The organism is Streptomyces sp. 840.1 (genome assembly GCF_003751445.1).
GTDB lineage: Bacteria > Actinomycetota > Actinomycetes > Streptomycetales > Streptomycetaceae > Streptomyces.
In genome coordinates, this window is the sequence record NZ_RJUU01000001.1 from 2728699 (window position 1) to 2785445 (window position 56747).

54 protein-coding genes (1 of these 54 running past the window's edge) are annotated in these 56747 nt (G+C 71.2%); 33 read left to right on the forward strand and 21 right to left on the reverse strand.

What is annotated here, in order from left to right; genetic code table 11:
- Positions 1-76 precede the first annotated feature (76 nt).
- Positions 77-565 (reverse strand): hypothetical protein, encoded by a 489-nt coding sequence (locus EDD93_RS12495; protein ID WP_123525222.1) that lies wholly within the window; start codon positions 563-565, stop codon positions 77-79.
- Between the two features lie 249 nt (positions 566-814).
- On the opposite strand from EDD93_RS12495, the gene EDD93_RS12500 reads away from it, so the two are divergent.
- The gene (locus tag EDD93_RS12500; RefSeq protein WP_123525223.1) at positions 815-1057 is read left to right on the forward strand and encodes a DUF397 domain-containing protein; all 243 of its coding nucleotides are present in this window, start codon (positions 815-817) and stop codon (positions 1055-1057) included.
- Positions 1058-1171: 114 nt separating this feature from the next.
- Here EDD93_RS12500 and EDD93_RS12505 read toward each other — a convergent pair whose 3' ends face one another.
- The gene (locus tag EDD93_RS12505) at positions 1172-1669 is read right to left on the reverse strand and encodes an ATP-binding protein (protein ID WP_123525224.1); all 498 of its coding nucleotides are present in this window, start codon (positions 1667-1669) and stop codon (positions 1172-1174) included.
- A gap of 333 nt (positions 1670-2002) precedes the next feature.
- On the opposite strand from EDD93_RS12505, the gene EDD93_RS12510 reads away from it, so the two are divergent.
- From EDD93_RS12510 to EDD93_RS12530, 5 genes are all read left to right on the forward strand, one after another.
- Positions 2003-2884 (forward strand): helix-turn-helix transcriptional regulator, encoded by an 882-nt coding sequence (locus tag EDD93_RS12510; protein ID WP_123525225.1) that lies wholly within the window; start codon positions 2003-2005, stop codon positions 2882-2884.
- Between the two features lie 54 nt (positions 2885-2938).
- Complete coding sequence (locus EDD93_RS12515; RefSeq protein WP_123525226.1) at positions 2939-4396, forward strand: aldehyde dehydrogenase family protein; 1458 nt, start codon at positions 2939-2941, stop codon at positions 4394-4396.
- A 48-nt stretch (positions 4397-4444) separates the two neighbouring features.
- Positions 4445-5086 (forward strand): PadR family transcriptional regulator, encoded by a 642-nt coding sequence (locus EDD93_RS12520; protein WP_123525227.1) that lies wholly within the window; start codon positions 4445-4447, stop codon positions 5084-5086.
- 77 nt (positions 5087-5163) lie between these two features.
- Positions 5164-6111, forward strand: coding sequence for an ATP-binding cassette domain-containing protein (locus EDD93_RS12525; RefSeq protein ID WP_185092485.1), 948 nt, complete (start codon positions 5164-5166; stop codon positions 6109-6111).
- Positions 6108-6893: an ABC transporter permease gene (locus EDD93_RS12530; protein WP_123525229.1), complete on the forward strand. Its 786-nt coding sequence runs from the start codon at positions 6108-6110 to the stop codon at positions 6891-6893. The genes EDD93_RS12525 and EDD93_RS12530 overlap by 4 nt, the downstream gene beginning before the upstream one ends.
- Before the next feature lie 5 nt (positions 6894-6898).
- Here EDD93_RS12530 and EDD93_RS12535 read toward each other — a convergent pair whose 3' ends face one another.
- Positions 6899-8320, reverse strand: a complete 1422-nt coding sequence (locus EDD93_RS12535) for a glutamate decarboxylase (protein ID WP_123525230.1) — start codon at positions 8318-8320, stop codon at positions 6899-6901.
- Positions 8321-8418: 98 nt separating this feature from the next.
- Positions 8419-9693 carry an ion channel protein gene (locus tag EDD93_RS12540; protein WP_123525231.1) on the reverse strand — a complete coding sequence of 425 codons (1275 nt, stop codon included), beginning with the start codon at positions 9691-9693 and terminating at the stop codon, positions 8419-8421.
- A 137-nt stretch (positions 9694-9830) separates the two neighbouring features.
- On the opposite strand from EDD93_RS12540, the gene EDD93_RS12545 reads away from it, so the two are divergent.
- Positions 9831-10589, forward strand: a complete 759-nt coding sequence (locus EDD93_RS12545) for a MerR family transcriptional regulator (protein ID WP_123525232.1) — start codon at positions 9831-9833, stop codon at positions 10587-10589.
- Between the two features lie 45 nt (positions 10590-10634).
- Here EDD93_RS12545 and EDD93_RS12550 read toward each other — a convergent pair whose 3' ends face one another.
- The gene (locus EDD93_RS12550; protein WP_123525233.1) at positions 10635-11000 is read right to left on the reverse strand and encodes a YbjQ family protein; all 366 of its coding nucleotides are present in this window, start codon (positions 10998-11000) and stop codon (positions 10635-10637) included.
- Between the two features lie 146 nt (positions 11001-11146).
- On the opposite strand from EDD93_RS12550, the gene EDD93_RS12555 reads away from it, so the two are divergent.
- Positions 11147-11863, forward strand: a complete 717-nt coding sequence (locus tag EDD93_RS12555) for a DedA family protein (protein ID WP_123527725.1) — start codon at positions 11147-11149, stop codon at positions 11861-11863.
- Between the two features lie 51 nt (positions 11864-11914).
- Here the strand turns inward: EDD93_RS12555 and EDD93_RS12560 are convergent, their stop codons facing one another.
- Positions 11915-13627, reverse strand: a complete 1713-nt coding sequence (locus EDD93_RS12560) for a threonine/serine exporter ThrE family protein (RefSeq protein ID WP_123525234.1) — start codon at positions 13625-13627, stop codon at positions 11915-11917.
- A gap of 166 nt (positions 13628-13793) precedes the next feature.
- Entirely contained in the window at positions 13794-14288 is a 495-nt protein-coding gene (locus tag EDD93_RS12565) for an inorganic diphosphatase (protein WP_123525235.1), read from the reverse strand.
- A gap of 86 nt (positions 14289-14374) precedes the next feature.
- On the opposite strand from EDD93_RS12565, the gene dacB reads away from it, so the two are divergent.
- The 7 genes from dacB (at position 14375) to EDD93_RS12600 (ending at position 23046) form a co-directional block, all read left to right on the forward strand.
- Entirely contained in the window at positions 14375-15862 is a 1488-nt protein-coding gene (gene dacB / locus EDD93_RS12570; protein ID WP_123525236.1) for a D-alanyl-D-alanine carboxypeptidase/D-alanyl-D-alanine-endopeptidase, read from the forward strand.
- 54 nt (positions 15863-15916) lie between these two features.
- Positions 15917-17050: a zinc-dependent metalloprotease gene (locus tag EDD93_RS12575; RefSeq protein ID WP_123525237.1), complete on the forward strand. Its 1134-nt coding sequence runs from the start codon at positions 15917-15919 to the stop codon at positions 17048-17050.
- 201 nt (positions 17051-17251) lie between these two features.
- Positions 17252-18343: a tRNA lysidine(34) synthetase TilS gene (gene tilS, locus EDD93_RS12580; RefSeq protein WP_123525238.1), complete on the forward strand. Its 1092-nt coding sequence runs from the start codon at positions 17252-17254 to the stop codon at positions 18341-18343.
- Positions 18344-18441: 98 nt separating this feature from the next.
- Complete coding sequence (gene hpt, locus EDD93_RS12585) at positions 18442-18981, forward strand: hypoxanthine phosphoribosyltransferase (protein ID WP_037777945.1); 540 nt, start codon at positions 18442-18444, stop codon at positions 18979-18981.
- Between the two features lie 197 nt (positions 18982-19178).
- A complete protein-coding gene (gene ftsH / locus EDD93_RS12590) occupies positions 19179-21206 on the forward strand; it encodes an ATP-dependent zinc metalloprotease FtsH (RefSeq protein ID WP_123525239.1) in 2028 nt (675 codons plus the stop codon).
- A 147-nt stretch (positions 21207-21353) separates the two neighbouring features.
- Positions 21354-21959, forward strand: coding sequence for a GTP cyclohydrolase I FolE (gene folE / locus EDD93_RS12595; RefSeq protein ID WP_123525240.1), 606 nt, complete (start codon positions 21354-21356; stop codon positions 21957-21959).
- 133 nt (positions 21960-22092) lie between these two features.
- Entirely contained in the window at positions 22093-23046 is a 954-nt protein-coding gene (locus EDD93_RS12600; RefSeq protein WP_123527726.1) for an IS481 family transposase, read from the forward strand.
- A gap of 86 nt (positions 23047-23132) precedes the next feature.
- Here the strand turns inward: EDD93_RS12600 and EDD93_RS12605 are convergent, their stop codons facing one another.
- From EDD93_RS12605 to EDD93_RS12630, 6 genes are all read right to left on the reverse strand, one after another.
- On the reverse strand, positions 23133-23615 hold the full coding sequence (locus EDD93_RS12605; RefSeq protein ID WP_123525241.1) for a DUF3180 domain-containing protein: 483 nt from the start codon (positions 23613-23615) through the stop codon (positions 23133-23135).
- A 58-nt stretch (positions 23616-23673) separates the two neighbouring features.
- Positions 23674-24285 carry a 2-amino-4-hydroxy-6-hydroxymethyldihydropteridine diphosphokinase gene (gene folK / locus EDD93_RS12610; RefSeq protein ID WP_123525242.1) on the reverse strand — a complete coding sequence of 204 codons (612 nt, stop codon included), beginning with the start codon at positions 24283-24285 and terminating at the stop codon, positions 23674-23676.
- Positions 24282-24641: a dihydroneopterin aldolase gene (folB, locus tag EDD93_RS12615; RefSeq protein WP_123525243.1), complete on the reverse strand. Its 360-nt coding sequence runs from the start codon at positions 24639-24641 to the stop codon at positions 24282-24284. Before folB ends, folK begins: the two co-directional genes overlap by 4 nt.
- Before the next feature lie 211 nt (positions 24642-24852).
- Positions 24853-25335, reverse strand: a complete 483-nt coding sequence (locus EDD93_RS12620; protein ID WP_123525244.1) for a nuclear transport factor 2 family protein — start codon at positions 25333-25335, stop codon at positions 24853-24855.
- Positions 25332-26129 carry a dihydropteroate synthase gene (folP, locus tag EDD93_RS12625; protein WP_185092487.1) on the reverse strand — a complete coding sequence of 266 codons (798 nt, stop codon included), beginning with the start codon at positions 26127-26129 and terminating at the stop codon, positions 25332-25334. Before folP ends, EDD93_RS12620 begins: the two co-directional genes overlap by 4 nt.
- A 93-nt stretch (positions 26130-26222) precedes the next feature.
- Positions 26223-28064, reverse strand: a complete 1842-nt coding sequence (locus EDD93_RS12630) for a phosphatidylglycerol lysyltransferase domain-containing protein (RefSeq protein WP_185092294.1) — start codon at positions 28062-28064, stop codon at positions 26223-26225.
- Positions 28065-28204: 140 nt separating this feature from the next.
- Here EDD93_RS12630 and EDD93_RS12635 point away from each other — a divergent pair, with 140 nt between their 5' ends.
- Positions 28205-29326, forward strand: a complete 1122-nt coding sequence (locus EDD93_RS12635; protein WP_123525247.1) for an esterase family protein — start codon at positions 28205-28207, stop codon at positions 29324-29326.
- A 20-nt stretch (positions 29327-29346) separates the two neighbouring features.
- Here EDD93_RS12635 and EDD93_RS12640 read toward each other — a convergent pair whose 3' ends face one another.
- Positions 29347-30588, reverse strand: a complete 1242-nt coding sequence (locus EDD93_RS12640; protein WP_260255704.1) for a betaine/proline/choline family ABC transporter ATP-binding protein — start codon at positions 30586-30588, stop codon at positions 29347-29349.
- A 131-nt stretch (positions 30589-30719) separates the two neighbouring features.
- On the opposite strand from EDD93_RS12640, the gene EDD93_RS12645 reads away from it, so the two are divergent.
- From EDD93_RS12645 to EDD93_RS12660, 4 genes are all read left to right on the forward strand, one after another.
- Positions 30720-31433, forward strand: a complete 714-nt coding sequence (locus tag EDD93_RS12645) for an ABC transporter permease (protein WP_123527727.1) — start codon at positions 30720-30722, stop codon at positions 31431-31433.
- A gap of 4 nt (positions 31434-31437) precedes the next feature.
- Complete coding sequence (locus tag EDD93_RS12650; RefSeq protein ID WP_123525248.1) at positions 31438-32112, forward strand: ABC transporter permease; 675 nt, start codon at positions 31438-31440, stop codon at positions 32110-32112.
- Between the two features lie 68 nt (positions 32113-32180).
- The gene (locus EDD93_RS12655) at positions 32181-33158 is read left to right on the forward strand and encodes an ABC transporter substrate-binding protein (RefSeq protein WP_123525249.1); all 978 of its coding nucleotides are present in this window, start codon (positions 32181-32183) and stop codon (positions 33156-33158) included.
- Positions 33159-33260: 102 nt separating this feature from the next.
- A complete protein-coding gene (locus EDD93_RS12660; protein ID WP_185092295.1) occupies positions 33261-34292 on the forward strand; it encodes a hypothetical protein in 1032 nt (343 codons plus the stop codon).
- Between the two features lie 44 nt (positions 34293-34336).
- Here EDD93_RS12660 and EDD93_RS12665 read toward each other — a convergent pair whose 3' ends face one another.
- Positions 34337-35479 (reverse strand): NADH-quinone oxidoreductase subunit D, encoded by a 1143-nt coding sequence (locus EDD93_RS12665; protein WP_123525250.1) that lies wholly within the window; start codon positions 35477-35479, stop codon positions 34337-34339.
- A gap of 20 nt (positions 35480-35499) precedes the next feature.
- A complete protein-coding gene (locus tag EDD93_RS12670) occupies positions 35500-36519 on the reverse strand; it encodes an SAM-dependent methyltransferase (RefSeq protein ID WP_123525251.1) in 1020 nt (339 codons plus the stop codon).
- A gap of 96 nt (positions 36520-36615) precedes the next feature.
- Here EDD93_RS12670 and EDD93_RS12675 point away from each other — a divergent pair, with 96 nt between their 5' ends.
- Together EDD93_RS12675 and EDD93_RS12680 are read left to right on the forward strand one after the other, a co-directional pair.
- Entirely contained in the window at positions 36616-37821 is a 1206-nt protein-coding gene (locus tag EDD93_RS12675; protein ID WP_123525252.1) for a sensor histidine kinase, read from the forward strand.
- A 59-nt stretch (positions 37822-37880) separates the two neighbouring features.
- Positions 37881-38561 (forward strand): response regulator transcription factor, encoded by a 681-nt coding sequence (locus EDD93_RS12680; RefSeq protein WP_123525253.1) that lies wholly within the window; start codon positions 37881-37883, stop codon positions 38559-38561.
- Positions 38562-38579: 18 nt separating this feature from the next.
- On the opposite strand, the gene EDD93_RS12685 is transcribed toward EDD93_RS12680, so the two are convergent.
- The gene (locus tag EDD93_RS12685; protein WP_123525254.1) at positions 38580-39692 is read right to left on the reverse strand and encodes a DUF5937 family protein; all 1113 of its coding nucleotides are present in this window, start codon (positions 39690-39692) and stop codon (positions 38580-38582) included.
- 78 nt (positions 39693-39770) lie between these two features.
- Positions 39771-41009: a low specificity L-threonine aldolase gene (locus tag EDD93_RS12690; protein ID WP_123525255.1), complete on the reverse strand. Its 1239-nt coding sequence runs from the start codon at positions 41007-41009 to the stop codon at positions 39771-39773.
- A gap of 193 nt (positions 41010-41202) precedes the next feature.
- Between EDD93_RS12690 and EDD93_RS12695 the strand changes: the two genes are divergently transcribed.
- From EDD93_RS12695 to EDD93_RS12740, 10 genes are all read left to right on the forward strand, one after another.
- Positions 41203-42180 (forward strand): Rossmann-like and DUF2520 domain-containing protein, encoded by a 978-nt coding sequence (locus EDD93_RS12695; RefSeq protein ID WP_123525256.1) that lies wholly within the window; start codon positions 41203-41205, stop codon positions 42178-42180.
- A complete protein-coding gene (gene panC, locus EDD93_RS12700; RefSeq protein WP_123525257.1) occupies positions 42177-43202 on the forward strand; it encodes a pantoate--beta-alanine ligase in 1026 nt (341 codons plus the stop codon). The genes EDD93_RS12695 and panC overlap by 4 nt, the downstream gene beginning before the upstream one ends.
- Positions 43199-45034, forward strand: a complete 1836-nt coding sequence (locus EDD93_RS12705) for an L-aspartate oxidase (protein WP_123525258.1) — start codon at positions 43199-43201, stop codon at positions 45032-45034. Before panC ends, EDD93_RS12705 begins: the two co-directional genes overlap by 4 nt.
- Before the next feature lie 2 nt (positions 45035-45036).
- The gene (gene nadC / locus EDD93_RS12710; protein WP_123525259.1) at positions 45037-46080 is read left to right on the forward strand and encodes a carboxylating nicotinate-nucleotide diphosphorylase; all 1044 of its coding nucleotides are present in this window, start codon (positions 45037-45039) and stop codon (positions 46078-46080) included.
- Entirely contained in the window at positions 46080-46877 is a 798-nt protein-coding gene (locus tag EDD93_RS12715) for a type III pantothenate kinase (protein ID WP_024493731.1), read from the forward strand. The genes nadC and EDD93_RS12715 overlap by 1 nt, the downstream gene beginning before the upstream one ends.
- A 137-nt stretch (positions 46878-47014) precedes the next feature.
- Positions 47015-47590 (forward strand): hypothetical protein, encoded by a 576-nt coding sequence (locus EDD93_RS12720; RefSeq protein WP_123525260.1) that lies wholly within the window; start codon positions 47015-47017, stop codon positions 47588-47590.
- Positions 47591-47633: 43 nt separating this feature from the next.
- Positions 47634-47813, forward strand: a complete 180-nt coding sequence (locus EDD93_RS12725; RefSeq protein ID WP_123460042.1) for a hypothetical protein — start codon at positions 47634-47636, stop codon at positions 47811-47813.
- A 125-nt stretch (positions 47814-47938) separates the two neighbouring features.
- Entirely contained in the window at positions 47939-48397 is a 459-nt protein-coding gene (locus EDD93_RS12730; RefSeq protein ID WP_123525261.1) for a BlaI/MecI/CopY family transcriptional regulator, read from the forward strand.
- A 9-nt stretch (positions 48398-48406) separates the two neighbouring features.
- On the forward strand, positions 48407-48964 hold the full coding sequence (locus EDD93_RS12735) for an amino-acid N-acetyltransferase (protein WP_123525262.1): 558 nt from the start codon (positions 48407-48409) through the stop codon (positions 48962-48964).
- A 144-nt stretch (positions 48965-49108) separates the two neighbouring features.
- Complete coding sequence (locus EDD93_RS12740; RefSeq protein WP_024494064.1) at positions 49109-49444, forward strand: Lsr2 family protein; 336 nt, start codon at positions 49109-49111, stop codon at positions 49442-49444.
- Here the strand turns inward: EDD93_RS12740 and EDD93_RS12745 are convergent.
- On the reverse strand, positions 49423-50043 hold the full coding sequence (locus tag EDD93_RS12745; protein WP_123525263.1) for an SCO3374 family protein: 621 nt from the start codon (positions 50041-50043) through the stop codon (positions 49423-49425). The genes EDD93_RS12740 and EDD93_RS12745 overlap by 22 nt on opposite strands.
- A 441-nt stretch (positions 50044-50484) precedes the next feature.
- On the opposite strand from EDD93_RS12745, the gene EDD93_RS12755 reads away from it, so the two are divergent.
- Positions 50485-53013 (forward strand): ATP-dependent Clp protease ATP-binding subunit, encoded by a 2529-nt coding sequence (locus EDD93_RS12755; protein WP_073733687.1) that lies wholly within the window; start codon positions 50485-50487, stop codon positions 53011-53013.
- Positions 53014-53097: 84 nt separating this feature from the next.
- Here EDD93_RS12755 and EDD93_RS12760 read toward each other — a convergent pair whose 3' ends face one another.
- Together EDD93_RS12760 and EDD93_RS12765 are read right to left on the reverse strand one after the other, a co-directional pair.
- Entirely contained in the window at positions 53098-56352 is a 3255-nt protein-coding gene (locus tag EDD93_RS12760; RefSeq protein WP_260255705.1) for a serine protease, read from the reverse strand.
- Positions 56353-56479: 127 nt separating this feature from the next.
- A protein-coding gene (locus tag EDD93_RS12765; RefSeq protein WP_221217308.1) for a trypco2 family protein crosses the window boundary here: on the reverse strand, positions 56480-56747 show its 3' portion. The gene runs 146 nt beyond the window's last position; the window shows 268 of its 414 coding nt (coding positions 147-414); the start codon falls outside the window, past its right edge; it ends in the stop codon at positions 56480-56482.

The following is a 56747-nucleotide window of genomic DNA, read 5'->3' on the forward strand; positions in this document are numbered from 1 at the left end:
GCCCCAGGAGTCGCGGCCGCCGTCCGCGACCGGCAGGCCGGGCGCCTGAGGGCGGCCGGGTGCGCGCGCCGGGGCGTTACGGGGTCGGCAGGCCGGGCAGCCCTTCGAGCGAGCCAGCGTCGGTCTTGCCGAGGGAGTCCTTGGTCCCGCCGTCCCACGAGACGACCACGGTCTTGCCGTCGTTGGACTCGACGGTGCCGGAGGTGCGGTCGGTGTCGCCGTCGGCGCACTTCAGTTGCAGCGTCACCTCGTCCGCGCCCTTGGCGTTGCCAGAGCAGACATGGGAGTCGGCGACGACGACCGCCTTGCCCGAGGCGACGGACAGCACCACGGCCTTGCCGCCGGTCTGGCCGGCCCAGGCGCCCTCCAGCGCCTTGAGCCCGCCGGTCGGCGCGGCGTCGCCGCCGGTGGACGAGCCGTCGCCGCCGTCCGGCGCCGGGGTCGCGGTGGAGCCGGAGCCCTTGTCCGCGTCCGGCTTGTCGTTGTCACTGCCGCAGCCGGTGAGCGCGAGTGCGGTCAGCAGTCCGGTGGCGACAACTGCACCGGTACGTACGAGTTTGCGCATGTGGAATTCCCCCTGGATGACGAAAGACCATCCAAGCTACCAGTGAGTCGCAACGGGATTGAGGCGGTCAACTCCGGGATACGGGAGCGAAAACGGCCCGCCGTCCGTCTCTTCTGCAAGAAGCTGTAATCAGGGGAACACCCCGCGTGCACGTGCATCTGCGCATGCATCCGCTCATGCATAGGAATTTGAACACAGCTATGATCCGAGACAGTTGACACTTGCACCTTGCAACTCGGGGAGCGTCCTGTGCACCACGTGTACAACGGCATGGCGGCGACAGAGCTTCGCGGAGTCGCCTGGCAGAAGAGCAGACACAGCAACTCCCAAGGCTCGTGCGTGGAGTTCGCGAAACTGCCCGGCGGAGATGTGGCGATGCGCAATTCGCGCCACCCCGACGGGCCGGCGCTGGTCTACACGCCGGCCGAGATAGCGGCGCTGCTGCTCGGCGTCAAGGACGGGGAGTTCGACCATCTCGTAGCGGAGGGCTGAGCCCCGCCCGGTCGCCCGGCAGCCCCGCACATTTGACCCGCCGTCGCGCGCGGCGTCATCCGGTCCGCCCGACGGAATGTCACGCCGGGCCGGTTCCGGGCATCCGGCGGAGTGTCACGCCGGTTCGGACAGCCGGAACAGCGCCCAGACGACCTTCCCGCGCAGGGTCACGCCGGCGGCGCTCTCCGCACCGAGCACGGGTGAGGGGTGCCAGCCCCAGGAGTCGCTGAAGGACTCCACCAGGAACAGGCCTCGGCCCGACTCCGCGGAGTCGGCGGCCTCGGAGGCCACCGGGCTCGCCTGGCTCGGGTCCCGTACCGCGCACACCAGCCGTGAGGTCCAGCGCATCAGGTGCAGCCGTACGGGCGGGTCCTGCGCATCGCGCGGGAGGTCGGCGGGCAGTGCGTGCCGCAGGGCGTTGGTGACCAACTCGGAGACCACGAGGGCGACATCGTCGAACCGCTCGCTCAGATCCCAGCCGGTCAGGGTCGACCTGGTGAACTGTCTGGCCCCGCCGACGGCCTCGTAGCGGGCGGGCAGGGTGCAGGTGGCTGACCCGGAGGCGGCGGAGGGATCGATGGGGGGAAGCCCCTGCCTTAAGGGCGCGAGCATCGTCGATCCATTCGTCCCCATGCGAGGCACTCCCGGGATTCGCGGCTGTCTCGGTACTACGGGTACTCGGGTACAGCGGCACAACACGAACGAGCACGCAGGTGCGCGACGCCCATGGTTCCGAATGCGCAGGGCAGATGCAAGGGCAGATGCACGTGCACGTGCCTGACCTGTCCGACCCCGTGCCGGTTCTGGGTCATTTCTTCCCTGGGCGAGTTTTGAAGTCCTGGGCAAGTCTTGCCATTTCCGTAATCGAATGAGTACGGGCTGAAGCGTTTTGATGGCAGAATCCGGCCCCTGGGGTTCAGGGGGAGCTCCGATGCCAGGGAAGCGATGGGGAGGGTTGGACCAGTGGCGGCAGGCGAGTCGAGTGGATCCGTGGTGCGGCGCATCCTGCTGGGCTCACAGCTCAGACGGCTGCGTGACTCGCGCGGTATCACCCGTGAGGCGGCCGGCTACTCCATCCGGGCTTCCGAATCGAAGATCAGCCGCATGGAGTTGGGACGGGTGAGCTTCAAGGCCAGGGACGTCGAGGACCTGCTCACGCTCTACGGCGTCACGGACGAGGGCGAGCGCGACTCCCTGCTCGGCCTGGCGCGGGAGGCCAACGTGGCGGGCTGGTGGCACAGTTTCGGCGATGTGCTGCCCGGCTGGTTCCAGACGTATATCGGTCTGGAAGGGGCGGCCTCGCTCATCCGGATCTACGAAGTCCAGTTCGTTCACGGCCTGTTGCAGACCGAGGGCTACGCCCACGCGGTCGTCTCCCGGGGCATGCGCGGCGCCCCCGCCGCCGAGATCGACCGCCGGGTCGCGCTGCGGCTGGAGCGGCAGAAGGCCCTCGTCGCCGAGCGGGCCCCGCGCTTCCACGCCGTCCTGGACGAGGCGGCGTTGCGCCGCCCCTACGGCGGGCGCGAGGTGATGCGCGATCAACTGCGGCATCTGATCGAAATGTCGGAACAGCCGAACGTGACCCTCCAGGTGATGCCCTTCAGTTTTGGCGGGCACGCGGGAGAGAGCGGTTCATTCACGATGCTGCGATTCCCGGAATCCGATCTGTCGGACATTGTCTATTTGGAGCAGCTGACAAGTGCGCTCTATCTGGACAAGGCCGAAGAAGTCGCCCAGTACGAAAAGGCGATGGTGCGGCTCCACGCGGACAGCCCCGGTCCCGAGGAGAGCCGGGATCTGCTCCGTGGTCTACTCCAACTCACCTGATATTTCAGTACCATGACATCCCCACAGGAGTCTGCACCTGCAGTAAGGGATCGCATGTCCTTCTTCCACGAACTGGCCGACCAGTACATCGACGGTGAATGGCGCACCGGGACCGGCTCGTGGGACATCATCGATTTCAATCCCTACAACGGGGAAAAGCTCGCCGCGATCACCATCGCCACCGCCGAAGAGGTCGACCTCGCCTACCGGGCGGCCGAGCGCGCCCAGCGGTCCTGGGACACCACGAGCCCGTACGAGCGCGCCCGGGTGATGGAACGGGCCCTGCGGATCACCGAGGAACTGGCCGAGGAGATCGTCGAGGCGGTCATCGACGAGCTGGGCGGCACCCGCTCCAAGGCGCGCTACGAACTGCGCGCCGCCCAGGAGTTCCTGCGCGAGGCCGCCCATCAGGCGCTGCACCCCGGCGGCCGGATCCTGGCCTCCCCGGTGGACGGCAAGGAGAACCGGCTGCTGCGGCAGCCGGTCGGGGTCGTCGGCGTCATCAGTCCCTTCAACTTCCCCTTCCTGGTGACGATGAAGTCGGTCGCGCCGGCCCTGGCGCTCGGCAACGCGGTCGTCGTCAAGCCCAACCAGAACGCCCCGGTGGTCGGCGGCGGACTGGTCGCCAAGATCTTCCATGACGCGGGACTGCCGGCCGGACTGCTCAACGTCCTGATCACCGATGTGGCCGAGATAGGCGACGCGTTCATAGAGCACCCCGTGCCCAAGGTGATCTCCTTCGCCGGATCGGACCGGGTCGGCCGCCACGTCGGCGCGACGGCGGGCGCGCTCTTCAAGCGCACCATCCTCGAACTCAGCGGCAACAGCGCCCTGGTGGTGCTCGACGACGCGGACGTCGACTACGCGGTCGACGCCGCGGTCTTCAGCCGCTTCGTCTACCAGGGCCAGGTCTGCATGGCCGCCAACCGCATTCTGGTGGACCGGGCGGTCGCGCCCGAGTTCACCGAGAAGTTCACCGCCAGGGTGGCGGCGCTGCGGACCGGCGACCCGCGCGACCCGGACACCGAGATCGGCCCGGTCATCAACACCTTCCAGGCCGACGCCCTGACCGCACTGGTCGACCAGGCGGTCGCCGAGGGCGCCACGGCGCTGGTCCGGGGCCGCACCCGGGGCAACCTCGTGGAGCCCACCGTGCTCACCGGGCTCGCGGACGACTCCCCGCTGCTCTCCCAGGAGATCTTCGGCCCGGTGGCGCTGCTGGTCACCTTCGACGGCGAGGAGGAGGCCGTACGGCTCGCCGACGACAGCCCGTACGGGCTCAGCGGCGCCGTGCACACGGCGGACGTCGAGCGCGGGGTGCGGTTCGCCCGGCGGATCCGCAGCGGGATGTTCCACGTCAACGACACCACCGTCCAGGACGACCCGCTGGTCGCCTTCGGCGGCGAGAAGGACTCCGGGACGGGCCGGCTGAACGGCGAGGCGACGGTGGACGCCTTCACCACCCAGAAGTGGATATCGATCCAGCACGGCCGGAGCGTTTTCCCACTCTGAATCGCGCACCGCTACTCTCGTCAAAATTGAGTAGAAAGGTGTGTGGGTATGTCCGCGATCCGGCTGCTGGTCCTCTGCGCCGTACGGCAGCACGGCCGGGCGCACGGCTACCAGATCCGCAACGACCTGGAGTACTGGGGCGCCCACGAGTGGTCCAGCGCCAAGCCCGGATCGATCTACCACGCACTGAAGCAGATGGCGAAGCAGGGCGTGCTGATCGCTCACGAGGTCGCCCCGAGCACGGCCGGCGGCCCGCCGCGCACCGAGTACGAGATCACCGAACAGGGTGACGCGGAGTACTTCACGCTGCTGCGCGCGGCCCTGACCTCGTACGACCAGAAGCTGGACGTGCTGTCGGCGGGGCTGGGCGGCATCGTCGACCTGGAGCGGTCCGAGGCGGTGTCCCTGCTCAAGGAGCGGGTGGCGGGGCTGGCCAGGTGGCGGACGTCGGTCACCGAGTACTACACGCCGGAGGCCGGGCCCGAGTCGATCGGCCACATCGGCGAGATCATGAACATGTGGGTGCACTCGGCGGACGCCGGGGCCGAGTGGACGCGGGGGCTGATCGCCCGGATCGAGGGCGGCGCGTACACCTTCGCGGGTGAGGGCGAGCCGTTCGTCGGCGTACTGGCCGAGGGCGAGGAGAACCCCTACGCGACCGGCGAGGCCGATCCCGGGGACGCTCACTAGTCAAGTTTGACGAATGTGATGCCGACGGATACCTTTCCCTCGCTAGTCAAGTTTGACTACGAGAGGGTGTGGCGATTTTGACCGACGCGATCGTCGTCGAAGGAGTGCACAAGCGATACGGCGCCGAACGGGCGCTGGACGGCCTCGACCTCGCGGTGGCCCGCTCCACCGTGCACGCGGTGCTCGGCCCCAACGGCGCGGGGAAGACCACCGCGGTCCGCGTCCTGGCCACGCTGCTGCGGCACGACGAGGGCCGGGCGCAGGTGGCGGGTTACGACGTACGGCACCGGGCGGGCGAGGTCCGGCGCCGGATCGGGCTGCTCGGGCAGCACGCGGCGGTCGACGAGCAGCTCGGCGGCCGGCAGAACCTGGAGATGTTCGGGCGGCTGTACCACCTGGGCGCACGCCGGGCGGGCGTCCGGGCCGACGAGCTGCTGGAGCGGTTCGGGCTCGCGGACACCGGCCGCAAGGCGGTCGCGGAGTACAGCGGCGGCATGCGGCGGCGGCTCGATCTGGCCGCCTCGCTGATCACGGACCCGGAGGTGCTCTTCCTGGACGAGCCGACGACCGGGCTCGACCCGCGCGGCCGGGCCGAGGTGTGGGCGGCCGTGCGCTCCCTGGTCGGCGGCGGCACGACCGTGCTGCTGACCACCCAGTACCTGGAGGAGGCCGACCAGCTCGCGGACCGGATCTCGCTGGTCGACGGCGGGCGGGTGGCCGCCGAGGGCACCGCAGACGAGCTGAAGGCGATGGTGGGCGGCGACCGGATCGACGTCGTCGTCCGCGACGCTGCGGAGCTCGACCGGGCGGCCGGGCTGCTGCCCGGCGGTGCGGTGGTGGACCGGGACCGGCGGCTGGCCGGCGCCCCGGCGGCGGACCGGATGGCGGCGCTCGCCCGGACCGTGCGGGCGCTGGAGGAGGCGGGCATCGAGGCCGAGGACATCGCGGTGCGCCGCCCGACGCTGGACGAGGTGTTCCTGTCCCTGACCGGGCGCGGAGCGGACGACGTGGAGGTGGCGGCATGAGTGCGGCGGGCTGGGCGGTATCCGACTCCTGGACCATGACCCGGCGCGAACTGGCGCACTGGGCACGGCAGCCGGTGCAGGTCGTCGTGGGGCTGGCCTTCCCCGTGATGCTCCTGCTGATGTTCAACTACCTGGTCGGCGGCGGCCGGGGCGTGGAGGGCGACACCGCCGAGTACCTGGTGCCGGGCATGCTTGTGCTTACCATGGCCTTCGGTCTGGAGGCGACGATGCTCGCGGTCACCCAGGACCTCAGCAAGGGCGTGGTCGACCGGTTCCGCTCGATGCCGATGGCCTCCGGCGCGGTGCTGGTCGGCCGGTCCGTCGCGGACATGCTCCAGTCGGTGGCCGCGCTCGCCGTGATGGCCTCGGTGGGGTACGCGATGGGCTGGCGGTGGCACGACGGGGCGGCCGCGGCGCTGGGGGCGGTGGGGCTGCTCCTGCTGCTGCGGTTCGCGATGCTGTGGCTCGGCATCCTGCTGGCGCTGGTGGCCGGGCGGCCGGAGATGGTGCAGGCGGTGCAGATCCTGGTCTGGCCGGTCGGCTTCCTCTCCAACGTGTTCGCGGCGCCGGCGTCCATGCCGGGGTGGCTGGGCGCGGTCGTCGAGTGGAACCCGATGTCGGCGACGGCCACGGCGGTACGCGGGCTGTTCGGCAACCCGGGCGGCGGCGGCGACTCCTGGGCGGCCGGGCACGCCGGACTCCTCGCGGTGCTCTGGCCCCTGGTGCTGCTCGCGGTCTTCTTCCCGCTGGCGGTACGGCGGTTCGCGGGGCTCAGCCGGTAAGGCGTTCAGTGGTGGAACGACGTGGCCGGTCCGTGGTCCCGGCTCAACGGGTGGTCCTGGGAACGGAGTTCGGGCAGCAGTAGCCGCAGGTCCTCCAGCAGCAGCTCCGCGAGGTCCGAGGAGAAGCCGTTGCGGCACACGATCCGCAGCACCGACAGATCCTCCCGGTTCGCGGGGAAGGTGTACGCCGGGACCAGCCAGCCCCGCTCGCGCAGCCGCCGCGAGACGTCGAAGACGTCGTACGCCGTCACCCCCGGCTCGGTGGTCAGCGCGAACACCGGCAGCTGGTCGCCCCGGGTGAGGAGGCGGAAGTCGCCCAGGTCCTCGATCCGTTCGGCAAGACCCCGGGCCACGTCCCGGGACGCCTGCTGCACGGCCCGGTAGCCCTCCCGGCCCAGCCGGAGGAAGGTGTAGTACTGCGCCACCACCTGTGCGCCGGGCCGGGAGAAGTTCAGGGCGAAGGTCGGCATGTCGCCGCCCAGGTAGTTGACCCGGAAGACCAGTTCCTCGGGCAGCTCGGCGGGCGAGCGCCACAGCGCCCAGCCGACACCCGGGTAGACGAGCCCGTACTTGTGCCCCGAGGTGTTGATCGAGGAGACCCGGGGGAGCCGGAAGTCCCAGACCAGGTCCTCGTCCAGGAACGGCGCCACCATCGCCCCGGACGCCCCGTCCACATGGACGGGGATGTCCAGGCCGGTGCGCTCCTGGAGGGCGTCGAGGGCGGCGCAGAGCTCCTCGATGGGCTCGTAGGAACCGTCGAAGGTGGAGCCCAGGACGCCGACCACGCCGATGGTGTTCTCGTCGCAGAGGTCGGCGGCGGCCTGCGGGTCGAGATGGAAGCGGTCGCCCTCCATCGGGACCAGCCGCGGCTCCACCTCCCAGAACGTACAGAACTTGTCCCAGCAGACCTGGACGTTGACGCCCATGACCAGATTGGGCCTGGCGGTCGCCGGGTAGCGGTCGGCGTTGCGGATGGCCCAGCGGCGTTTGAGGGCGAGCGCGGCCAGCATGCAGGCCTCGCTGGAGCCGGTCGTGGAACAGCCCACCGCGGTCGTGGGGTCGGGGGCGTTCCACAGGTCCGCGAGCATCGCCACGCAGCGCCGCTCCAGCTCGGCGGTGCGCGGGTACTCGTCCTTGTCGATCATGTTCTTGTCGCGGCACTCGCTCATCAGCACCCCGGCCTGGGGTTCCATCCAGGTGGTGACGAAGGTGGCGAGGTTGAGCCGCGAGTTGCCGTCGAGCATCAGCTCGTCGTGGACCAGGCGGTACGCGGTGGCGGGCGGCAGCGCGCTGTCCGGGAGCTTGTGCCGGGGTGGCGCCGACTCCATCCCGGCGGTCGGGTCGGCCTCCCCGAAGAACGGGTTGAGGGCCAGCCTGCGCTGCTCGGCGGACGGTTCGCTGCGGGGTGAGCCCTTGTGGAGCGGCATCGCCGACCTGCCCTTCTCGGTTCCTGGCCGCGAGGCCGTACGAATCCGACCATACGGAGATTCCGGGCACCCGGCGCGCCGGGAAGGTCCGCCCGGGTTCAGCGCAGCGGTGTGCCGTCCTCCTTCAGCTGCATCTGCGGACGCCCCGTCACCAGCAGCCAGGCCGGGAGCGTGGCGACGCAGAGCAGCGGGAGCAGGTTCATGTCGGAGGCCAGTACCGCGGCCGTGAACAGGCTGAGCCAGCCCTGCCGGGTGACCGCCAGCAGCACCCCGAGCACCCCGCACGTCACCGCGACGGCCACCGGCACCCCGTCGACCAGGGCGTGGGCGCACAGGCCGAGCGCCACGCCGACGAACACGGCCGGGAAGATCCGCCCGCCCCGGAATCCGCAGGTCGCCGCGATCAGCAGGGCCGCGGCCTTCACCACGGCCATGAGCGCGAACCGGCCGGCCGACCAGCCGTCCGGGTCGGCCGCCAGCTCCTTCACCTCGTCCAGCCCCTTGAACAGGGTGAGATGGCCGCCCAGGGCGCCGAGCAGGCCGAGCAGCAGCCCGCCCAGCGTCAGCGCCAGGACCGGACTCCGTACGGCACGGAAGCCGCGGTGCGCGTACGGGAACGCGTACACCGCCGCCAGCCCCAGCACCGCCCCGGCCGAGGTGATCACGACGGCGGAGAGCAGGTCGCCCCAGTGCGTGTGGGTGTAGGCGGGCAGTGAGAGGTCGAAGCTGGGGTGGGCGGCCAGCGTCATGGTGAGGGAGCCTGCGGCGCCCGCCGCGAGCGGGCCGAACAGCCGGTCCCAGAGCTCGCCCGTGCCGGGCCGCGCGGCCAGCGTCTCGGTGAGGATCAGCGCGGCGGCGATCGGGGTGCCGAACAGCGCGCCGATGGTGCCCGCCGCGGCGAGCGCCACCCACAGCTCGGCCGGGGCGCCCGGCACGAACCGGCGCCCCGCCCAGAAGGCCAGCGCGATGTTCGCCGCCGTGATCGGGTTCTCCGGACCCAGGCTGACCCCGCCCGCCAGGGCCACGACCGTCACCAGCAGCAGCCCCGGCACCACGCCGGGCGGCAGCGGCGGATCGACCAGGCCCATGGTCGCCGGATCGGGCCCGGCCCGGCCCGGCACCGCCCGGATGACCAGCCCGGCCACCAGACCGATCGCGGTGAGCATCACGATCATCCACAGCGAGGAGTACCGGCCGATCGACAGCGCGTCGGGCAGCGTCTCCCAGAGCACGTCCTGCAAGCGGTCCGCGAGCAGGCTGACGCCGAGCAGCACGAGGGCCGAGACCACCCCGACGGCCAGCGCCGGTACGAGGAGGGGCAGCAGCCTGCGGGCGGGGGCCGGTTCGGCGGAGACAGCGGAATCGGTGGACATCGGCTCACCATAGCGAGGCAAAAGCCGTATAAGCCGCCAAAGGGTCGGAGTGCGGCCCCATTTCGGAGTTGCACCTCACGCCACGTCAGGGCGCAGGCTCGGACATGTACACAGCACACGGAGAGGAGCGCGGAGCCATGGAGCACTCCGTGGGACAGGTCGCCGGTTTCGCCGGGGTCACGGTGCGCACCCTGCACCACTACGACGACATCGGGCTGCTCACGCCCGGCGGGCGCAGCCGTGCGGGGCACCGGCGTTACGACGACGCCGACCTCGACCGGCTCCAGCAGATCCTGTTCTACCGGGAGCTCGGCTTCCCGCTCGACGAGATAGCGGCCCTGCTCGACGACCCGGACGCGGACCCGAAGGAGAGCCTGCGCCGGCGGCACGCGTTGCTGTCGGACCGGATCGCCGCACTGCAGCGGATGGCCGCAGCGGTCGAGACAGCCATGGAGGCACGGAGGATGGGCATCAATCTCACGCCCGAGGAGAAGTTCGAGGTCTTCGGCGACAAGGACCCGGAGCGCCACGCGCAGGAGGCGGAGCGCCGCTGGGGCCACACCGACACCTACGCCGAGTCGCAGCGCCGGACCGCCCGGTACACCAAAGGGGACTGGCAGCGGATGCGCGAGGAGGTCGCGTCCTGGGGCGAGCGGTACGACGCGCTGATGGCGGCCGGTGAACCGGCCACCGGCGAGCGCGCGACGGACCTTGCCGAGGAGCACCGGCTCCACATCACGACCTGGTTCTACGACTGCACGCCAGAGATCCACCGCGGGCTCGGCGAGATGTACGTCGCGGACCCGCAGTTCAAGGCGTTCTACGACTCGATGCGGCCGGGCCTGGCCGCGCACCTGCGCGACGCGATCAACGCCAACGCGGACCGCCGGGAGTAGCGGGACGGGCGTTACGGGGGCGGGGCGCCCCGCCCCCGTAACGCTTCAGAGCTTGCTGATCACCGCGGCCGTGCCGTAGGCGCACACCTCGGTGCCCACGTCGGCCGCCTCGGACACGTCGAAGCGCATCATCAGCACCGCGTTGGCGCCCCGGGCCTTCGCCTGCTCGACCAGCCGTTCCATGGCCTGGTTGCGGGTCTCGACGAGGGTCTTGGTCAGCCCCTTCAGCTCGCCGCCGATCATGGACTTCAGCCCGGCCCCGATCTGGCTGCCCAGATGCCGGGAGCGAACGGTCAGGCCGAACACCTCACCGATGACCTGGGTCACCTGGTGGCCGGGAACGTCGTTGGTGGTGACGATCAGCACATCGGGCTGTGCCGACTGACCGCCGCCGTAATCCTCGATGCCCATGGGTGACACCTCCTGCACCCAGTTTTGCCCCGGTTGGGCCGCTGCACACTTCCACGGGGGCCAGTGGAACCCGTACGCGGTCCGTTGCGTTGATAGCTTTGGGCGGCCACGCAGCCGTCAACGACCACATCCTGGAGCCCGGACCCTTGAATACGCTTGCGCTCGGACCGAGCTGGCTGGACCCGGACTATCTCATCGCGCAGTTCGGGCTGATCGGTGTGCTGGTCATCGTCTTCGCCGAATCCGGGCTGCTGATCGGGTTCTTCCTGCCCGGGGACTCCCTGCTGTTCACCACGGGCCTGCTGGTGACGACGGGCAAGCTGCACACCCCGTTGTGGCTGGTCTGCGTCCTGGTGGGGCTGGCGGCGGTCATCGGTGACCAGGTGGGCTATCTCTTCGGCCGCAAGGTCGGCCCGTCGCTCTTCAACCGTCCGGACTCCCGCCTCTTCAAGCAGGAGAACGTCGAGAAGGCCCACGAGTTCTTCGAGAAGTACGGCCCGAAGTCGCTGATCCTGGCGCGCTTCGTGCCCGTCGTGCGGACGTTCACACCGATCATCGCCGGTGTGAGCCGGATGAACTACCGCTCGTTCATCACGTTCAACATCATCGGCGGCGTCCTGTGGGGCGTCGGGGTGACGCTCCTCGGAGCGGGCCTGGGGCAGTTCGAGTTCGTGCACAAGAACATCGAGGCGATGCTCGTCCTGATCGTGCTGATCTCGGTGGTGCCGATCGGCGTCGAGTACCTGCGCGCCCGCAGCAGGTCGAAGAAGGAAGCGGCCGCACGGGACGACCAGGGGCAGGGCCAGGAGCCGCCCGCCGATGGCGGCGGCGCCGGGCGCCGCGGCCGTCACGCCAAGCGCTGACGGCCCCTGCCGGCTCCCTCGCGCCACCCCCGGGCGGGCCGCTCCGCCGCCTCAGAAGCCGCGCGTCCGCTTGGCCGCGCGGCGGTTCGCGCCGCCGACCGCGCCCGGCACCCGCATGAACAGCCGGGAGATCTCGCTTCCCAGGTTCACCCCGATGGCGATGGCCCCGGCCGTCGCCACCGCGGTCGACAGCGAGGCGAGACCCCGGTCCAGCTCGTTCTGCGCGATGCCGAGCAGACCGAAGTACGTCGCGGAACCGGGCAGCAGCGGGCCGATCGCGGCCGTGATGAACGGCAGCGACGAGGTGTAGCGGTACCGGGAGAACAACTGCCCGAACAGTCCCACCAGACCGGCCGCCACCGCGGTGGCGGCCACCGGCGAGATCTCGCCCGTCCGGGCCATCGCACCGAAGATCACCCAGGCCACTCCGCCGTTGAGGGTCACCGCGAGGACCGTGGACCGCTCCTGCTGGAGCAGGATCGCGAAGGCCAGACTCAGCACCATCGACGCCAGGATCTGGATCACCGGCCGGTCGTGCGAGATGAGCCGGGCCTCCGGGTCGAGCTCCGCCCCCAGCTGAAGGCCCCCGTACAGCGCCAGCAGCACCCCGGCGACGATGCCGATGAAGAAGTACATGACTTCGAGGAGCCGGGCCGCCGCGGTGATGTAGTAGCCGGTCAGACCGTCCTGCACGCCCGCCACCAGGGCCCGCCCCGGGAGCAGGGCGAACAGCCCACCGGTGATGACCGCCGAGGGGCGGACGTCGGACCAGTGGGTCAGGGTCAGCGCGACCCCCATCGCGGCGGGCGGCATCGCCGCGACCACGAACTGGTAGAACTCCGGAAGCCCGCGCCCGGCACACAGCCAGGCCAGCCGGTCCCCGAGCATCGCGCCGAGCGCCGCGATCAGGAAGACCACGAACCCGCCGCCGACCAGCACCGATGCCGCGCCCGCCAGTCCGCCGGCGGCCAGCGTGAGCACCCAGCCGGGATACGGGTGCCGGTTCCTGCGGATCTCCGCGAGGCGCCGGTAGGCCTCCTCCAGGGAGACCTCGCCCTCCTCGGTCGTGATGTCGTCGATGAGCCGGAAGACCGCGGCCAGCCGGGTGTAGTCGGTGCCGCGGCGGCGTACGGTACGGCTCGCCGTCACCGGGTCGTCGACCAGTGAGGGCTGGTGCGAGATCGACAGCAGCGTGAAGGTGACGGTCGGCTCGCAGCGGTCGAGGCCGTAGCTGCGGGTCACGGCGAACATCGCCGCCTCGACGTCCTCGGCGCCCTCGCCGCCGGCCAGCAGAAGCTCGCCGATACGCAGCGTCAGGTCGAGCACGCGCGGCACCGCGGGGCCCGCGTCGTCGTGCTTCTGGACCGGCTCCGGCGCCGGGCGCTCGGCCACCGGCATCCGCAGCATCGTGCGCATCCGGTCCTGCCAGGGCGCTTCCTTGGTCAGCCGGATCATCGGGATGCCGTGCGCCGGCGTGAAGGCGGGGGAGTCCCGGGCGCTGTAGGTGAGCGGCGGGGCGAAGGCCGAGCTGACCGAGTCCGAGGCGGAGGGCGATCCGGAGCCGGAAGCGGAACCCGTACCCGAGGCGGCTCCCGAGCCCTGTGGCTCAGGTGTCAGGCCCGCCGGAAGGGCGAATTCCGACGTCGGGTGGTCCTCCTCGGACGGTGACGCCGGCTTCCCCACCCCTGCGGGGTGGGAGAACGCGCTGCGTGCCTCGTCGGACTGGGGCTTCTGGTCCTCGGGACCGCCCGGCTCCGCCACCACTGACCTCACTCATCATCGGGCTGCGCGTCTTTCGGTAGCGCTCCTGCCCAGTATGGCCGTGGAGATGGGTGCCCATGCGAAACGGGCGGCACACCGGTGAAGGTGTGCCGCCCGTCGCGTGCCCAGAGCCACAAACGGAACCGTGAACGGAACCGCCAGTGGAAGGTCAGTGCGCGCCGCCCTGCGCCTCAAGGCGCTTGTACGAGTTCTCGATCTCGGCCTCGGCCTCGACCCGGCCGACCCAGTCGGCGCCCTCGACGGACTTGCCGGGCTCCAGGTCCTTGTAGACCTCGAAGAAGTGCTGGATCTCCAGGCGGTCGAACTCCGACACGTGGTGGATGTCGCGCAGGTGCTCCACCCGGGGGTCGGAGGCCGGAACGCACAGCAGCTTGTCGTCGCCGCCGGCCTCGTCCGTCATCCGGAACATGCCGATGGCGCGGCACTTGATGAGGCAGCCGGGGAAGGTCGGCTCCTCCAGGATGACCAGCGCGTCCAGCGGGTCGCCGTCCTCGCCGAGGGTGTTCTCGACGAAACCGTAGTCAGCCGGGTAGCTGGTCGAGGTGAAGAGTCGACGGTCCAGACGGATCCGACCGGTCTCGTGGTCCACCTCGTACTTGTTCCGCGAACCCTTCGGAATCTCGATAACGACGTCGAACTCCACGGGTGGCTCCTCCATGATCAACACATACGACTGATGGTTAAGTGTCCCCCACGGAGATGTGTGCTCGCGAAAGGGGCTGGTCAACGGTGGACGATCCGGTGAAAAGACCGTCGGTCAAGCCGTTCGGCAAGCTGAGCGGGGCGGCCCTGACGGACCGCCTCGGCCTGCGGAACGGGCTGAGCGACTGGCAGTTCACGGCCGTGTCCGCCACCCTCGGCCTGGCGCTCGCAGCCGGCGTCGTCCTTGCCGCCGGCCCCTGGGACTCGGGTCAGCGTAAGGCCGAGCAGGACTGGGCGGCCGCCAGGGGCGGCACGGGTGGCGTACATCACGACCCCGACGCGCCCGCCGGACCGGCCCCCGCGCCCAGCGCCCCGGCCGTGCTCGCGGCGCTGGGTACCGCCGCGGACCGGGGGGCCCCGGACGGCGTGGCGGAGCGGCTCGGCTCCGTACTGGACCCGCTGCTGAAGGACCCCGCGCTCGGCACCCGGCACAGCGCCGTCGTCATCGACACCGCCACCGGCAGGCGGCTGTACGGGAAGGGCGCCGACGCGCCCATGACGCCGGCCTCCACGGTCAAGATCGCCACCACGGTCGCGGCCCTGACCGCGCTCGGCCCCGACCACCGCATCCCCACCGCCGTCCGCGCCTCCGCCGACTCCCGCACCGTGACCCTGGTCGGCGGTGGCGACCCCACCCTCGACCGGGCGGCGCTGCGCACCCTGGCAGCCGACACCGCGCGCGCCCTCAAGGGCGCCGGCGTCCGCGAGGTCCGGCTCCGGTACGACACCTCCGGCTACTCCGGCCCCGCACTCCACCCGATCGGCCCCAACGAGAACATCGCCCCGCTGAGCGCCCTGATGGTCAACGAAGGACGCCTCGACGAGACTGCCAGCGGGCCCGCCGAGCGCAGCACCGACCCCGCCCGGGACGCCGCCGACGCCTTCGGCGAACTGCTCGACAAGGCCGGCGTCGACACCGGGTCAGGACCCGAGGCGGGCCGGGCGGCAGCCAAGTCCCGTACCGTCGCCAAGCACCTCTCCGCCCCGCTGTCCGGGCTCATCGAGCGGGCGCTGACCAACAGCGACAACGACATCGCGGAGGCGCTCGCCCGGCAGACCGCGCTGGCCTCGGGCGAACCGGCGGACTTCGCCGGCGGCCGGCGGGCGGTCACCGCCCAGTTGAAGAAGCTGAAACTCCCGCTCAAGGGCGTGGTCCTGGCCGACGGCAGCGGACTCGACCGGCACGACAAGGTCACCGCCGCGCTGCTCGCCGGCCTGCTCGCCCGTACGGCCGATCCGGACCACCCCGAACTGCGCTCCGTCCTCTCCGGGCTCCCGGTGGCCGGCTTCAGCGGCACGCTGAGCGGCCGCTACACGACGAAGTCCGGCGGCACCGGCCTGATCCGCGCCAAGACCGGCACCCTCACCGGCGTCAACACCCTTGCCGGCACGGTCGTCGACCCGCAGGGCAGGCTGCTCGCGTTCGCCTTCCTGGCATCGGGCACCACCGACCCGTCCGCGGCCCAGTCCGCCCTCGACTCGCTCGCCACCACCCTGGCCGCGGGCAAGCACTGACGGCGGCCACCCGTTTGCCGCTCGGCCCGGGGACCGAGCACGTACGGTTGACGCATGACGAGCATCGGTGGTGCGGGGATGGTCGACTGGAATCTCGCGGTTGCGACCGCGACCCGACTTGTGCGGCCTGGACCGGAGATCAGCCGCGAGGAGGCCCGCGAGGTCGTCGCGGAGCTGCGCAGGCACGCCAAGGCCGCGGAGGAACACGTCCGCGCCTTCACCCGGATGATCCCGGAGGGGACCGAACCGGAGGACACCCCGGTCCTGGTCGTCGACCGGGCCGGCTGGATCAAGGCGAACGTCGCGGGCTTCCGCGAACTGCTGCGCCCCCTCCTGGACAAGATGGAGGATCGCCGCGGCGGCGGCACGGGCGGCGCCGTGCTCGGCGCGGTCGGCTCCAAGGTCACCGGGGTCGAGGTGGGGATGCTGCTGTCGTTCCTGGCCTCCCGGGTCCTCGGCCAGTACGAGACGTTCGCCCCCGCCACCCGTGACCTCCCCGCCTCCGCCGACGGCGGCGGCAGGCTGCTGCTCGTCGCCCCGAACATCGTCCACGTCGAACGTGAACTCGAAGTCGACCCGCACGACTTCCGGCTCTGGGTCGCCCTCCACGAGGAGACCCACCGCACCCAGTTCACCGCGGTGCCCTGGCTCCGGGACCATCTGCAGGGCGAGATCCAGTCATTCCTGGACGAGACCGACGTCGATCCGATGACCATGCTCGAACGGCTCCGCGAGGCCGCCCAGTCGCTGGCCGGCGGCCGGCCCGAGGGTGAGGAGGGCGAGGACGGCGGGCGCAGCCTCGTCGAGGTCGTGCAGACCCCCGCCCAGCGCGAGATCCTCGGCCGGCTCACCGCGGTGATGTCCCTGCTGGAGGGGCACGCGGACTACGTGATGGACGGCGTGGGGCCCGAGGTGGTGTCCTCCGTCGGGGAGATCCGGGAGAAGTTCCAGCAGCGCAGGGCGCGTGGCGCCGGCCGGCTCGACCAGGCGCTGCGCAAGCTCCTGGGCCTCGACGCCAAGCTGCGCCAGTACCGGGACGGCGAGCGGTTCGTGCGCGCCGTGGTCGACGAGGTCGGCATGGACGGCTTCAACCGGGTCTGGACCTCGCCCAACACCCTGCCGACCAAGGCGGAGATCGCCAAGCCGGCGGACTGGATCGCGAGGGTGCACCGTAAGGCAGAGTCATGATCACGGCGCGAACAGGGGCTCGTGGTCACAGGTAAACGCGCCGGTAATCACCCATCCGAGGGACCGTAGGGGCATGGGAAGGCGTGCAATGCTCGATGAACGGCATTGCTCTGTCACCATCGACGCACTCTGAGTGACGGCACTCTTTCCTGTCCCGGCACTCCGAGGCTCCTCTCCGAAACTTCACGAAGGGCACCGGACATGGGTCCCCATCCTGCGGTCGCGGCGATACGCCTGGCGGTCCGCCGCGTACTCCACGACGTAATCACCGACTTCGCCGAACAGACCGAACGCGCTCCGCACGCCGGACGCGCCCCGCACCCCGAGCTCGCCGAGGCCGGCGCCGGCCGGCGGCGCGCCGCGCTTCCCGAACGGCCCGACACCCCCCTGGTGCTGGTGGCATGCTCCGGCGGTGCCGATTCCATGGCGCTCGCCTCCGCCCTCGCCTTCGAGGCCCGCAAACTCCCCGTCCGGGCCGGCGGCATCACCGTCGACCACGGCCTCCAGGACGGCTCCGACACCCGGGCCACCGAGGTCGTCGGCCGCCTCACCGCCATGGACCTCGACCCGGTCGAGGCCGTCGCGGTGCGCGTCGGCCACGACGGCGGGCCCGAGGCCGCCGCCCGCGACGCCCGCTACGCCGCACTGGACGCGGCGGCCGAACGCCACGGCGCCGCCGCCGTCCTGCTCGGCCACACCCGCGACGACCAGGCGGAGACGGTCCTCCTCGGCCTCGCCCGCGGCTCCGGCATCCGCTCCCTGTCCGGCATGGCCGCCGCGTCCGGCCCGGCCGGCCGCTACCGCCGCCCCTTCCTCCAGCTCGACCGGCAGACCGCCCGCAAGGCCTGCCTGGTCCAGTCCCTGACGGTCTGGGACGACCCGCACAACATCGACCCCGCCTACACCCGCTCCCGGCTGCGCCACGAGGGCCTGCCCGCCCTGGAGAAGGCGCTGGGCAAAGGAGTCGTCGAGGCTCTGGCCCGTACGGCCCAGCTCTCCCGCGACGACGCCGACGCCCTGGACACCTGGGCCGCCGAGGCCGACCGTGACGTACGCGACGACGCGGGCCGCCTGGAGTGCGCCAAGCTCTGCGCCCTGCCGCCCGCCGTCCGCCGCCGGGTACTGCGCCGGGCGGCCATAGAGGCGGGCTCCCCGGCCGGTTCCCTGTTCGCCCGGCACATCGAGGAAGTCGACCGCCTCATCACCGGCTGGCGCGGCCAGCAGGCCATCAACCTCCCCGGCCGCGTCGAAGCCCTGCGCCAGGGTGGCAGACTGGTGATTCGGCAGAGCTGACGCAGAAGCGGCTGACATGCAGGCGAGCGGCCGCGCAGGTCCGGGGCACCACCCGGACCCGGCAGGCAAAGAAAGAGACGCGGGTGAACGAGAAGGACATGGGTACCGACCTTCAGTCGGTGCTCCTCACCAAGGAAGAGATCGACGCGAAGCTCGTCGAGCTGGCCGCGAAGATCGACGCGGAGTACGCGGGCAAGGACCTGCTCCTCGTCGGTGTCCTCAAGGGCGCGGTGATGGTCATGGCGGACCTGGCGCGGGCCCTGTCCACCCCCGTCACCATGGACTGGATGGCGGTCTCCTCGTACGGCGCGGGCACCCAGTCCTCCGGTGTCGTCCGGATCCTCAAGGACCTGGACACCGACATCAAGGGCAAGCACGTCCTGATCGTCGAGGACATCATCGACTCGGGTCTGACCCTGTCCTGGCTGATGTCGAACCTGGGTTCGCGCGAGCCCGCCTCGCTGGAGATCTGCACCCTGCTGCGCAAGCCCGACGCGGCGAAGGTCGCGCTCGACTGCAAGTGGGTCGGCTTCGACATCCCCAACGAGTTCGTCGTCGGCTATGGGCTGGACTATGCGGAGAAGTACCGCAACCTCCCGTTCGTCGGCACGCTCGCCCCGCACGTCTACGGCGGCTGAGCAGGGCCCGCGCGAACCGGTGCCGACTCCGGGGAACCCTCACCGATTTCCCGCCGTTGAGCCTTCGAAGGCGGGTTTGACAGACGTCCCCGGCGGTCGTCGGTGACAATGCTGGGGTACCGTCCGAAGAACAGTCTTTACTCACACGCAGCATTTACCTACGGGCAGGAGGGACGGGGCGACTTCGCTCCGTATGGATGGACGTGAAGCGATACTTCCGTGGGCCGGTCATGTGGATCGTGCTGGCCGTCCTCGCCGTGGTCGTGTTGATGCAGGTCGTCGGCTCGTCCGGCGGCTACAAGACGGTGGACACCGGCAAGGTGATCCAGGCGATCAGTAAGAACCAGGTGGAGCAGGCCAAGCTCACCACCGGTGACGATCAAATCCTCAAGATTGAGCTGAAGGACGGCCAGAAACTCTCCGGCGAGTCCGGCAGCAAGTTCCAGGCGAGCTACATCGGCAACCAGGGCGTCGAGCTGGCCGACACCCTGCAGAAGAAGTTCGAGAGCGGTGACATCGAGAAGGGTTACACCGTCTCGCCGTCGAAGCAGTCCCCGTTCGTCTCGATCCTCTTCTCGTTGCTGCCCTTCGTCCTCATCGTGGTCGTCTTCCTGTTTCTGATGAACCAGATGCAGGGTGGCGGCTCCAAGGTCATGCAGTTCGGCAAGTCCAAGGCCAAGCTGATCACCAAGGACACCCCCAAGACGACGTTCGCCGATGTGGCGGGCTCGGACGAGGCGGTCGAGGAGCTCTACGAGATCAAGGAGTTCCTCCAGGAGCCGGCGAAGTTCCAGGCCGTCGGCGCCAAGATCCCCAAGGGTGTCCTGCTCTACGGGCCTCCCGGTACGGGCAAGACGCTGCTCGCACGCGCCGTCGCGGGCGAGGCGGGCGTCCCGTTCTACTCGATCTCCGGTTCCGACTTCGTCGAGATGTTCGTTGGTGTCGGTGCCTCCCGGGTGCGTGACCTCTTCGAGCAGGCCAAGGCGAACGCCCCGGCGATCGTCTTCGTCGACGAGATCGACGCCGTCGGCCGGCACCGCGGTGCCGGTATGGGCGGCGGTCACGACGAGCGCGAGCAGACGCTGAACCAGCTGCTCGTCGAGATGGACGGCTTCGACGTGAAGGGCGGCGTGATCCTGATCGCCGCCACGAACCGGCCGGACATCCTCGACCCGGCGCTGCTGCGTCCGGGCCGCTTCGACCGGCAGATCGCGGTCGACCGGCCGGACATGATCGGCCGGCTGGAGATCCTCAAGGTCCACCAGAAGGGCAAGCCGGTCGCACCGGACGTCGATCTCGGCGCCGTTGCCCGTCGTACGCCCGGTTTCACCGGTGCCGACCTGTCGAATGTGCTGAACGAAGCGGCGCTCCTCACGGCGCGCAGCAACCAGAAGCTCATCGACAACAACATGCTCGACGAGGCCATCGACCGCGTCGTGGCGGGCCCGCAGAAGCGGACCCGGATCATGTCCGAGAAGGAGAAGAAGATCACCGCGTACCACGAGGGCGGACACGCCCTGGTCGCGGCGGCCTCACCTCAGTCGGACCCGGTCCACAAGATCACGATCCTCTCCCGCGGCCGCGCCCTCGGTTACACGATGGTGCTCCCGGAGGAGGACAAGTACTCCACGACGCGCAACGAGATGCTCGACCAGCTGGCTTACATGCTGGGCGGGCGCGCGGCCGAGGAGCTGGTCTTCCACGATCCGACCACCGGTGCTGCGAACGACATCGAGAAGGCCACCGCAACGGCCCGCGCGATGGTCACGCAGTACGGCATGACGGAGCGGCTCGGCGCGATCAAGTTCGGCGGCGACAACACCGAACCCTTCGTGGGCCGCGAGATGGGCCACCAGCGCGACTACTCGGAAGAGGTCGCCGCGCTGGTCGACGAAGAGGTCAAGAAGCTCATCGAGACCGCGCACAACGACGCGTGGGAGATCCTGGTCGAGAACCGCGACGTTCTCGATGCCCTGGTTCTCCAGCTCCTTGAGAAGGAGACCCTCGGCAAGGCGGAGATCGCCGAGATCTTCGCTCCGATCGTCAAGCGTCCGGCTCGTCCGGCGTGGACCGGGTCCGCCCGGCGCACGCCGTCCACCCGGCCGCCGGTGCTCTCCCCGAAGGAGCTCGCCCTCACCAACGGCGCCACCACGGCGAACGGCTCTCCGGTCGCGGACATCGTCCCGCCCACCGAGTCGATCCCCGAGGAGCGTCCCGAGAGCTAGTCACCGGACGGTGCGACCCCCGTCACAGGGGTTCGACCCGGCCCGGAATGGAAGCCGCGCCCTCCAGGTTTTAGCCTGTGGGGGCGCGGCTTTCGTATATCTGCGCGGATTTCCACGCAGATGACAGTTCAGAGGAACGAGGCACAGATGACCGACCCGGTGACGCTGGAGGGCCAGGGTCCGATCGGCGAGTTCGACGAGAAGCGGGCCGCCGCGGCCATTCGCGAGCTCCTGTTCGCCGTGGGGGAGAACCCGGACCGGGAAGGGCTGCTGGAGACCCCCGGGCGGGTGGCGCGGGCGTACAAGGAGATATTCGCCGGCCTTTACCAGACGCCCGAGGACGTCCTCACGACCACGTTCGACCTCGGCCACGACGAGATGGTGCTGGTCAAGGACATCGAGGTCTTCAGCACCTGTGAACACCACCTGGTGCCGTTCCACGGGGTCGCGCACGTCGGGTACATCCCGGCGACCAGCGGAAAGATCACCGGTCTGTCGAAGCTGGCCCGGCTGGTGGACGTCTACGCCCGGCGGCCGCAGGTCCAGGAGCGGCTGACCACGCAGATCGCGGAGTCCCTGATGAAGATCCTGGAGCCGCGCGGCGTCATCGTCGTCGTGGAGTGCGAGCACATGTGCATGTCGATGCGCGGTATCCGCAAGCCCGGGGCGAAGACGCTGACCTCGGCGGTGCGCGGCCAGCTCCGCGACCCCGCGACGCGGGCCGAGGCGATGAGCCTGATCATGGCCCGCTGACCCGGCGGTGGGCCTAGGTGTTCTGTCCACGGAGGTTGGTGACGGATTCCACGGCTTGGGGATCTTGAACGAGTGAGGGCCTTCCGGGTTCGGTGTGGATTGCGACATCTACACGAACGACCAGAAGGCCCTCATGTCCCACCGTAATGCACCCCTGACCGAGACCGGACGTCTGCGTCTGGCCCGCTGCGTCGTGGACGACGGCTGGCCGCTGCGCCGGGCCGCCGAGCGCTTCCAGGTCTCGACGACCACCGCTCAGCGGTGGGCAGTCCGCTACCGCGAGCAGGGCGAGGCCGGGATGGCCGACCGCTCCTCCCGGCCCCACCACAGCCCAGGCCGGACACCGACGCGGACCGAGCGGCGGATCATCAGGGTCCGCGTCCTGCGGCGCTGGGGCCCGGCCCGCATCGCGTATCTCCTCGGGCTGAACCCGGCGACCGTCCACCGTGTCCTGACCCGCTACAAACTCGCCCGCCTGGCTCACCTCGACCGGGCCACCGGCCGGGTGATCCGCCGCTACGAGCACGCCGCCCCCGGCGACCTCGTCCACGTCGACATCAAAAAGCTCGGCAACATCCCCGACGGCGGAGGCCACAAGGTCCTCGGCCGGCAAGCGGGCCGCAAAAACCGGGCGAAGGCCGGCATGAGCTTCCTGCACAACGCTGTCGACGACCATTCCCGCCTGGCCTACAGCGAGATCCTCACCGACGAGAAGAAGGAAACCGCCGTCGGATTCTGGCAACGGGCCCACGCCTACTTCGCCGCTGCCGGCATCACCGTCCAGCGGGTCCTGACCGACAACGGTTCCTGCTACAAGTCATACCTCTGGCGCAACTCCCTTGCCGGACAGGGGATTTCACACAAGCGGACCCGTCCCTACCGGCCCCAGACCAACGGGAAGGTAGAGCGGTTCAACCGCACCCTTCTGGACGAATGGGCCTACGCCCAGACCTACCGGACCGAGACCGAGCGACGCGACGCCTACCCGCGATGGCTCCACACCTACAATCACCACCGCGGACACACCGCACTCAAGGGCCAGCCACCCGCCAGCCGCGTCCCCAACCTCACGGGTCAGTACACCTAGGGCGTGTTTGAAAGTCCCGTCTGCCCGGCGGCGCCGGCCCGCCCTCCGGGCGGACGACGCTACTTTCAAAACACGCCAGACAGCCCTCAGGCCCCCGCCGCGTTCTTGTTGTCGTCCTCGTCCTCGGGGAGCTTGCAGACGCGCTCCAGGAAGAGGGCGGCCGCGATCACCGCGATGCCGGCCAGGACCGCGAAGCCGGCGTAGATCGCCTGGTCGCGGCGGGCCGGCATGTCGAGGGAGCCGAGCAGGAAGACGCCCGCGCCGCCGTACATCCCGGCGACCAGGGCGACGACGAGGGCGCTGGCCTGGCCGAAGACCACGGCGCGGGCCGCCATCATGGGTTCCACGCCCTTCGCGCCCGGCCGGCGCTCACGCTGGGCGCGCAGCCGGGAGCGGATGGAGAGTGCCGTCGCCAGCAGGACGACGGCGATGACCGCGAGCACGATGGGCGCGGCCAGCGGCACGCTCGGCAGGGTGCCGAGGGCGTCCCAGAGGCGGGCGCCGCCCCAGGACAGCACCCCGGCTGCGGCGAAGAGGCCCGCCAGTACTCCGAGCCGTAGTTGCTTCACCGGGTGAGCCGCCCTTCGCCGCCTGTGATCTTTCCTGCTGTTCCTGAGAGCCTAACGACTACTCGGGCAGCCGGAGTTCCAGGTCGGCCCGGGGCAGTACGCCGCCCCGGCCGACACCGGCCAGCAGATCCGCGACCGGGCCGACGCCGGGCAGCTGGGCCGCCGGATCCACGTCGTGCCACGGGGCGAGGACGAAGGCGCGCTCGCGGGCCCGGGGGTGCGGGAGGGTGAGCACCGGGTCGTCGGAGACCAGATCGGCGTAGGCCACGATGTCGACGTCGATGGTGCGCGGGCCCCAGCGTTCCTCGCGGACCCGGTCGAAGGCCTCTTCGATGGCCTGGCCGCGCTCCAGGAGTGAGGAGGGGGGCAGCGTCGTCTTCACGACGACCACCGCGTTGAAGTACGACGGCTGGGAGCCGGACTCGACGCCCCAGGGCTCCGTCTCGTACACCGGGGAGACCGCCTTGACCCGGAGGCCGGGGGTGTCCTCCAGGGCGTCGATGGCGCCCTGGAGGGTCTCCAGGCGGTTGCCGAGGTTGGAGCCCAGGGAGATCACGGCGCGTTTGGGGTTGGAGAGGGTGATGTCCGCGGCGTCCACCTGTTCGACCACGGAGGCGGGAACCGGCTGTACGGTCGGGTCGCTCTGCCCCTCGGTAGAAAATGCAGTCATGCTCGGCTCCGGGTGATGGTGATGGTGACGTCGTCGAAGGGGACGGTGATGGGCGCATCCGGCTTGTGCACCACGACTTCCACCTCCTGGACGCCTTCGTGCTTGAGGCACTGCTGGGCGATGCGCTCCGCGAGCGTCTCGATCAGATCGACCGGTTCGCCCTTGACGACGTCGACGACCTCCTCGGCGACCACGCCGTAGTGCACGGTCTTCGTCAGGTCGTCGGCGGCTGCCGCGGGGCGGGTGTCGAGGCCGAGCACCAGGTCCACGATGAACGTCTGACCCTCTTCCCGTTCCCGGGGAAAGACGCCATGGTGCCCACGGGCCTTGAGGCCGCGCAGCGCGACACGATCCACGCGAATCACTCCTGCTGTTGTTGGTCGTAGGGGCACACGCCGCGTGCGGGCGGCGTCCTGCCCTCATTGGAATCTACCTGCGAGCACCGACAGCACTCGCCCGTGGGGGCCACGGCGCACCGCACAGGGCCGGGTAGCCGCAGATACCCCGAAGGGCCCGATTCCAATCCCGGGGAGTCGCTATTCGGTTCCCCACCGGGCTCGTACCCATTCAGGAGGGGGATTCTTCGTCCTCTTCCTCGCCGGTTTCGGCCAGTACGGGCGAGCCGTGGTGGGACCAGAGCTTCCAGCCCTCGGGAGTGCGCCGGAACACATTGGTGGCGACCACGAGCTGGCCCACCAGCGGCCCCAGCGAGCTGCCCTCCTCGGCCGGTCCGCCGCTGAGGATGTTCTCGGTGCAGGTGACCAGGGCGGTGTCGCCCGTCATGGAGACCCCGACGTCGGTCAGGAAGAACTGGATGTACTCGGTGTTGGCCATGATCAGCGCGTAGCTGCGCAGCACCTCGCCGCGGCCGGTGAGGACCGGCCAGCCGGGGTGGACGCAGGAGACGGTGAGGTCCTCGCCCGGCAGCCAGAGCCCGGTGAGCGCCTCGAGGTCGCCGCGTTCCATCGCCTCGTAGAAGGCGGTGTTGGCCAGCTCGACCGCCTCGATGTCGGCGGCCGCGTCGGCGTGTTCGTCGTGCGACTCGTTCACGCGGCTCCCTCGACTGCGCGGGCGACGCGTACGGCGTCGGCGGTGGCGCGTACCTCGTGGACGCGGACGGCCCAGGCACCGGCGCGGGCGGAGAGCGCGGAGATCGCGGCGGTGGCCGCGTCCCGTTCGCGGGCGGGCGGCGGGGCGGCGCCCGCACCGGCCAGTACGTGGCCCAGGAAGCGCTTCCGGGAGGCGGCGACCAGGAGCGGGCGGCCCAGTGCGTGCAGCGCGTCCAGGCGGGCGATGAGCGAGAGGTCGTGGCCGGCGTCCTTGGCGAAGCCGAGACCGGGGTCTATCACGATGCGCTCCGCGGCGACACCGCCCGCCACCACGGCGTCCATCCGGGTCCGCAGTTCACCGACGACCTCCGCGACGACGTCCCCGTACACCGCACGGCTGTTCATCGACTCGCTGAAGCCGCGCCAGTGCATGACGACGAAGGGCACTCCGGCGGCGGCGACGACCGGGACCATGTCCGGGTCCGCGAGTCCGCCGCTCACGTCGTTGACGAGGACGGCGCCCGCGTCGACGGCCTGCTCGGCGACCCGGGCCCGCATGGTGTCCACGGAGACGGTGACGCCTTCCGAGACGAGTCCGCGGACCACCGGGACCACCCGGCGCAGCTCCTCGGACTCGTCCACCCGGCTGGCGCCGGGGCGGGTCGACTCACCGCCGACGTCGACCAGGTCGGCGCCCTCGCCCACCAGGTCGAGGCCGTGCTTGACGGCCGTCGTGGTGTCGAACCAGCGGCCTCCGTCGGAGAAGGAGTCGGGGGTCACATTGACGACGCCCATGACCGCACAGCGGTCCCACTCCGGCAGGCCCTGGACCGTGCCGCGTCCACGCAACGTACTCATACGACCAGCCTAGGCCCGTGGCGGGCCGCCTCACGCCGCGTGGACGCCCTGCTCCGGTGAGGAGGGCCGGGCGTGCGCGCAGGGCCGCTGCCCGCGCGCAGGCAGCCGGCGGGCCAGCACACGCGGGAGCGCGAAGCTGACGAAGCCCTCGGCCTGCATCGCGGCCAGCGAGATGCGGGGCAGGTCGCGGGCGGTGCGGTAGACCACGAACCGGGGCTCCCAGCGGGGCCGGAACTTGGCGTTGAACTTGTACAGGGACTCGATCTGGAACCAGCGCGACAGGAAGATCAGCAGGCCGCGCCAGATGCGCAGCACCGGTCCGGCGCCCAGCTTCTCGCCGCGGGCCAGGGCGGAGCGGAACATCGCGAAGTTCAGCGAGACGCGGGTGATGCCGAGCCGGGGAGCGGCCTGGAGCGATGCGACGATCAGCAGCTCGTTCATCCCCGGGTCGGCGGCGCGGTCGCGGCGCATGAGGTCCAGGGACATTCCGTCGGTGCCCCAGGGGACGAAGTGGAGGACGGCCTTGAGATCGCCGTAGGGGGAATCGGCACTCTGTTCGTCGGTCTTGTGGGCGGTGGCGACGAAGCAGTCCCCGTCGGCGCCGTCCCCGATCCGGCCGAGCGCCATGGAGAAGCCGCGTTCGTTGTCGGTGCCGCGCCAGTCGGCCGCGGCGTGCCGGATCCGGGCCAGTTCGGCCTCACCGATATCGGCCACCCGCCGGACCCGGGTCACGTATCCACCACGTTCGATGCGCTTCACCATCTGGCGCACGTTGCGCATCGCGCGTCCGGCGAGGGAGAAATCCGCGACATCCACCACCGCCTCGTCCCCGAGTTCCAGGGCGTCGAGTCCGGTCTCACGGGTCCAGACCTCGCCGCCGGTCTCGCTGCAGCCCATCACGGCCGGGGTCCAGGAGTGGGCCCTGGCCTCGTCCATGAACCGTTCGATGGCGCCGGGCCAGGCCTCCACGTCACCGATCGGGTCGCCGCTGGCCAGCATCACCCCGGACACCACGCGGTAGCAGACGGCGGCCTTGCCGCTGGGGGAGAACACCACGGCCTTGTCGCGGCGGAGCGCGAAGTGGCCGAGCGAGTCGCGGCGGCCGTGCCGCTCCAGCAGGGTGCGCAGCCGGGCCTCGTCGTCCTCGGTGAGGCGGGCGGCGGGATGTTCGGGGCGGAACGCGAAGTAGATGGTGGTGACGGCGGTCAGCAGCCCGAGCGCGCCCAGCGAGTAGGCCACGGTCCAGGAGGTGACCCCGGCGTACTCGACCGGGCCCTCGAAGCCGAACAGGCCGTACAGCACGTGCTGGAGCCGGTCGGCGATGCTGGGGTTCCCGACCAGCCGGCCGGGGTGGACGCTGACGATGACCAGCCCGAGGCCGAGCGAACCCGCGCCGAGCAGGACGAAGTTGGCCAGGGCCCGCCAGCGGCTGCGCGGGTCGGGCAGGGCCGCGAATTCACTCCGGTGGCGTACCAGCAGGTAGCACAGCGTCAGGGAGACGGCCGCGCCCAGCACCGAGTGCCGGTAGAGGAACTGCGACAGCGCACCGGCCGGCAGCAGTACGACGGCGGCCCGCCAGGCCCTTCGCTTGTGCCGCTTGAGGCCGTGGGCCAGGAGCAGCAGCAGGACGCCGGCGCTCAGCGAGAGCGCGGCGGCGAAGGGGCCGAGAGCGCCGGGGAGTACCTCGGCGAGGGTGTGCATCCGGCTGTGGCGGAAGCGTGGGAAGACTCCGGCGGCGACGTCGATCAGGCCGACTACGGTGCAGGCGGTGCCGACGAGCACCGGTACGGTTTCGGGCCGCGGTCCGCGCACGAACTTGCGTGCAGTATTCGGAACCGATCCCGATTTATCCCCATCTAGCGTGACAGACATCGCTTCCCGTGGTTCCGCGAGAGATTTTTGGAGTACGTCGGCCGGAGCCCGGCGGACGCTGTGCGACCTCTAGGACGAGCCTTCCGGGCGGAGGGTTCACCCGTATCCAGGAAATTTCCAGACAAGAAAGTTCAACCGCCATGGGCCTTACCGGCAAGGCAGTGCTGATCCTGGCGATCACGCTGGCCGTCGTGCTGTTCGCCGTCACGATCTGGCTGTGGCCGAGGTTCGCCCGGCGCAGCGTCCCCATGGTGTTCGGCAGGGTCGGCCTGCTCCTCGCGACCCAGGTGGCGGTCTTCGCCTCGGTCGGCCTGATGGCCAACAACTCGTTCCTCTTCTACGGCTCCTGGGCGGACCTGTTCGGCCAGAAGCAGGACCTGGGCGTGGTCACCGATCACGCGGCCGGGACCCTGGCCGCGAAGAACATCGTCCGGGTGGGGACGCAGCGGCCCGACGGGCCGGGCGGTTCGCTGGCCACCAGGGGCGGCCGGATCGACAAGGTGGTGGTCGCGGGGCCGCACTCCGGGATCGAGAGCTCGGCGTACGTGTACCTGCCGCCGGAGTACTTCCAGGCGGCGTACGCCCGGCGGAAGTTCCCCGCGGTGGTGGTGCTCACGGGCTACCCGGGCACTTCGGAGAACCTCCTCAAGGGGCTGCGCTACCCGCGTACGGCACTCGATCAGGTGAAGGCCGGACGGTCGCAGCCGATGATCCTGGTGATGCTGCGGCCCACGCTGGCACCGCCCCGGGACACCGAGTGCGTCGACATAAAGGGCGGGCCGCAGACCGAGACGTTCTTCGCGAAGGATCTGCCGCGGGCGGTGTCGGCCGCCTACCGGGTCGGCCACCGGGCCCGGAACTGGGGCATCATCGGCAACTCGACCGGCGGCTACTGCGCCCTGAAGATCGGGCTGCACCACCCGGACCGGTTCACGGCGAGCGCGGGGCTGTCCGCGTACTACAAGGCGGCCGAGGACCCGACGACCGGCGACCTCTTCCACGGCGACCAGCAGGCCCGGGACCACGCCGATCTGCTGTGGACCCTGGACCACCGGCCGATGCCCGACTCGTCGTTCCTGGTGACCACCTCCCGCCACGGCGAGGCGAACTACGCGGACACGCGGAAGTTCCTGGCCAAGGTGAAGTCGCCCGCGCAGGCCTCCTCGATCGTGCTCGCCAGCGGCGGGCACAACTTCAACACCTGGCGCCGGGAGATTCCCGCCGCCCTGGTGTGGCTGAGCAGCCGGCTCAGCGAGAACTGAACCGGCGCGGGCGCATCACCTCAGGCGGTCTTGGCGCCCGCCCCGCCCGCCCCGCCTGCCTCTGCCGTCCCGCCCGCTGCGCCCGTCCCGCCCGACACGCTGGCGACGCTCTCCACGGCCACCTCGGCGCGCGGCACCGCCCGGTCGTCCGCGTCGATCGACCGGCGCAGCGCCTCGTGCAGGCGGGCCGGGGTGAGGACGCCGAGGAACCGCCCCGCGCTGTCCTTGTCGATGACCGCGATCCAGCCGGCGTCGTGCTGGAGCATGGTGGCGAACGCCTGCTTGAGCGGGGCGCCGACGGGCAGCCACGCCTCCATCCGCCGGGCGTGCTCGCGGACCGTGCCGGCGGTGGCGGTGAGCGCGTCACCGGCCGGGATCCAGCCGTGCAGATGGTCGTCGCCGTCGAGCACGACGGCCCAGCGCGCGCCCTGGGCCCGCAGCCGCTCGGTCGCCGTGGCCAGCGGGTCGTCGAGGTGGACGACCGGCGGCTGGTCGAGGTCGCTCTCCTCGATGGGGGTGACCGAGAGCCGCTTCAGCCCTCGGTCGGCGCCGACGAAGTCCGCGACATAGTCCGTGGCGGGGGCGCCGAGCACGGTGGCCGGTGTGTCGAACTGCTCGATCGAGCCCTGCCCGTAGACGGCGATACGGTCCCCGAGGCGGACCGCCTCCTCGATGTCGTGCGTGACGAAGAGCACCGTTTTGCGGACCTGCGCCTGAAGCTTGAGGAATTCGTTCTGGAGCCGTTCCCGGACGACCGGGTCGACCGCGCCGAAAGGCTCATCCATCAGCAGTACGGGCGGGTCGGCCGCCAGCGCCCTTGCCACACCCACGCGTTGGCGCTGACCGCCGGACAGCTGTTCCGGATAGCGGTCACCATAAACGGAAGGATCGAGTCCGACCAGATCGAGGAGTTCCGCCGCGCGTTCGCGGCCCTTTCCGCGTTTCCAGCCCAGGAGATGGGGCACGGTAGCGGTGTTTTCCAGGACCGTCCGGTGCGGGAACAGCCCGACCTGCTGGATCACGTAGCCGATACGCCGGCGAAGCTGGACGGGGTCGATGGCCGATATGTCGTCCCCGTCGAGGAATATCCGGCCCTCGGTCGGTTCGATCAGCCGGTTCACCATCTTCATCGTGGTCGTCTTGCCGCACCCCGACGGTCCGACGAGCGTGACGAGTTCACCCTCGGCGACCTCGAAGGAAAGGCCGTCGACGGCGGTGGTGCCGTCCGCATACCGCTTGGTGACGTGCTCGAAACGGATCATGGTTCCCCATTGTGGCGCGTGTTTTGTGAAGGACATGTTGCTGGAATACAACGGCTTCCGTGATTGTCAGTGGTCGAGGATAGGCTCGCCGGACATCAGTACGAGTGGGCGATCGGGAGGTGGGGGACAAGATGGCCGCACAGAACTGCCTGGTGACGAACGACTGGATCTGCGGGGAGTATCTCCGTTCCCGCAGCCAGGAGTTGACCGATGCCACGGTCCAGCACATCTGGATCACCGCGGTCTCGGTGGCGATCGGCGTCGCCGTCGCATTCCCGCTGGCACTGCTCGCCCGCCGCAGCCGGCGCTTCGCCGGACCGGTGCTCGGGCTGACCACGGTGCTCTACACCGTGCCGTCGCTCGCGATGTTCTCGCTGCTGCTGCCCCTATTCGGACTCTCCGCGGCCCTGGTCGTCACCGGGCTGGTGCTGTATTCGCTGACCATCCTCGTACGCAACATCCTGGCGGGCCTGGAAGCGGTCCCCGAGGAGGCGAAGGAGGCCGCGCTCGGCATGGGCTATGGGCCCGCCCGGCTCCTGTGGGAAGTGGAGCTGCCGCTCGCGATGCCCGCGCTGATGGCCGGAATACGGATTGCCACGGTCTCCACGATCGCGCTGACGACCATCGGTTCGATCGTCGGCCGGGGCGGTCTGGGCAACCTCATCGACGACGCCCTGCCGAGCTTCTTCAAGGCCCAGGTGCTGGCCGCCTCGGTGCTCTGCGTACTGCTCGCGGTCGTCGCGGACCTGCTGCTGCTCGGCGTGCAGCGGCTGCTGACCCCGTGGACGCGCATATCGGGAAACCACGACGCCGTGGACACGGCCGTCACGGCGAAGGCGGTCTGACCCCATGGGAGTTCTCGGCGAGGCCTGGACCTGGCTCACCACCGGCGCCAACTGGTCGGGGGAGAGCGGGGTGAGCCACCGGCTCGGTGAGCATCTGTACGTCAGCGGCGTGGCGCTCCTCCTGGCCTGCGCCATAGCGCTGCCCGTCGCGCTCTTCCTGGGGCACATCGGCAGGGGCGGCGCGCTGGCCGTCAACATCTCCAACGTGGGGCGGGCGGTCCCGGTCTTCGCGGTGCTGGCCCTCTTCATGGTCTCGCCGCTGCGCAACAGCGGATACGTGCCGACGGTCATCGCCCTGGTGCTGTTCGCCGTGCCGCCGCTGCTGACCAACGCCTACGTCGGGATGACCGGCGTCGACCGCTCGGTGACGGAGGCCGCGCGCGGGATGGGCATGTCGGGCGGCCAGCTCTTCCTCCGGGTCGAGCTCCCGCTGGCCTATCCGATGATCATGACCGGGCTGCGTTCGGCCGCGGTCCAGGTGGTGGCCACGGCGACGATCGCCGCGATGGTCGGCCAGGGCGGTCTCGGGCGGATCATCACCGCCGGTTTCAACACGTACAACACCCCGCAGGTGGTCGCGGGGGCTCTGCTGGTCGCCGTGCTCGCCCTGCTGGTGGAGACGGTGCTGGTCGCCCTCGACCGGCTGCTGTCACCGCTGCGCCGCCGCCGGACGGCGTGAGCCGCCCCCTCTTTCGTCACCCTCATCGCATATCGCATATGGCCCTGTTGCCGTGGACGGAGAACAACATGAGCAAGACCTCGCGCATAGCCGGCGCGGCCATCGGCATCGCCCTGCTGGCGGGCTCGCTCGCCGCCTGCGGCGGTGACAGCCTGGAGAAGGACAAGAGCGGACCGGCCGACGGCGGCGGCTCCGGGAAGAAGGGCTCCCTCGTCGTCGGGGCCGCCGCCTTCACCGAGTCCAAGGTGCTCGCGGAGCTGTACGCGCAGATCCTGGCCGACGCCGGATACAGCACCTCGGTCACCACGGTGAAGAACCGCGAACTGTACGAACCCTCCCTGGAGAAGGGCGAGATCGACGTCGTACCCGAATACGCGGCGACGATCACCGAATTCCTCAACGCCAAGGTGAACGGGGCGAAGGCGGCCGAGGAGAAGCCGCTCGCGTCGGGCGACACGGCGGCCACCGTCACGGCCCTGGAGAAGCTCGCCACTCCGCGCGGACTGAAGGTCCTGCCGCCCGGCAAGGCGGTCGACCAGAACGCCTTCGCGGTCACCAAGGAATTCGCCGCGAAGAACAAGCTGAAGACCCTTTCGGATCTCGGCGCCTCCAAGGTCAAGGTGAAGATCGCGGCGGGTGACGAGTGCGAGGTGCGGGCGTTCTGCGCACCCGGACTGAAGAAGACGTACGGCATCGACGTGACCGGCATCGACCCCAAGGGAGTGGGCACCCCGCAGTCCAAGCAGGCCGTCAAGGACGGCAAGGACCAGCTGGTCCTGTCCACCACCACGGACGCGGTGCTGGACAGCTACGGCCTGGTTTTCCTGGAGGACGACAAGAAGCTGCAGAACGCGGACAACGTTCTGCCGGTCGTCAATGCCAAGGACGCCGGCGGCGACGACATCGCGGCGGCACTCGGCAAGCTCACCGACGCACTCACCACCGAGGACCTCGCGGAACTGAACCGCAAGGTCGACGCCGAGCGCGCCAAGCCCGAGGACGCGGCGAAGGAATACCTTCAGTCCAAAGGTCTGATCAAGAAGTAGACGAGGCACGGGAGGGTGTTTCGGGGGCCGTCAGGTAACCGGCGGGGAACAGATTGCCGGGCGGCCCCCCAAGCAGGCCGGACGCACGGTAAATTTCAGGCCATGCCACGTGGACGCCATCGCCATTCGCCACCTCTGCACAGAATCCTTCCGCCTTCGGTCGTGGCCGGGGCCTCGGTTCTCTGTGCCGCGGGAGCCTGGCTGCTCGCCGAGCCCCTGGTCCTGCGCGCGCTGGTCGCCGCCGCGGCGGCCGCCGCCCTCACCGGCGCGTATCTGATGCGCAGCTGGGACCGGGAGGCGGGCCGTCGCGTCGCGGAGCTGACGCGCGCCCGCGCGGGCGACGAGTGGCGGGCCGAGGAACGCATCGCGGAGATCGAGGCCGATCTGGACGAGTCGCGCGAGCTGCGCGCCCGGCTGGAGACGAAGCTGCGCCGCAAGCGCGTCGAGCTCGCCGGGCTCCGGGGCGAGCACGCGGCGCTGCTGCGGCGCTACGCCAACGCCGAAACCGAGCGCGCCAGCGTGCTGGAGAGCCGCCGGCAGCTCGCCCTGGAGGCGGCCGCCCCGCCCCGCGAACTGCCCGCCGCGCGCAGCACCCCGACCCCGGCCGGATACCTGCGCGCCGCCCAGGCGCTGGAGGACCTCTCGCGCAACGGCGCGCTCCAGGAGGCGCGGCGCACCGCCGAGCAGGCCAGGAAGCGCGATCTCGCGGAGCGCGCCCGGGAGGCGCAGGAGCAGCAGGGCAGGCACGCGGCGGCCGCGCACACCGGCGCCCCGACGGGCGACGGGCAGCACCGCCGCCCCGCCCCCGCCCTGCCCGCCCCGCCCCGGCCGGCCCAGCAGGCACTGCCCGCCCAGCGCGCCGTCCCCGCCGCCGGCGCGGTCGTCCCGTACGCCGCGGCCCGCCGCCACCTGGTGCCGCAGGGCAGCTTCGACTTCTTCGGTACGCAGAAGGCGCACGCCGCGATCGAGTCCGTGCAGAACGAGGACCTCGCCGACGTGGTGGGCGAGGAGGCCCTCGCCGCGCACCGCACCGGAGCGGCCGAGAACCGGGCCGTCGGCAAGGTCATCGACCTGACCGCGCACGACGAGACCGAGCAGCTGGACGTCGCGGAGCTGCGCAGCGCGATCTCCTAGGACAGGCCCTGGGGCCTGTCTTCAACTGCCGTCTGCCGGGCGGGCTACTTGTCGATGTCCCCGACGACGAAGAACAGCGAGCCCAGGATCGCCACCATGTCCGCGACCAGGGTGCCCGGCAGCAGCTCGGTGAGCGCCTGGATGTTGTTGAACGACGCCGAGCGGAGCTTGAGCCGGTACGGGGTCTTCTCGCCCTTGGACACCAGGTAGTAGCCGTTGACGCCCAGCGGGTTCTCAGTCCAGGCGTAGGTGTGGCCCTCGGGCGCCTTGAGCACCTTGGGCAGCCGCTGGTTGATCGGGCCGGGCGCCAGGTCCGCCATCCGGTCCAGGCAGGCGTCCGCGAGGTCCAGGGCGTTGTGCGTCTGGTCCAGCAGGCATTCGAACCGGGCCAGGCAGTCGCCCTCGTCGCGCGTGACGACCTTCAGGGTGTCCTGGAGCTCCCCGTAGGCGAGGTAGGGCTCGTCGCGCCGCAGATCGAAGTCGACGCCCGAGGCGCGGGCGATCGGCCCGGACACCCCGTACGCGTGCACGGCCCCGGCCGACAGCACGCCCACCCCGCGGGTGCGGCCCCGGAAGATCTCGTTGCCGAGCACCAGCTTGTCGTAGACGTCCATCCGGGACCTGACCGAGGCGACGGCGTCCCGGGCCCGGCCGAGCCAGCCCGCCGGGAGGTCCTCCTTGAGGCCGCCGACCCGGTTGAACATGTAGTGCATCCGGCCGCCGGAGACCTCCTCCATCACGGCCTGCAGCTCCTCGCGCTCCCGGAACGCGTAGAACACCGGGGTGATCCCGCCGAGTTCCAGCGGGTAGGAGCCGAGGAACATCAGGTGGTTGAGCACCCGGTTCAGCTCGGCCAGCAGGGTGCGGGTCCAGACCGCGCGCTCCGGGACCTCCATGCCGAGCATCCGCTCGACGGCCATCACGACACCCAGCTCGTTGGAGAACGCCGACAGCCAGTCGTGGCGGTTGGCGAGCATCACGATCTGCCGGTAGTCGCGGGCCTCGAAGAGCTTCTCCGCGCCCCGGTGCATATAGCCGATGACGGGTTCGGCGTGCTGGATGCGTTCGCCGTCCAGGACGATCCGCAGTCGGAGCACGCCGTGTGTCGAGGGGTGCTGCGGGCCGATGTTGAGCACCATGTCGGTGCTTTCCGCCGCGCCGCCGATGCCGACCGTGGTCTCCGTCATGGGGGACAGTATTGCCTGACTCAGGCCCCTGCGGCGATGGAGGAGCGGGGGTCCGGGGGCAGCGTGCCCGGGGCCACGCGTTGCGTCAGCCAGCCGAAGTCGCCCAGGCCGCCCCGCGCGGTCAGCTCCGCCGCCTCACCCGCCCCGGCCAGCGCCCGTACGTATCCGGCCGGGTCGCCCGACGCCAGGGACAGCGGCGGGCGCTCCCCGCTGATGCCCAGCCCGTGCAGCGCCTCGCGCTGGGTGCCGAGCTCCGCGGCCGGGCCGCCCGCCGCCGCGCACGCGTCCAGCGCCACGTGCGAGGTGAGGTCGCAGCTGCCGTCCGGCACGGGCCGCACCTCGCGCCCCGCCCGGAAGCCGGTCAGCGTGCCGAAGAGCGGCCGGGCCTCCCGTACGTGCGTGTAGTCCACCGCCACCGCGAGCCCGGCGGACAGCGTGGCCACCGCACGCGCCCACGCCTCGTCGCGCGGGCGGCCGATCTCCGCCCGGCTGCCCGGCCCGGCCGGCGGCCACCAGCGCTCCAGCCACCGGGCGTCGGCCCCGCTCACCGGTTCGCCCAGCCGCTCCGCGCCGTCCGAGGTCCGCACCTGGACGTAGCGGCGTACGCCGTCCTGATCCGTCTCGGCGACCGGCGTCGGCACGTTGTCCAGCCACTCGTTGGCGAACAGCAGCCCGCGCACGCCCTGCGGCGGCTCCGCGCACCACTGCACGCGGGGGTCCAGACCTGCGGGGCGCGCGGCCAGCTCCACGGCGTACGCCCGTACCGAGAGACCGCCGCCGCCCTGCGCCGGCAGCGCCGCGAGCACCCCCGTCAACAGCTCTCCGCGCCCCGCCCCCAGATCCACCAGGTCCACCGGACCGGTCCCGAGCCCGTCCGCCGTCCTGACCAACAGCCGGGCCACGGCCGTCGCGAACAGCGCGGAGGCGTGCACCGAGGTACGGAAATGACCCGCCGGCCCCTCGGGGCTCCGGTAGAACCCCTCGTTCCCGTACAAAGCGGCCTCGGCCGCCTCCTGCCAACCGCGCCAGTCATCCGTCACATATCCAAGTCTCCACCTTGGGGAGTACGGTCTGCGGACCCGGATCGGCCCTTTGGCTGACCCACACACCTGTCGGCTGTCCCTACGCTGGGTCACGTGCAGCGCCTCTACGATTTCATCCGCAGACACCCGACGGGCGTCGACAGCTTCTGGGCTGTCTTCCTCCTCGGGATCTCCGGCATGACCATTGTGGTGGGCGGTGCCGGGCGCGGAGGCGGTGAGCGCTTCGCCGTGGTGCCGGTCGTCATCGGTCTGAGCATCGTCGTCGCACTGCGCCGCCGCGCGCCCGAGAAGATGCTGCTGCTCGCGATCGCCATGGGCGTCGTCCAGCTGGTCTTCGGGGTCAGACCGACCACGGCGAACTTCGCGATGCTGGTGATCACGTTCACCGTGGCCACGGTCGGCGAGCGCTGGGCCTCCCGGCTCGCCCTGACCTGCAGTCTGTGCGCGGCGGGCCTCTCCCAGCTCCGCTGGCCCAACCAGGACCCGGGCAGCTGGGCGCAGAAGCTGTTCATCGTCGTCGTGATGACGGTGCCCTTCGTGCTGGCCTGGGTGCTGGGCGACTCGATGCGGACCAGGCGGGCCTACTTCGACCAGCTGGAGGAGCGCGCCGCCCGGCTGGAGCGGGAGCGCGAGGCGCAGTCGAAGGTCGCGGTGGCCGCCGAGCGGGCCCGTATCGCCCGTGAGCTCCACGACGTCGTCGCGCACAACGTCTCGGTGATGGTGGTGCAGGCCGACGGCGCCGCCTATGTGATGGACGCGGCACCCGACCAGGCCCGGCAGGCGCTGGAGACGATCTCCAGCACCGGCCGGCAGGCTCTCGCGGAGATGCGCCGGCTGCTCGGTGTGCTGCGCACCGGCGACGTGCCGGAGAGCGGTGAGTACGTCCCGCAGCCCGACGTCGAGCAGATCGAGGAGCTGGTCGACCAGGTCGTCCAGTCCGGTCTGGCCGTCGACTTCAAGATCGAGGGCACCCCGCGCCCGCTGCCCAGCGGTGTCGAGCTGACCGCGTACCGCATCGTGCAGGAGGCGCTGACCAACACCCGCAAGCACGGCGGCCCGAACGCCGGGGCCAGCGTGCGGCTGGTCTACTTCGACGACGGACTCGGCCTGCTGGTGGAGGACGACGGCCGGGGGGCCGCGCACGAACTGTACGAGGACGGCGGCGCCGACGGTGCGGGCCACGGGATGATCGGCATGCGCGAGCGGGTCGGCATGGTCGGCGGCACGCTGGACGCCGGACCGCGCCCCGGCGGCGGATTCCGGATCAGCGCGCTGCTGCCGCTCAAACCGGCCAGCTGACCCGCTCCGCGCAACCCACGGACGGCCGACCGCAGAACGAAACAGGAGACAGGGACCCCATGGCGATCCGCGTGATGCTCGTCGACGATCAGATGCTGCTGCGCACCGGCTTCCGGATGGTGCTGGCCGCGCAGCCGGACATGGAGGTCGTCGCCGAGGCCGGCGACGGCATCGAGGCGATCGAGAACCTGCGGGCCACCGCGGTCGACGTCGTACTGATGGACGTGCGGATGCCCAGGCTGGACGGCGTCGAGGCGACCCGCCGGATCTGCGCACAGCCGGACGCGCCCAAGGTCCTCATCCTGACCACGTTCGACCTCGACGAGTACGCGTTCTCCGGGCTGAAGGCCGGGGCCAGCGGCTTCATGCTCAAGGACGTGCCGCCGGGCGAACTGCTCGCCGCGATCCGTTCCGTGCACAGCGGCGACGCGGTCGTCGCCCCGTCCACCACCCGCCGGCTGCTCGACCGCTTCTCGCCGATGCTGCCGAGCGGCAGGGCGGAGCCGCGCCACAAGGACATCGCCAAGCTCACCGAACGGGAGCGCGAGGTGATGCTGCTGGTGGCGCAGGGCCTGTCGAACGGCGAGATCGCCGCCCGGCTGGTGCTCTCCGAGGCCACCGTCAAGACGCACGTCGGCCGCATCCTGACCAAGCTGGCCCTGCGCGACCGGGTCCAGGTCGTCGTCCTCGCCTACGAGACCGGACTGGTGCGGGCGGGCGGCGGTGGCGGCACGGGCTGAGCGCCCGGCGCCCGCCGCTCAGCGCAGGATGCCTTCGAGGAAGTCGCTGCCGAGCCGCGCCACGACGGTCAGGTCCAGCTGGTGCAGGACGTACCGGCCGCGGCGCCGGGTCGTGATCAGGCCGGCCTTCTTGAGCACCGTGAGGTGGCGGGAGACCTCGGGGGAGGTGATGCCGTTGGTGTCCGCCAGCTCGCCCGTCGTGTACGGGGAGCGGGCGATGTTGCGGCACAGCCGCATCCGCATCGGGTGGGCCAGCGCCTCCATCCGCAGCTGGAGCAGCTCGACGGAGGCGGGGGACGGCAGCTCGGGCCGGTGCACGGGGTAGTGGATCACCGGGCGCCAGCCCGGCGCGTGCAGCACCGTCAGATGCGGCCAGCCGAGGCTGGTCGGGATGAGGGTGATCCCGGGGCCGACGGCGGGATCGGTGGCGTCGGTCGAGCCCTCGGTCAGCTTGTCGATGCCGATCCGGTTCCCGGACGCGTCCAGTGACACCGCGGTGGACACCGCGCCCAGGGCCTCACCGATCCCCTTGTGGCGCAGCAGATCGGTCTTGTGCCGGGCGTCGGCCACCAGCTGGACCCGCGTCCGCCGCCAGGTGTCCGCGAAGAACGCCTGGTCGCAGTCCTCGAAGAGGCGCCGGATCCAGCGGCGTACGGAGGCGGGACCGGCCAGCAGCCGCTGGGCGAACTCCACCTGCTGCGGGCCGCGCGTCGCCGCCATGTCCAGGGCCCGGCCGCGCATCCCGGCGTCGACCAGGGGCGAGGGCGCGCCGGTCCCGTACTGGGTGGCGCAGGTGAACTCCAGGGCCGCGGCCACGAAGCGCTCGTCGTCCAGCCGGTCGAGGATGTCCAGGTCCTCCGCGAGGCCGGCGCCCGTCTTGCCGTCGCCGCCGCGGACCCCCGCGAACGGCATGAAGATGTCCGAGAAGGTGTTCCGCCACAGGAAGTCCGCCTCGTGCAGCCGGTCCGCCAGGTCCGGCTCCAGCGCCGTCGTGGTGGCCGTCGCCCAGCCGTGCAGCCCCGGGTGGTGCCCCGGCTCGGAGAGCGCGTGCAGGGCGAGCCCCAGCTCCGCGAGGGGGGAGGTCTCGAAGACGATGCGGTCGGGGTCGAGCCCCGTGATGTCGATGCTCACGCTCACCCGTCCATGGTGCGGGGTGAGCGGGGCGGGCCGGGCCCCGATTGACGGCCGGCGTCAATCGGGGCCCGCGCCTCACCGCTGCCCGGCGAGCCGCTCCTGTTCGGCCACCCGCTCCAGGAACCCGGCCAGGGCCGTCTTCACGTCGGCGGCCGTCCACTCCAGCCCGGATTCGGTCACCGTGACCTCGGTGCAGGAGATCCCGGGCGGTCCGGCACCGGCCGGCGTCCACATGCGGAAGAGCGCCGTGCCCGTCTCCTCCGCCAGCCGCACCGACGCCTGGGTCAGGACCTCGGGCGCGTACGGCAGCCACACCTGGAACTGGTGGGTGTGCGGCGGCTGCGGATGCACCCGGAACCAGCCGGCGCCGGCCTCCGCGAGCCCCTCGGCCAGCGCCCCGGCCACCAGCCGCGCGTGCGCCACGTACGACGGCAGCTTCGGCAGTTCCCGCTCCAGGCCGCTCAGGGCGGAGAGCGCCGCCGGGAACTGCTGGAAGAGCTGGCCGCCGTACCGGTGGCGCCAGGCGCGGGCCTCCTCGATCAGCGAGGCGGAACCGGCGAGCGCGGCGCCCGATATCCCGCCGAGGGTCTTGTAGAAGGACACGTACACGCTGTCCGCGAGCGCGGTGATCTCCGGCAGCTCCCGGCCGAAGTGCGTCACGCACTCCCACAGCCGCGCCCCGTCGAAGTGGACCACCGCATCGCGCTCGCGCGCGGCCGCCACCACCGCCTCCAGCTCCTCCCAGGTGGGCAGGACGAAGCCCGCGTCGCGCAGCGGCAGCTCCAGCATCAGGGTGCCGAACGGCTCCTCGAAGTCACGGACCTCGTCCGCCGTGGGCAGCCGGGGCTCGGACGTCGGGTGGACGGTACGCAGCCCGCTCACCACCGACAGCGCGCCCCGCTCGTACATCTCGGGGTGGGCGAGCGGATGCAGCGCCACCGTCGGACTGCCGGTGCGCCCGGCCCAGGAGCGCAGCGCCGCCTGCTGCGCCATCGTCCCGGTCGGGAAGAACGCGACCGCCTCCTTGCCGAGCACCCCGGCGATCCGCTGCTCCAGCTCGGCGACCACGCCGCCGCCGTAGACGTCCGCGGGCTGCCCGAGGTCGGTGAGCCTGTCGGCGTCGGCGGTCAGCGCGGCCAGCTGCTCACCGAGCGAGCGGTCCATCGGGGCCCGCCACAGGGTCCGCTCGGCCTGCTGCCAGGCGGCGATCCGGCGTCCGCGCGGGTAGTCGTCCGCGTCCCGCGCCCCGTCCGGGCCGGGGCCGGGCGTCTCGTCCGCCGCGTCGTCGCGGGCCTGCTCGTTCGTATCTGCCATGGGACGATCATCACGCAGAACCGGACCCCCCTCCACGGGATATCCGAGCGCCTCTCCGGGGCCCGGCCGACACCTTCGGGGCACGGGGTTTCCCACAGCCTGTGGACAGCCGGGAGCCGGACGAAACGCTGGCGTAGCATGCAGAGAAATCGTCCGGTACCCCCCGCGGACTGGAACGGAAGGCCACTGCCGAGTGAATGCAACAGCCCCCAAGGAACCCCTCGACGCGAGGGACCGCCCCGCCCGCCTCACCGTCGGCGTCGTCGGAGCCGGCCGGGTCGGCCCCGCGCTGGCCTCGGCCCTGCGGCTCGCGGGACACCGCCCGGTCGCCGTCTCGGGCGTCTCCGACGCCTCGGTGCGCCGCGCCGCCGCCCTGCTCCCCGACGTCCCCCTCGTGACGCCCGCCGAGGTCCTGGCGCGCGCCGAGCTCGTCCTGCTGACCGTCCCCGACGACGCGCTGCCCGGCCTCGTCGAGGGCCTGGCCGAGACCGGCGCGGTCCGGCCCGGACAGCTGATCGTGCACACCTCGGGCCGCTACGGCACCAAGGTGCTGGACCCCGCTCTGCGGGCCGGCGCCCTGCCGCTCGCCCTGCACCCGGCGATGACGTTCACCGGCACCTCCGTGGACGTCCAGCGGCTGGCCGGCTGCTCCTTCGGCGTCACTGCCCCCGAACAGCTCAGGCTCGCGGCCGAGGCACTGGTCATCGAGATGGGCGGCGAACCCGAGTGGATCGCCGAGGAGTCCCGCCCGCTCTACCACGCGGCTCTCGCCCTCGGCGCGAACCACCTGGTCACGCTCGTCGCCCAGTCGATGGAGCTGCTGCGCACGGCCGGGGTCGCCGCCCCCGACCGGATGCTCGGCCCGCTGCTCGGCGCCGCGCTCGACAACGCCCTGCGCTCCGGTGACGCCGCGCTGACCGGCCCGGTCGCCCGGGGCGACGCCGGCACCGTCGCCGCGCACATCGGTGAGCTGCGCGCCCACGCCCCGCAGGCGGTGGCCGGATACGTCGCGATGGCCCGCGCCACCGCCGACCGCGCCCTTGCCCACGGCATGCTCAAGCCGGCACTGGCCGAGGACCTCCTCGGCGTCCTGGCCGACGGCGGCCGCACCGACGGGGGCCGCACCGGCGGGGGCCGCACCGGCGGCACCGGACCGGAGGAGCCCCGATGACCGACCCCACCGCCACCCTCCTCGCCACCGCCGCCGAACTGGAGGCGTACGCCCCCGGAGCGCCGGGCGCGCCCCGGGCCGAGCGTGCCGTCGTGATGACGATGGGCGCCCTGCACGAGGGCCACGCCTCGCTGATCCGCGCCGCCCGCGCGCTCGTCGGCCCGGCCGGCCAGGTCGTCGTCACCGTGTTCGTCAACCCGCTCCAGTTCGGGGAGGCGGCCGACCTCGACCGCTACCCCCGCACCCTCGACGCCGATCTCGCCCTCGCGGGCGCGGCCGGCGGCGACGCCGTCTTCGCCCCGTCCGCCGACGAGGTCTACCCGGGCGGGGAACCGCAGGTCCGGATCTCGGCCGGCCCGATGGGCGAGCGCCTCGAAGGAGCCTCGCGCCCCGGGCACTTCGACGGGATGCTCACCGTCGTCGCCAAGCTGCTCCACCTCACCCGCCCGGACCTCGCGTTCTTCGGGCAGAAGGACGCCCAGCAACTGGCCCTGATCCGCCGCATGGTGCGCGATCTGAACTTCCCCGTGGAGATCGTGGGGGTCGAGACGGCCCGCGACGCCGACGGCCTCGCGCTCTCCAGCCGCAACCGCTTCCTCGACGCGCACGAGCGGCACACCGCCCTCGCCCTGTCCCGGGCCCTGTTCGCCGCCCGCGACCGGCTCGCCGCCCAGCAGGCGCTGCACGCCCGCGCGCTGGCCGGCGGCTCCAACGAGGACCGGGCCGCCGGGCTCAACCGGCTCGGCGAGGCCCGGCTGGCCGCCGACGCGCAGGCGGTCGCCCGCGCCAGGCCGGACGGCGGACCCGCCGCGGTGCGCGCCGCCGCCCGCTCGGTCCTGGACGACGCGGCGGCCGGACAGCCCCCGCTCGCGCTGGACTACGTGGCGCTGGTGGACCCGGCCGACTTCACCGAGATCCCCGACGACCACACGGCGGGCGACGCGGTACTCGCCGTCGCCGCCCGGGTCGGCACCACCCGCCTCATCGACAACATCCCGCTGACCTTCGGAGCCACCACGTGACCGGAATACGGCTGCCCGCCCCCGCCCCTGGCTGGTCCATCGACGCCGATGTCGTGGTGGTCGGCTCCGGCGTGGCCGGGCTCACCACCGCCCTGCGCTGCGCCGCCGCCGGCCTCGCCACCGTCGTCGTCACCAAGGCCCGGCTCGACGACGGCTCGACCCGCTGGGCCCAGGGCGGCATCGCGGCGGCCCTCGGCGAGGGCGACACCCCCGAGCAGCACCTGGACGACACCCTGGTCGCGGGCGCCGGCCTGTGCGACGAGGACGCGGTACGCACCCTGGTGACCGAGGGCCCCGGCGCGGTGCGGCGGCTGATCGGCACCGGCGCCCACTTCGACACCACGGCCGAGGGCGCCATCGCGCTGACCCGCGAGGGCGGCCACCACCGCCGCCGCATCGCCCATGCGGGCGGCGACGCGACCGGCGCGGAGATCTCCCGCACCCTGGTCGAGGCGGTCCGCGAGGCCGCCCTGCACACCGTCGAGAACGCCCTCGTGCTCGACCTCCTCACCGATGCCGAAGGCCGCACGGCGGGCGTCACCCTGCATGTCATGGGCGAGGGCCAGCACGACGGCGTCGGCGCGGTCCACGCCCCCGCGGTGGTCCTCGCCACCGGGGGCATGGGCCAGGTCTTCTCCGCCACCACCAACCCCTCGGTCTCCACGGGTGACGGCGTGGCGCTCGCGCTGCGGGCGGGCGCGGAGGTCTCGGACCTCGAATTCGTCCAGTTCCACCCCACCGTGCTCTTCCTCGGCACCGGCGCCGAGGGCCAGCAGCCCCTGGTGTCGGAGGCGGTACGGGGCGAGGGCGCCCATCTCGTCGACGCCTCCGGCACGCGCTTCATGCTCGGGCAGCACGAGATGGCCGAGCTCGCCCCGCGCGACATCGTCGCCAAGGCGATCACCCGCCAGATGCAGCTGCACGGCACCGAGCACATGTACCTCGACGCCCGGCACTTCGGCGCCGAGATGTGGGAGCAGCGCTTCCCCACCATCCTGGCGGCCTGCCGGGCCAACGGCATCGACCCGGTCCAGGAGCCGATCCCGGTCGCCCCGGCCGCGCACTACGCCTCCGGCGGCATCCGCACCGACCTGAGCGGCCGTACGACGGTGCCCGGCCTGTACGCCTGCGGCGAGGTCGCCTGCACCGGGGTGCACGGCGCCAACCGGCTGGCCTCCAACTCGCTCCTCGAAGGCCTCGTGTTCGCCGAGCGCATCGCGGCGGACATCGTCGGGGACGGCCCCCGCGCGGGCGACGGGAGTGCCGCCGCGCCCCCGGTGAGCTCGCCGCCGCTCGACGCGGAGACCGTCGCCGCGCACTCGGCCTCCTCGCCGCTGCTCGACCCGGAGGCGCGGGGCACGATCCAGCGCATCATGACCCGCGGAGCCGGAGTGCTGCGTTCCGCCGGCACCCTCGCCACCGCCGCCGACGAGCTGGAGGACCTGCACCGCAGCGCTGTCCTGAAGGCCGGCGCGGCCGAGCCGAAGCTCGCGGTGCCCGGCGTCGAGGCCTGGGAGGTCACCAACCTGCTCCTGGTCTCCCGCGTCCTGGTCGCCGCCGCCCGGCAGCGCGAGGAGACCCGGGGCTGCCACTGGCGCGAGGACCGGCCCGAGCGCGACGACGAGAACTGGCGCCGCCACCTCGTCGTCCGGCTCGCCCCCGGCCGGCAGCCGGCGCCGCGTGCGGGGACGGCCGCCCCGTCGCGCCCCCTGCCCCCCGCGGCGCTGGTCCTCCGTCGGACGGATACCGAGGCGTTCGGCCCCGTACGCGCGTCCGGGGCAGCAGACTGCGCAGCAGCAAGCCCCACCCACCCCACTCCCGAGGAGCCGTAACCGTGAGCACGCCCGAAGAGAATCCGCGCCCCACACCCGTGGACGTACCGCTGATCCAGATCGGCGCGCCCGCACCTGCCGCCGGCGGCTGCGGCGACGGCTGCGGCTGCGGCGGGGAGGACGGTTACGACCCGGACGGCCTGGAGTGCGGCCTCGACCCGTCGCTCGCCCAGATCCTCGCGGACGCCGGTCTGGACCCGGTCCAGGTCGAGGACGTCGCGCACGTCGCCATCGCGGAGGACCTCGACGGCGGGGTGGACGTCACGACGGTGGCCACCGTTCCCGCGGACGCCGTGGCCACCGGTGACTTCACCGCGCGCGAGGCGGGCGTGGTGTCCGGTCTGCACGTGGCCGAGGCCGTCCTGTCGATCGTCTGCACCTCCGCGTTCGAGGTCGAGCGGCACGTGCTGGACGGCGACCGCGTCGTCCCCGGCCAGAAGCTGCTGACCGTCACCACCCGCACCCGTGACCTGCTCACCGGCGAACGCGGCGCGCTCAACCTGCTCTGCCGGCTCTCCGGCATCGCCACCGCCACCCGCGCCTGGGCCGACGTCCTGGAAGGCACGAAGGCCAAGGTCCGCGACACCCGCAAGACGACGCCCGGCCTGCGCGCCCTGGAGAAGTACGCGGTGCGCTGCGGCGGCGGGGTCAACCACCGCATGTCGCTGTCCGACGCCGCGCTCGTCAAGGACAACCACGTCATCGCGGCGGGCGGGGTGGCCGAGGCCTTCAAGCGGGTCAGGGACGAGTTCCCGGACCTTGCGATCGAGGTCGAGGTCGACACGATGCAGCAGGTCACCGAGGTGCTGGAGGCGGGCGCCGATCTGATCCTGCTGGACAACTTCACCCCCTCGCAGACGGCCGAGGCCGTCGCGTTGGTGGGCGGCCGCGCGGTCCTGGAGTCCTCCGGCCGGCTGACGCTGGACTCCGCCCGCGCCTACGCCGAGGCCGGGGTGGACTACCTGGCCGTCGGCGCGCTCACCCACTCCTCGCCGATCCTCGACATCGGCCTGGACTTCCGCGACACCGACGGGGCCGGCGCCTGATGCTGCTCACCATCGACGTCGGAAACACCCACACCGTCCTCGGCCTGTTCGACGGCGAGGAGATCGTCGAGCACTGGCGGATCTCCACGGACGCCCGCCGCACGGCGGACGAACTGGCGGTCCTGCTGCAGGGCCTGATGGGCATGCACCCGCTGCTGGGCATGGAGCTGGGTGACGGGATCGAGGGCATCGCGATCTGCTCCACCGTCCCGGCCGTCCTGCACGAGCTGCGCGAGGTGACCCGCCGCTACTACGGCGACGTCCCCGCCGTCCTCGTCGAGCCCGGCATCAAGACCGGCGTGCCGATCCTGATGGACAACCCGAAGGAGGTCGGCGCGGACCGCATCATCAACGCGGTCGCCGCCGTCGACCTGTACGGCGGCCCGGCGATCGTCGTCGACTTCGGCACGGCCACCACTTTCGACGCGGTCTCGGCTCGGGGCGAGTACACCGGCGGCGTCATCGCGCCCGGCATCGAGATCTCGGTCGAGGCGCTCGGCGTCAAGGGTGCCCAGCTCCGCAAGATCGAGCTGGCCAGGCCGCGCAGCGTGATCGGCAAGAACACCGTCGAGGCCATGCAGGCGGGCATCATCTACGGCTTCGCCGGCCAGGTCGACGGGGTCGTCGGCCGGATGAAGAAGGAACTGGCGGCCGACCCCGACGACGTCACCGTCATCGCGACGGGCGGCCTTGCTCCGATGGTGCTGGGCGAGTCCTCGGTCATCGACGAGCACGAGCCCTGGCTCACCCTCATCGGCCTGCGCCTGGTGTACGAGCGCAACGTGTCGCGCCTCTAGGGAGTCCGCTGTGACCGGCGGGTTCCCCGCGCGGCGGCTCTCCGGCCGCCGCGCCGCCCCACGGCCAGTTAAACGGATTTTGTCCATTTAGCACGTATTGTCGCGTCATGCCCACGCCCTACGGATCACGCGGCGGTATGGCGTTCAGCGCGGACGAGCTGCGAGTGCTCCGACGTGCCCTCGCCATCGCCCTCCACCCCGCGCCCCTGCCCGACGAGGATGTCCAGGACTGCCTGCGGCTAGCGGGCTCCGTGGACGAGACGGTGAGCGAGGCGGGACGGCTCCGCGCCTTCCTCCTCGCCGACCTCGCCCGCTACCGAAACGCACTCCCCGGCTCCCTCAGCGGCTATCTGGAGCTCCTCCAGGACGCCCTGGCCGCCGGGTACGACCCCCGCCCCGAGGATCTGGCCGCGCTGCGCGCCCTGCGCGGCGGGCCGGTCGCCGCGGCGCTCCTGGAGCGCTGCCAGGTGCTCGCGGAACGGTCGGTGCGGGCCCGGCTCTCCGGACGCGCCGTGTCCGCTGCGGCCCCCGCGCCCCGCAGTCGGCTGCTCGCGCTGCCCGGTGGCCGCGCGGCCGAGCCGGACAAGCCGAAGGTCCCGGCGGCCCCGGCCCGCCCGGCGGCGCCGTCCGACCGCCCGGCGCCGAAGCCCTCGGAGGTCTTCCCGCCGCGCCGCCGCCCGGTGCCGCCGCCGCAGCAGCGCGCCGCGGGGTAGGGGGCGCGCGGAACTCCGTACCCGGCTCGCTAGTCTGGATGCCATGGACTACGTATCCGCGCTCGTGCCCCCCGTGGTGATGGCAGCCTTCTTCATCGGCCTGGTCGTGACGATCGTCAAGAGCCAGGGCGGCCCCAACAAGGCCAAGGAGGACGCGGCCGTGGACGCGGCGATCAGCCGCGCCGAGTCGGCCCACCAGGCCCCGCGGACCGAAGCGGTCTGACTCCGGCAGGTCCGCGCGCATTGCGCGCAGCACCGTACGAAGGGCGTACGGCTCCCAGAGAGCCGTGCGCCCTTTTGTTGTGTGAATAACCGCCCATTCCAGACATTTGGCACTAGGGTGACGCTGTGCCCCGTCAATTGGGAGAGCTGGAAGACGCCGTGATGACCCGGGTCTGGCAATGGAACCGTCCGGTAACCGTGCGGGAAGTCCTTGAGGACCTCTCGCAGGAACGGTCCATCGCCTACACCACCGTCATGACGGTAATGGACAATCTCCATCAGAAGGGCTGGGTGCGCCGGGAAGTGGACGGCCGCGCATATCGATATACGGCGGTCTCCACACGCGCCGCGTACTCGGCCGCACTGATGAACGAAGCCTGGTCGACGAGTGACAACCCGGCCGCCGCGCTGGTGGCGTTCTTCGGCATGATGTCGGCCGAGCAGCGCGAGGCTCTCCGGGACGCGATGCGGATGGTTGTGCCCGCCCTTCCCGAGGACGCCGCACAGCCGGGCGGTGAAGCGGACGGAGAAGACGCCGGAGCGGACCGAGAAGCCGATGGGGCGGAGCCGGACCCCGGGCGATAGCGTCTGGGTATGTCCTCAGAGCTTCCGCAAACCGATTTCCGGACCGAACCGTCGGTTATAAACGTACCCATCACCGTCCGGCGTGCGAGGACGAGCGATGTGGCCGCCGTCCGGGGTCTCCTCGACGGCTACGTGCGTGAAGGCATCCTGCTCGACAAAGCGACGGTCACTCTTTACGAGGACATCCAGGAGTTCTGGATCGCGGAACGCGACGAGGACGCCCAGGTCATCGGCTGCGGCGCACTGCATGTCATGTGGGAAGACCTTGCCGAAGTGCGTACTCTCGCGGTCGATCACAGCGTCAAGGGCGCCGGAGTCGGGCACCAAGTGCTGGACAAGTTGTTGCAGACCGCCCGCTGGCTGGGCGTGCGACGGGTTTTCTGTCTCACCTTCGAAGTCGACTTCTTCGCGAAGCACGGCTTCGTGGAGATCGGAGAGACTCCGGTCGACGGAGATGTCTACAGCGAGCTGCTGCGTTCCTATGACGAGGGAGTCGCGGAGTTCCTGGGCCTCGAACGAGTGAAGCCGAACACCTTGGGTAACAGCCGGATGCTTCTGCACCTGTGACCGTCGGAAGAAGACCGAGCTCTATGTCCGAATCGCGCACGTTTCCCGTCTTCTTGCGCTCCTGAACCTCTCCCGAGGGTTTGTGTTTTCCGGGGAAAAGCGGTTTCCTTTCCGCGTACTCCATTTTCGATGAAAGGAAATCCGGTGGCACAGAAGGTTCAGGTCCTTCTTGTTGACGACCTCGACGGCGGCGAGGCGGACGAGACCGTCACGTTCGCGCTGGATGGCAAGACGTACGAGATCGACCTCACCACGAGCAACGCGGACAAGCTGCGTACGCTGCTCGAGCCTTACGCCAAGGGCGGCCGCCGCACCGGTGGCCGTGCCGCTTCCGGGCGTGGCAAGGGCCGCGCGGTTCCCGGTGGCAACAAGGACACCGCCGAGATCCGTAAGTGGGCGCGCGAGAACGGCCACAACGTGAATGACCGCGGCCGTGTTCCCGCAGACATCCGTGAGGCTTACGAGAAGGCCAACGGCTGAGCAGCCGAATCGTCGGAGGCCGGCCTCTTCCGGGCTCGCGTCAGCCGGGCCCGGTGGCATTCCGTCGCCACGGCGTCCACGAGCCGGACGAGATCGGGAGCATCCCCACCCCTGCTCCCGAAGCCGGAGAGGGCCGGGAGCACCGGTCCCCCCTCCTGCCCGTGCGGTGGCCAGGGGGGTCGCAGCCAGACGGCGGCCCCCGGCGGGCCCGGCCGGCCCGGTGGCGGCGGTGCGGTGATCCGGCCGTCCGTGCCGAGGGCGGTCAGCGTGAGGGCGATCTGTCCCCACTCCAGCCAGTCCAGCAGTCCGGGCAGCTCATCGGCGCTCCCCGCGGCCACCAGCAGACTCATCCGCTCACCCATGAGCGCCACGGGCCCCGTACGGCCCACCCGACGCAGTGCCGCGTGACCGGCGGCAGCGGGGACGACCAGCGCGTCGAACCGCAGCCCGGTCAGCAGTCGCACCGGGGCGACGCCCGCGGTGGCCCAGCCGAGCCGCTGCTCGTACCACTGGGACCAACTGCCCCGCGTGTCACCTCCGGCACGGCCGTCCCGTCCGGCGGGCAGCGGAGTTCGGGGCGGCGGGACGGTGAGGGCCATGCCGGAAGAACTCCCGATCCGGCCCGGGGGTTACGCAGCGTCCCCGGTCGAACGCGTAGTGTGTCCGGGTTGGGGGCGTACGGGCGCATTCAGGAGTACGAAGATGTTCGCCCGTAGCGGAGGGAACCCACGTACGCCGCATGGACTGTCTGTAATTGCGGGTAAGACATGCCTAGTGGGGAGGGGCGACACGCAGCCACCGGACGTCTCACGTTCGCCATCGGCGTACTGGCGATAGGGGTATCTGCCTGGCCTGCGGGAACATCGTCTCGCACCATCGGGTTGGAGCAGTTGTCGGCGTTCGGGGCATGAGATCCCCCGGGAAGCAGGGCCGGGTGTCGGCAGTCGAAATGAGCGGTCCCCGCTTGCGGGACTAAGCTGCGGAAGGACAGGGAGGGGACCGACCCCTTACTGCCTGACCGCTCTGAGGAGCGATTAACGATGTTCGAGAGGTTCACCGACCGCGCGCGGCGGGTTGTCGTCCTGGCTCAGGAAGAAGCCCGGATGCTCAACCACAACTACATCGGCACCGAGCACATCCTCCTGGGCCTGATCCACGAGGGTGAGGGTGTCGCCGCTAAGGCCCTGGAGAGCCTCGGGATTTCGCTCGAGGCGGTCCGCCAGCAGGTGGAGGAGATCATCGGTCAGGGCCAGCAGGCCCCGTCCGGCCACATCCCCTTCACCCCCCGAGCCAAGAAGGTCCTGGAGCTGTCGCTCCGCGAGGCCCTTCAGCTCGGCCACAACTACATCGGCACCGAGCACATCCTGCTCGGCCTGATCCGCGAGGGCGAGGGCGTCGCAGCCCAGGTCCTCGTGAAGCTGGGCGCCGACCTGAACCGGGTCCGCCAGCAGGTCATCCAGCTTCTCTCCGGCTACTCGGGCGGCAAGGAGGCTGCCACAGCCGGCGGCCCCGCGGAGGGCACGCCCTCCACGTCCCTGGTGCTGGACCAGTTCGGCCGGAACCTCACCCAGGCCGCTCGTGAATCCAAGCTCGACCCGGTCATCGGGCGCGAGAAGGAGATCGAGCGGGTCATGCAGGTGCTGTCCCGCCGTACGAAGAACAACCCCGTCCTCATCGGTGAGCCCGGTGTCGGCAAGACGGCGGTCGTCGAGGGCCTGGCCCAGGCCATCGTCAAGGGCGAGGTGCCCGAGACCCTCAAGGACAAGCACCTCTACACCCTGGACCTCGGTGCGCTGGTCGCGGGTTCCCGCTACCGCGGTGACTTCGAGGAGCGCCTGAAGAAGGTGCTCAAGGAGATCCGCACCCGCGGCGACATCATCCTGTTCATCGACGAGCTCCACACCCTGGTGGGTGCGGGCGCCGCCGAGGGCGCGATCGACGCCGCGAGCATCCTCAAGCCCATGCTGGCGCGGGGCGAGCTCCAGACCATCGGTGCCACCACGCTCGACGAGTACCGCAAGCACCTGGAGAAGGACGCGGCTCTCGAGCGCCGCTTCCAGCCCATCCAGGTCGCGGAGCCGTCGCTGCCGCACACCATCGAGATCCTCAAGGGTCTGCGCGACCGCTACGAGGCCCACCACCGCGTGTCCATCACGGACGAGGCGCTGGTCCAGGCCGCGACGCTGGCCGACCGGTACATCTCGGACCGCTTCCTGCCGGACAAGGCGATCGACCTGATCGACGAGGCCGGTTCCCGGATGCGCATCCGCCGGATGACCGCGCCGCCGGACCTCCGCGAGTTCGACGAGAAGATCGCGGGCGTCCGCCGGGACAAGGAGTCGGCCATCGACTCCCAGGACTTCGAGAAGGCAGCCTCTCTCCGCGACAAGGAGAAGCAGCTGCTCTCCGCGAAGACCAAGCGCGAGAAGGAGTGGAAGGCCGGCGACATGGACGTCGTGGCCGAGGTCGACGGCGAGCTCATCGCCGAGGTCCTCGCCACCGCCACCGGCATCCCGGTCTTCAAGCTGACGGAGGAGGAGTCCTCCCGTCTGCTGCGCATGGAGGACGAGCTCCACAAGCGCGTCATCGGCCAGAAGGACGCCATCAAGGCCCTCTCGCAGGCGATCCGCCGTACGCGAGCAGGCCTGAAGGACCCGAAGCGCCCCGGTGGCTCGTTCATCTTCGCCGGTCCGTCCGGTGTCGGTAAGACCGAGCTCTCCAAGACGCTCGCGGAATTCCTCTTCGGTGACGAGGACGCGCTGATCGCCCTCGACATGTCGGAGTTCAGCGAGAAGCACACGGTTTCCCGCCTCTTCGGTTCTCCCCCCGGCTACGTGGGATACGAGGAGGGCGGCCAGCTCACCGAGAAGGTGCGCCGCAAGCCGTTCTCCGTCGTCCTCTTCGACGAGGTCGAGAAGGCCCACCCCGATATCTTCAATTCCCTGCTCCAGATTCTGGAGGACGGTCGCCTGACCGACTCCCAGGGCCGGGTCGTGGACTTCAAGAACACGGTCATCATCATGACGACCAACCTCGGGACCAGGGACATCTCCAAGGGCTTCAACCTGGGCTTCGCCGCCCAGGGCGACGTGAAGACGAACTACGAGCGGATGAAGAACAAGGTCAACGAAGAGCTCAAGCAGCACTTCCGGCCCGAGTTCCTCAACCGTGTCGATGACACGGTCGTCTTCCACCAGCTCACCGAGGAAGACATCATCCAGATCGTCGACCTCATGCTCGCCAAGGTGGACGAGCGGCTGAAGGACCGCGACATGGGCATCGAGCTCAGCGCGGACGCGAAGTCGCTCCTGGCGAAGAAGGGCTACGACCCCGTGATGGGCGCCCGGCCGCTGCGCCGGACGATCCAGCGCTCGATCGAGGACATCCTCTCCGAGAAGATCCTCTTCGGTGAGCTGCGCCCCGGTCACATCGTGGTCGTCGGCACCGAGGGCGAGGGTGACGAGAAGACGTTCACCTTCCGCGGCGAGGAGAAGTCGGCTCTGCCCGACGTCCCCCCGATCGAGCAGGCGGCAGGCGGCGCCGGCCCGAACATGACGAAGGAAGCGTGACAGGCGCCTAGCGCGTCCGAGCGTCAAGAAGGGGCGGCCCCCGACCGGTTTTGACCGGTCGGGGGCCGCCCCTTCGCCGTGCGCTCAGCGGCGTACGTCGAGTCCCTCGCCGCCGGACAACTCGCTGACCCCCGTGACGTCGACCTTGAGGCCGGGCATCACTTCCAGCGGGGCCAGGTCGACGGGCTCGACGCCGTGCCGGGGGGCCAGCCCGAGCATCTTCAGCGAGGGGAAGACCCGGGGGAGCGAACCGAGGCCGCCCGCCTCCCCGGGCGGGTTGAGCCGGAGCGTGGTGAGCGACGGGACGACGGCCGCACCGAGGAACTCCGAGGCGGAGGCGCGGACCGCCAGTGCCGTCACCTGAGGCGACTCCCGCAGTGCCGCGCACAAGGGGGGAATCGCCGTCGGGGACATCAGGTCGAGGTCGCGCAGGCCGTCCCAGCCGTGCAGCGTGTCGATCGTCACCGGGTGCTCGCCGCTCAGGGCCAGCGTGGCCACCCGCGGATGCGCGGGCACCTCACTCAGCCGGTGTGCCGTGAGGCCGTCGAGCTGCAGTGAGTACAGCCCGCTCGCGACCGTGGCCCGCAGTGCGGCGGTCGGCAGACGGCTCATGTCCAGCTGGATCCATCTCAGCTCCGGGAGCCCGGCGAGTGGCGTGAGGTCGCGCACCCGGGGCAGGTCCCGGAGCGTCAGATCGCCCAGCGTCCCGGCGTGGTCGGCCAGGAAGGACAGATCCGTCAGCGCGGTGTTCTCCCGGATGCTGAGCCCGCTCCACGGCCTGCCGCGCAGTCCGGCCCGCAGTTCCGCCGAGGTGAGGTCCCCGATGATGCTCAGTTCGGTGACGGCCGGCAGATGACGCAGCGCCGCCAGCTGGTCCACGGAGCGGATTCTCAGCCTGCGGTGCGTCAGGTCCATCGTGGCCAGGACGTGCTCGGCGTAGAGGTCCGCCGGGAACCTGTCCCACTCAAGGAGCATGCGGTTCAGCTCGGGGCGGGCGAGCAGCCACCGGCGGGCGTACGGGACGGCCTCCGCGCCACCGACCTCCGCGATCAGGTCCGCGATGTGACCGACCTCGTTGAGGCTGACGGCCGGGTCGTCCGGGTCGGGAAGGTACCGCAGAACGGCCGGGCCGAGCCGGGCCAGCTGCCGGACCTCCCGGTAGGTCTGGAGCGGGAAGAGCGACGCCACGGCGGCGGAGACCCGGGCGCGGGTCGTGTCGTCGAGCCAGGTCGCGTGCTGCGCGCACAGCGCGACCAGGACGAGGAGCTCATCGGACGTGACAGTGCAGGCGGGGCCCACCCGGGTGTCCAGCAGGCCGTTGATCAGTACGGGGTGCTCACGGCGGCCGCAGTGCCCGGCGGACAGCAGGATGACGTCCTGCCACTGCTGGGAGTCCGCCCGGCTGATCAGTTCGTGGAGGTGGCCGCCCTCGATGAACTCCTTCGCCGCGAGGAAGTCCTGGAAGGTGCGGTGGGCGAACTGGTAGATGCCGTCGGCCCGCTCCTGGAGGACGCCGCTGCGGTTGAGCAGATGGGTCAGGATCTCCGGCACCGAGCCCTGGCGCCGGATCTGCTCCATGCCCCGCAGCGCCTGCTCCAGCTGGTGCAGCGCCTGCTCGCGGTCCAGCTCCGTCTGGCCGCCCCGCACCAGCCAGATGGCGATGCGCTGGAGGAGCTGGGCCTGCTCGTCCACGTTCATCGTGATGCCCTCGGGGGCGTCGATCCTGCGCCGCCTGTCGCGGTTGCCGAGCAGCATGGCGAGCGCGGAGTCGTACAGGCTCCAGCGGGTCTCCGGCAGGAGGCCCTGGCGGCGTCGGTGCAGGGCGCAGATCACGGCGCACAGCAGCGGGGTGCGGGCCAGGTTGCTCAGGGTGGAGTTGGTCTCGAACTGCCGGGTCAGATCGCGCTCCAGCTCGGCCAGGGCCGCGTGGTCCGGGTCGTCCAGCCGGGCCGCCCGGTGCCAGGCCGCGACGAAGGCCGCGATGTCCTCGTTCCGCATCGGCAGCAGCCGCAGCTCCTCGAAGCCCTCGGAGGCCAGCCAGTCCGGCTCCACTGCGAGCGGGCGCACGGTCGCCACGCAGCGGGTCGCCGGATAGCGGCGCAGCAGCCGGGACAGCCAGTCGTACGCGGCCTCGCGGTCGTCCGGCGGGACCTCGTCCAGGCCGTCCACGAGCAGCAGCCCGCGGCCGGCCTCCAGGACGCGCCCGGTCCAGCCCTCCGGCGGGTCGTCGACGGCCATCGCGGCGGCGGTGGCCAGCTGCCCGACCGAGGGGAAGGCGCCGCCCCGTGCCCGCAGGGTGCGCAGCGGGACGACGAAGGGCACCAGCCCGTTCAGCGCCGTCAGCCCCGGCCCGAGGGTGCCGGCCGAGGCGTGCGCCGCCAGCCACCACACCAGGGTGGTCTTCCCGGCCCCCGCGTCGCCCCGCAGCAGCACCCGGGGGCGCTCGGCGAGCAGTGCGTCGACGCGCCGGGGCGCGGGGCGGGGCTCGTCGGGCGGGCCCGAGTGGTCGCGGGGCTGTGCCTCCAGGCTGAGGTAGGCGGTGTCGAGGTCCCATTCGGAGTCGTGCCGGCCGAGCTCGTCCAGTCCGAAGATCTTGGTGCGCCGGTACGCGGCGCCGAGCGCGGCCGCGTACTCCTCCTCGTAGCGCAGGTCCTTGGGGAAGTGCCCGTGGATCTGTTCGTGGCGGGGGTCGGCGCCGCCCTGACGGTAGACCAGCCGGAAGGGCTCGGAGGCCAGGAGCGGACCGAGCGGTACGCATTCCACCCGGCGGCCCCCGCGCCTGGGCGGGATCTGCCGGGCGATGCCGAGCAGGACGCTGCCCGCGAAGACCGGCCCGCCGGAGAGCCCGCGCAGCGCCGGCGGCTCTCGGTCCGACCCGGCGTGCGGCGGGCCGTCGAGCTCCAGGACGAGCACGTCGCGCGGCCGGCCCGCCATGGGCAGCACGGTGGCCGTGTACTGGTCGGTCTCCAGGTGTCCGTCGGGGTAGCGCTGCGCGTCGGGGAAGCCGGTGATCTCGCAGCCGGTGAGCGCCTGACTGCTGTGCAGGACGCCGAGCCGTACCGGTTCGGCGGGGAGCAGCGGGGCCGTCGTCCGCAGGAGGGCGGCGTCGAGGCCGTGGTCGATCCAGACGACGGCCGAGTCCGTGTGTCCGGCCAGGCGCGGATGCGCGACGGAGCAGTGGCCGCCGCCCTTGACGACGTGGGCGCAGGTCAGTACGAGCCGGTCGGTGAGCAGGACACCGCTGCCCTGGACGGAACCGGCGCCCAGGACCACGACGGTGCGGTCCGCGGGCGCCAGGGCCTGTATGGGGTTGTCCCGCGGCGTCACGGGGCTGGGCACGCGCGCTCGCGGCGTTGCCGGAGCGTCCTGGCAGATCCGCTGCAAGAGCGCTCCGGCGCCTTGCGATCGCACGCACCCGACCCCGCTCCTTCTCCCGCGCTACACCCCGATACAGGCCCTGGGGCCATCACGGCCGGGCCCGCCCCTGGCCGAACCGTTCGGTACTGCCGTCGGCCTCGTTGCCGATCTGCCAGGCCTCGCCGGTCGTGACATCGCGTGGTTTCAGGGTGAAGGCCACCTTGTGGGTGTGGCCGGTGGCGCGGCCCGCGTCGGCTCCCGCCTCCACCACCCAGGCCTTCACCCGGGCGGAGCCCTTGACCTCCTTGCGGAGTTCGAGGGTGAACTCCATCTGGATGTCACCGACCTCGAAGGCCAGCGGGCGGCCCGTACCGCGG

Coding starts and splice junctions, on each gene's coding strand:
- EDD93_RS12630 (WP_185092294.1), bottom strand. CDS start 28,064: ATGTCTGTCACGCTAGATGGGGATAAATCGGGATCGGTTCCGAATACT.
- EDD93_RS12600 (WP_123527726.1), top strand. CDS start 22,093: ATGTCCCACCGTAATGCACCCCTGACCGAGACCGGACGTCTGCGTCTG.
- folP (WP_185092487.1), bottom strand. CDS start 26,129: ATGGGCGTCGTCAATGTGACCCCCGACTCCTTCTCCGACGGAGGCCGC.
- EDD93_RS12735 (WP_123525262.1), top strand. CDS start 48,407: ATGTCCTCAGAGCTTCCGCAAACCGATTTCCGGACCGAACCGTCGGTT.
- EDD93_RS12680 (WP_123525253.1), top strand. CDS start 37,881: ATGGCGATCCGCGTGATGCTCGTCGACGATCAGATGCTGCTGCGCACC.
- panC (WP_123525257.1), top strand. CDS start 42,177: ATGACCGACCCCACCGCCACCCTCCTCGCCACCGCCGCCGAACTGGAG.
- EDD93_RS12650 (WP_123525248.1), top strand. CDS start 31,438: ATGGGAGTTCTCGGCGAGGCCTGGACCTGGCTCACCACCGGCGCCAAC.
- folK (WP_123525242.1), bottom strand. CDS start 24,285: ATGACTGCATTTTCTACCGAGGGGCAGAGCGACCCGACCGTACAGCCG.
- EDD93_RS12660 (WP_185092295.1), top strand. CDS start 33,261: ATGCCACGTGGACGCCATCGCCATTCGCCACCTCTGCACAGAATCCTT.
- EDD93_RS12550 (WP_123525233.1), bottom strand. CDS start 11,000: ATGGGCATCGAGGATTACGGCGGCGGTCAGTCGGCACAGCCCGATGTG.
- EDD93_RS12510 (WP_123525225.1), top strand. CDS start 2,003: ATGGGGAGGGTTGGACCAGTGGCGGCAGGCGAGTCGAGTGGATCCGTG.
- EDD93_RS12640 (WP_260255704.1), bottom strand. CDS start 30,588: ATGATCCGTTTCGAGCACGTCACCAAGCGGTATGCGGACGGCACCACC.
- EDD93_RS12645 (WP_123527727.1), top strand. CDS start 30,720: ATGGCCGCACAGAACTGCCTGGTGACGAACGACTGGATCTGCGGGGAG.
- EDD93_RS12725 (WP_123460042.1), top strand. CDS start 47,634: ATGGACTACGTATCCGCGCTCGTGCCCCCCGTGGTGATGGCAGCCTTC.
- folE (WP_123525240.1), top strand. CDS start 21,354: ATGACCGACCCGGTGACGCTGGAGGGCCAGGGTCCGATCGGCGAGTTC.
- EDD93_RS12575 (WP_123525237.1), top strand. CDS start 15,917: ATGACGAGCATCGGTGGTGCGGGGATGGTCGACTGGAATCTCGCGGTT.
- EDD93_RS12530 (WP_123525229.1), top strand. CDS start 6,108: ATGAGTGCGGCGGGCTGGGCGGTATCCGACTCCTGGACCATGACCCGG.
- hpt (WP_037777945.1), top strand. CDS start 18,442: ATGGGTACCGACCTTCAGTCGGTGCTCCTCACCAAGGAAGAGATCGAC.
- EDD93_RS12720 (WP_123525260.1), top strand. CDS start 47,015: ATGGCGTTCAGCGCGGACGAGCTGCGAGTGCTCCGACGTGCCCTCGCC.
- EDD93_RS12715 (WP_024493731.1), top strand. CDS start 46,080: ATGCTGCTCACCATCGACGTCGGAAACACCCACACCGTCCTCGGCCTG.
- EDD93_RS12665 (WP_123525250.1), bottom strand. CDS start 35,479: ATGACGGAGACCACGGTCGGCATCGGCGGCGCGGCGGAAAGCACCGAC.
- EDD93_RS12690 (WP_123525255.1), bottom strand. CDS start 41,009: ATGGCAGATACGAACGAGCAGGCCCGCGACGACGCGGCGGACGAGACG.
- EDD93_RS12520 (WP_123525227.1), top strand. CDS start 4,445: ATGTCCGCGATCCGGCTGCTGGTCCTCTGCGCCGTACGGCAGCACGGC.
- EDD93_RS12540 (WP_123525231.1), bottom strand. CDS start 9,693: ATGTCCACCGATTCCGCTGTCTCCGCCGAACCGGCCCCCGCCCGCAGG.
- EDD93_RS12755 (WP_073733687.1), top strand. CDS start 50,485: ATGTTCGAGAGGTTCACCGACCGCGCGCGGCGGGTTGTCGTCCTGGCT.
- EDD93_RS12515 (WP_123525226.1), top strand. CDS start 2,939: ATGTCCTTCTTCCACGAACTGGCCGACCAGTACATCGACGGTGAATGG.
- EDD93_RS12635 (WP_123525247.1), top strand. CDS start 28,205: ATGGGCCTTACCGGCAAGGCAGTGCTGATCCTGGCGATCACGCTGGCC.
- tilS (WP_123525238.1), top strand. CDS start 17,252: ATGGGTCCCCATCCTGCGGTCGCGGCGATACGCCTGGCGGTCCGCCGC.
- EDD93_RS12545 (WP_123525232.1), top strand. CDS start 9,831: ATGGAGCACTCCGTGGGACAGGTCGCCGGTTTCGCCGGGGTCACGGTG.
- EDD93_RS12505 (WP_123525224.1), bottom strand. CDS start 1,669: ATGCTCGCGCCCTTAAGGCAGGGGCTTCCCCCCATCGATCCCTCCGCC.
- EDD93_RS12655 (WP_123525249.1), top strand. CDS start 32,181: ATGAGCAAGACCTCGCGCATAGCCGGCGCGGCCATCGGCATCGCCCTG.
- EDD93_RS12495 (WP_123525222.1), bottom strand. CDS start 565: ATGCGCAAACTCGTACGTACCGGTGCAGTTGTCGCCACCGGACTGCTG.
- EDD93_RS12745 (WP_123525263.1), bottom strand. CDS start 50,043: ATGGCCCTCACCGTCCCGCCGCCCCGAACTCCGCTGCCCGCCGGACGG.
- ftsH (WP_123525239.1), top strand. CDS start 19,179: ATGGACGTGAAGCGATACTTCCGTGGGCCGGTCATGTGGATCGTGCTG.
- EDD93_RS12535 (WP_123525230.1), bottom strand. CDS start 8,320: ATGCCGCTCCACAAGGGCTCACCCCGCAGCGAACCGTCCGCCGAGCAG.